Source organism: Yoonia sp. R2331 (assembly GCF_041103235.1).
Classification (GTDB): domain Bacteria; phylum Pseudomonadota; class Alphaproteobacteria; order Rhodobacterales; family Rhodobacteraceae; genus CANMYO01.
Genome location: NZ_JBGCUN010000002.1, coordinates 495,001 through 551,534, shown reverse-complemented (window position 1 = coordinate 551,534; position 56,534 = coordinate 495,001). Strand labels below are relative to the sequence as shown.

The 56,534-nt window shown below is 59.1% G+C and carries 57 protein-coding genes, 1 tRNA gene and 2 rRNA genes (1 of these 60 running past the window's edge); 19 read left to right on the top strand and 41 right to left on the bottom strand.

Annotated features, from left to right (window positions below):
- From AB3Y40_RS17530 to ilvD, 7 genes are all read right to left on the bottom strand, one after another.
- Window positions 1-1,422, bottom strand: the 5' portion of a protein-coding gene (locus tag AB3Y40_RS17530) for an oxidoreductase (RefSeq protein ID WP_369440163.1). 606 nt of this gene lie to the left of the window's left edge; 1,422 of the gene's 2,028 nt are visible here — the first part of the coding sequence; the start codon lies at window positions 1,420-1,422; the stop codon falls past the left edge of the window.
- A 93-nt stretch (window positions 1,423-1,515) separates the two neighbouring features.
- Entirely contained in the window at window positions 1,516-2,643 is a 1,128-nt protein-coding gene (locus AB3Y40_RS17525; RefSeq protein WP_369440162.1) for an aminodeoxychorismate synthase component I, read from the bottom strand.
- Complete coding sequence (locus tag AB3Y40_RS17520) at window positions 2,640-2,933, bottom strand: Dabb family protein (RefSeq protein ID WP_369440161.1); 294 nt, start codon at window positions 2,931-2,933, stop codon at window positions 2,640-2,642. The genes AB3Y40_RS17525 and AB3Y40_RS17520 overlap by 4 nt, the downstream gene beginning before the upstream one ends.
- Before the next feature lie 282 nt (window positions 2,934-3,215).
- A complete protein-coding gene (locus AB3Y40_RS17515) occupies window positions 3,216-3,602 on the bottom strand; it encodes a hypothetical protein (protein WP_369440160.1) in 387 nt (128 codons plus the stop codon).
- The gene (locus AB3Y40_RS17510) at window positions 3,602-4,375 is read right to left on the bottom strand and encodes a DUF6478 family protein (RefSeq protein ID WP_369440159.1); all 774 of its coding nucleotides are present in this window, start codon (window positions 4,373-4,375) and stop codon (window positions 3,602-3,604) included. Before AB3Y40_RS17510 ends, AB3Y40_RS17515 begins: the two co-directional genes overlap by 1 nt.
- 96 nt (window positions 4,376-4,471) lie before the next feature.
- Window positions 4,472-5,128 carry a dihydroxy-acid dehydratase gene (locus tag AB3Y40_RS17505; protein ID WP_369440158.1) on the bottom strand — a complete coding sequence of 219 codons (657 nt, stop codon included), beginning with the start codon at window positions 5,126-5,128 and terminating at the stop codon, window positions 4,472-4,474.
- Window positions 5,100-6,833, bottom strand: a complete 1,734-nt coding sequence (gene ilvD / locus AB3Y40_RS17500; protein ID WP_369440157.1) for a dihydroxy-acid dehydratase — start codon at window positions 6,831-6,833, stop codon at window positions 5,100-5,102. The genes AB3Y40_RS17505 and ilvD overlap by 29 nt, the downstream gene beginning before the upstream one ends.
- Before the next feature lie 110 nt (window positions 6,834-6,943).
- Between ilvD and AB3Y40_RS17495 the strand changes: the two genes are divergently transcribed.
- Window positions 6,944-7,828: a CPBP family intramembrane glutamic endopeptidase gene (locus tag AB3Y40_RS17495; protein WP_369440156.1), complete on the top strand. Its 885-nt coding sequence runs from the start codon at window positions 6,944-6,946 to the stop codon at window positions 7,826-7,828.
- Here AB3Y40_RS17495 and AB3Y40_RS17490 read toward each other — a convergent pair.
- Entirely contained in the window at window positions 7,825-9,498 is a 1,674-nt protein-coding gene (locus tag AB3Y40_RS17490; RefSeq protein WP_369440155.1) for a calcium-binding protein, read from the bottom strand. The two genes, AB3Y40_RS17495 and AB3Y40_RS17490, sit on opposite strands and share 4 nt — an antisense overlap.
- A gap of 43 nt (window positions 9,499-9,541) precedes the next feature.
- The gene (locus AB3Y40_RS17485) at window positions 9,542-11,299 is read right to left on the bottom strand and encodes a calcium-binding protein (protein WP_369440154.1); all 1,758 of its coding nucleotides are present in this window, start codon (window positions 11,297-11,299) and stop codon (window positions 9,542-9,544) included.
- A gap of 120 nt (window positions 11,300-11,419) precedes the next feature.
- Here AB3Y40_RS17485 and accD point away from each other — a divergent pair, with 120 nt between their 5' ends.
- The 5 genes from accD to AB3Y40_RS17460 all read left to right on the top strand — a co-directional run bounded on the left by accD (window position 11,420) and on the right by AB3Y40_RS17460 (window position 15,942).
- On the top strand, window positions 11,420-12,367 hold the full coding sequence (gene accD, locus AB3Y40_RS17480) for an acetyl-CoA carboxylase, carboxyltransferase subunit beta (protein ID WP_369440153.1): 948 nt from the start codon (window positions 11,420-11,422) through the stop codon (window positions 12,365-12,367).
- Window positions 12,367-12,765 (top strand): hypothetical protein, encoded by a 399-nt coding sequence (locus AB3Y40_RS17475; protein WP_369440152.1) that lies wholly within the window; start codon window positions 12,367-12,369, stop codon window positions 12,763-12,765. The genes accD and AB3Y40_RS17475 overlap by 1 nt, the downstream gene beginning before the upstream one ends.
- Window positions 12,762-14,051 carry a bifunctional folylpolyglutamate synthase/dihydrofolate synthase gene (locus AB3Y40_RS17470; RefSeq protein ID WP_369440151.1) on the top strand — a complete coding sequence of 430 codons (1,290 nt, stop codon included), beginning with the start codon at window positions 12,762-12,764 and terminating at the stop codon, window positions 14,049-14,051. Before AB3Y40_RS17475 ends, AB3Y40_RS17470 begins: the two co-directional genes overlap by 4 nt.
- A gap of 596 nt (window positions 14,052-14,647) precedes the next feature.
- Window positions 14,648-15,259, top strand: coding sequence for a rhodanese-like domain-containing protein (locus tag AB3Y40_RS17465; protein WP_369440150.1), 612 nt, complete (start codon window positions 14,648-14,650; stop codon window positions 15,257-15,259).
- 140 nt (window positions 15,260-15,399) lie between these two features.
- Complete coding sequence (locus tag AB3Y40_RS17460; RefSeq protein ID WP_369440149.1) at window positions 15,400-15,942, top strand: hypothetical protein; 543 nt, start codon at window positions 15,400-15,402, stop codon at window positions 15,940-15,942.
- A gap of 317 nt (window positions 15,943-16,259) precedes the next feature.
- On the opposite strand, the gene AB3Y40_RS17455 is transcribed toward AB3Y40_RS17460, so the two are convergent.
- Window positions 16,260-16,454, bottom strand: a complete 195-nt coding sequence (locus tag AB3Y40_RS17455; RefSeq protein ID WP_369440148.1) for a hypothetical protein — start codon at window positions 16,452-16,454, stop codon at window positions 16,260-16,262.
- Here AB3Y40_RS17455 and AB3Y40_RS17450 point away from each other — a divergent pair.
- Complete coding sequence (locus tag AB3Y40_RS17450) at window positions 16,426-17,055, top strand: LysM peptidoglycan-binding domain-containing protein (RefSeq protein ID WP_369440147.1); 630 nt, start codon at window positions 16,426-16,428, stop codon at window positions 17,053-17,055. The two genes, AB3Y40_RS17455 and AB3Y40_RS17450, sit on opposite strands and share 29 nt — an antisense overlap.
- Here the strand turns inward: AB3Y40_RS17450 and zapE are convergent.
- Window positions 17,046-18,110 (bottom strand): cell division protein ZapE, encoded by a 1,065-nt coding sequence (gene zapE / locus AB3Y40_RS17445; protein ID WP_369440146.1) that lies wholly within the window; start codon window positions 18,108-18,110, stop codon window positions 17,046-17,048. The genes AB3Y40_RS17450 and zapE overlap by 10 nt on opposite strands.
- A 64-nt stretch (window positions 18,111-18,174) precedes the next feature.
- On the opposite strand from zapE, the gene AB3Y40_RS17440 reads away from it, so the two are divergent.
- The 3 genes from AB3Y40_RS17440 (at window position 18,175) to AB3Y40_RS17430 (ending at window position 21,199) form a co-directional block, all read left to right on the top strand.
- Complete coding sequence (locus tag AB3Y40_RS17440; protein WP_369440145.1) at window positions 18,175-18,678, top strand: GNAT family N-acetyltransferase; 504 nt, start codon at window positions 18,175-18,177, stop codon at window positions 18,676-18,678.
- A gap of 31 nt (window positions 18,679-18,709) precedes the next feature.
- Complete coding sequence (locus AB3Y40_RS17435; RefSeq protein WP_369440144.1) at window positions 18,710-19,945, top strand: MFS transporter; 1,236 nt, start codon at window positions 18,710-18,712, stop codon at window positions 19,943-19,945.
- A gap of 138 nt (window positions 19,946-20,083) precedes the next feature.
- Window positions 20,084-21,199, top strand: a complete 1,116-nt coding sequence (locus AB3Y40_RS17430; protein ID WP_369440143.1) for a GGDEF domain-containing protein — start codon at window positions 20,084-20,086, stop codon at window positions 21,197-21,199.
- Here the strand turns inward: AB3Y40_RS17430 and AB3Y40_RS17425 are convergent.
- The 10 genes from AB3Y40_RS17425 to greA are packed head-to-tail and all read right to left on the bottom strand — an operon-like array spanning window position 21,196 to window position 29,092.
- Window positions 21,196-22,119: an alpha/beta fold hydrolase gene (locus tag AB3Y40_RS17425; protein ID WP_369440142.1), complete on the bottom strand. Its 924-nt coding sequence runs from the start codon at window positions 22,117-22,119 to the stop codon at window positions 21,196-21,198. The genes AB3Y40_RS17430 and AB3Y40_RS17425 overlap by 4 nt on opposite strands.
- Entirely contained in the window at window positions 22,116-22,907 is a 792-nt protein-coding gene (locus AB3Y40_RS17420) for a phytanoyl-CoA dioxygenase family protein (RefSeq protein WP_369440141.1), read from the bottom strand. The genes AB3Y40_RS17425 and AB3Y40_RS17420 overlap by 4 nt, the downstream gene beginning before the upstream one ends.
- Window positions 22,904-23,806 (bottom strand): ornithine cyclodeaminase family protein, encoded by a 903-nt coding sequence (locus AB3Y40_RS17415; protein WP_369440140.1) that lies wholly within the window; start codon window positions 23,804-23,806, stop codon window positions 22,904-22,906. The genes AB3Y40_RS17420 and AB3Y40_RS17415 overlap by 4 nt, the downstream gene beginning before the upstream one ends.
- Window positions 23,803-24,408 (bottom strand): HAD family hydrolase, encoded by a 606-nt coding sequence (locus tag AB3Y40_RS17410; protein WP_369440139.1) that lies wholly within the window; start codon window positions 24,406-24,408, stop codon window positions 23,803-23,805. The genes AB3Y40_RS17415 and AB3Y40_RS17410 overlap by 4 nt, the downstream gene beginning before the upstream one ends.
- Before the next feature lie 30 nt (window positions 24,409-24,438).
- Window positions 24,439-25,389: a DMT family transporter gene (locus AB3Y40_RS17405; RefSeq protein ID WP_369440138.1), complete on the bottom strand. Its 951-nt coding sequence runs from the start codon at window positions 25,387-25,389 to the stop codon at window positions 24,439-24,441.
- The gene (locus AB3Y40_RS17400; RefSeq protein WP_369440137.1) at window positions 25,386-25,829 is read right to left on the bottom strand and encodes a YaiI/YqxD family protein; all 444 of its coding nucleotides are present in this window, start codon (window positions 25,827-25,829) and stop codon (window positions 25,386-25,388) included. The genes AB3Y40_RS17405 and AB3Y40_RS17400 overlap by 4 nt, the downstream gene beginning before the upstream one ends.
- Window positions 25,826-26,653 carry an S-formylglutathione hydrolase gene (fghA, locus tag AB3Y40_RS17395; protein WP_369440136.1) on the bottom strand — a complete coding sequence of 276 codons (828 nt, stop codon included), beginning with the start codon at window positions 26,651-26,653 and terminating at the stop codon, window positions 25,826-25,828. Before fghA ends, AB3Y40_RS17400 begins: the two co-directional genes overlap by 4 nt.
- Before the next feature lie 39 nt (window positions 26,654-26,692).
- Complete coding sequence (locus tag AB3Y40_RS17390) at window positions 26,693-27,622, bottom strand: AEC family transporter (RefSeq protein WP_369440135.1); 930 nt, start codon at window positions 27,620-27,622, stop codon at window positions 26,693-26,695.
- Between the two features lies 1 nt (window position 27,623).
- Window positions 27,624-28,610: a hypothetical protein gene (locus AB3Y40_RS17385; RefSeq protein WP_369440134.1), complete on the bottom strand. Its 987-nt coding sequence runs from the start codon at window positions 28,608-28,610 to the stop codon at window positions 27,624-27,626.
- A gap of 11 nt (window positions 28,611-28,621) precedes the next feature.
- Window positions 28,622-29,092, bottom strand: a complete 471-nt coding sequence (gene greA / locus AB3Y40_RS17380) for a transcription elongation factor GreA (protein ID WP_369440133.1) — start codon at window positions 29,090-29,092, stop codon at window positions 28,622-28,624.
- A gap of 192 nt (window positions 29,093-29,284) precedes the next feature.
- Here greA and AB3Y40_RS17375 point away from each other — a divergent pair, with 192 nt between their 5' ends.
- The 3 genes from AB3Y40_RS17375 (at window position 29,285) to AB3Y40_RS17365 (ending at window position 33,614) form a co-directional block, all read left to right on the top strand.
- The gene (locus tag AB3Y40_RS17375) at window positions 29,285-30,937 is read left to right on the top strand and encodes an electron transfer flavoprotein-ubiquinone oxidoreductase (protein WP_369440132.1); all 1,653 of its coding nucleotides are present in this window, start codon (window positions 29,285-29,287) and stop codon (window positions 30,935-30,937) included.
- A gap of 141 nt (window positions 30,938-31,078) precedes the next feature.
- Window positions 31,079-32,770, top strand: coding sequence for a tetratricopeptide repeat protein (locus AB3Y40_RS17370; RefSeq protein ID WP_369440131.1), 1,692 nt, complete (start codon window positions 31,079-31,081; stop codon window positions 32,768-32,770).
- Window positions 32,763-33,614, top strand: coding sequence for a 4-(cytidine 5'-diphospho)-2-C-methyl-D-erythritol kinase (locus tag AB3Y40_RS17365; protein ID WP_459554004.1), 852 nt, complete (start codon window positions 32,763-32,765; stop codon window positions 33,612-33,614). Before AB3Y40_RS17370 ends, AB3Y40_RS17365 begins: the two co-directional genes overlap by 8 nt.
- Here AB3Y40_RS17365 and AB3Y40_RS17360 read toward each other — a convergent pair.
- Window positions 33,611-34,609 carry a polyprenyl synthetase family protein gene (locus tag AB3Y40_RS17360; protein WP_369440129.1) on the bottom strand — a complete coding sequence of 333 codons (999 nt, stop codon included), beginning with the start codon at window positions 34,607-34,609 and terminating at the stop codon, window positions 33,611-33,613. The genes AB3Y40_RS17365 and AB3Y40_RS17360 overlap by 4 nt on opposite strands.
- A gap of 57 nt (window positions 34,610-34,666) precedes the next feature.
- Here AB3Y40_RS17360 and AB3Y40_RS17355 point away from each other — a divergent pair, with 57 nt between their 5' ends.
- The 3 genes from AB3Y40_RS17355 to AB3Y40_RS17345 all read left to right on the top strand — a co-directional run bounded on the left by AB3Y40_RS17355 (window position 34,667) and on the right by AB3Y40_RS17345 (window position 35,916).
- Window positions 34,667-34,885: a putative signal transducing protein gene (locus AB3Y40_RS17355; protein WP_369440128.1), complete on the top strand. Its 219-nt coding sequence runs from the start codon at window positions 34,667-34,669 to the stop codon at window positions 34,883-34,885.
- A complete protein-coding gene (locus AB3Y40_RS17350) occupies window positions 34,869-35,630 on the top strand; it encodes a tRNA1(Val) (adenine(37)-N6)-methyltransferase (protein ID WP_369440254.1) in 762 nt (253 codons plus the stop codon). The genes AB3Y40_RS17355 and AB3Y40_RS17350 overlap by 17 nt, the downstream gene beginning before the upstream one ends.
- 118 nt (window positions 35,631-35,748) lie before the next feature.
- Complete coding sequence (locus AB3Y40_RS17345) at window positions 35,749-35,916, top strand: YdcH family protein (RefSeq protein WP_369440127.1); 168 nt, start codon at window positions 35,749-35,751, stop codon at window positions 35,914-35,916.
- A gap of 33 nt (window positions 35,917-35,949) precedes the next feature.
- Here the strand turns inward: AB3Y40_RS17345 and AB3Y40_RS17340 are convergent, their stop codons facing one another.
- The 4 genes from AB3Y40_RS17340 to AB3Y40_RS17325 all read right to left on the bottom strand — a co-directional run bounded on the left by AB3Y40_RS17340 (window position 35,950) and on the right by AB3Y40_RS17325 (window position 40,158).
- Window positions 35,950-36,897: a transcriptional regulator GcvA gene (locus AB3Y40_RS17340; protein ID WP_369440126.1), complete on the bottom strand. Its 948-nt coding sequence runs from the start codon at window positions 36,895-36,897 to the stop codon at window positions 35,950-35,952.
- Between the two features lie 308 nt (window positions 36,898-37,205).
- Window positions 37,206-37,931 carry an acetoacetyl-CoA reductase gene (gene phbB, locus AB3Y40_RS17335; protein ID WP_369440125.1) on the bottom strand — a complete coding sequence of 242 codons (726 nt, stop codon included), beginning with the start codon at window positions 37,929-37,931 and terminating at the stop codon, window positions 37,206-37,208.
- 90 nt (window positions 37,932-38,021) lie between these two features.
- Window positions 38,022-39,197 carry an acetyl-CoA C-acetyltransferase gene (locus AB3Y40_RS17330; protein WP_369440124.1) on the bottom strand — a complete coding sequence of 392 codons (1,176 nt, stop codon included), beginning with the start codon at window positions 39,195-39,197 and terminating at the stop codon, window positions 38,022-38,024.
- 139 nt (window positions 39,198-39,336) lie between these two features.
- A complete protein-coding gene (locus tag AB3Y40_RS17325; RefSeq protein WP_369440123.1) occupies window positions 39,337-40,158 on the bottom strand; it encodes an EAL domain-containing protein in 822 nt (273 codons plus the stop codon).
- Window positions 40,159-40,218: 60 nt separating this feature from the next.
- On the opposite strand from AB3Y40_RS17325, the gene AB3Y40_RS17320 reads away from it, so the two are divergent.
- On the top strand, window positions 40,219-40,806 hold the full coding sequence (locus AB3Y40_RS17320; protein WP_369440253.1) for a DNA-3-methyladenine glycosylase I: 588 nt from the start codon (window positions 40,219-40,221) through the stop codon (window positions 40,804-40,806).
- Here the strand turns inward: AB3Y40_RS17320 and AB3Y40_RS17315 are convergent.
- From AB3Y40_RS17315 to AB3Y40_RS17300, 4 genes are all read right to left on the bottom strand, one after another.
- Entirely contained in the window at window positions 40,742-41,209 is a 468-nt protein-coding gene (locus tag AB3Y40_RS17315) for a molybdenum cofactor biosynthesis protein MoaE (RefSeq protein ID WP_369440252.1), read from the bottom strand. The two genes, AB3Y40_RS17320 and AB3Y40_RS17315, sit on opposite strands and share 65 nt — an antisense overlap.
- 1 nt (window position 41,210) lies before the next feature.
- On the bottom strand, window positions 41,211-41,456 hold the full coding sequence (moaD, locus tag AB3Y40_RS17310; RefSeq protein ID WP_369440122.1) for a molybdopterin converting factor subunit 1: 246 nt from the start codon (window positions 41,454-41,456) through the stop codon (window positions 41,211-41,213).
- Window positions 41,456-42,121 (bottom strand): CDP-diacylglycerol--glycerol-3-phosphate 3-phosphatidyltransferase, encoded by a 666-nt coding sequence (gene pgsA / locus AB3Y40_RS17305; protein ID WP_369440121.1) that lies wholly within the window; start codon window positions 42,119-42,121, stop codon window positions 41,456-41,458. Before pgsA ends, moaD begins: the two co-directional genes overlap by 1 nt.
- 70 nt (window positions 42,122-42,191) lie before the next feature.
- Window positions 42,192-42,584 carry a hypothetical protein gene (locus AB3Y40_RS17300; protein WP_369440120.1) on the bottom strand — a complete coding sequence of 131 codons (393 nt, stop codon included), beginning with the start codon at window positions 42,582-42,584 and terminating at the stop codon, window positions 42,192-42,194.
- Between the two features lie 94 nt (window positions 42,585-42,678).
- Between AB3Y40_RS17300 and AB3Y40_RS17295 the strand changes: the two genes are divergently transcribed.
- A complete protein-coding gene (locus tag AB3Y40_RS17295) occupies window positions 42,679-43,518 on the top strand; it encodes an AraC family transcriptional regulator (protein ID WP_369440119.1) in 840 nt (279 codons plus the stop codon).
- On the opposite strand, the gene uvrC is transcribed toward AB3Y40_RS17295, so the two are convergent.
- The 9 genes from uvrC to AB3Y40_RS17250 form a co-directional block, all read right to left on the bottom strand.
- Entirely contained in the window at window positions 43,515-45,380 is a 1,866-nt protein-coding gene (gene uvrC, locus AB3Y40_RS17290; protein ID WP_369440118.1) for an excinuclease ABC subunit UvrC, read from the bottom strand. The genes AB3Y40_RS17295 and uvrC overlap by 4 nt on opposite strands.
- 283 nt (window positions 45,381-45,663) lie before the next feature.
- Window positions 45,664-46,443 (bottom strand): SDR family oxidoreductase, encoded by a 780-nt coding sequence (locus AB3Y40_RS17285; RefSeq protein WP_369440117.1) that lies wholly within the window; start codon window positions 46,441-46,443, stop codon window positions 45,664-45,666.
- Window positions 46,443-47,387 (bottom strand): calcium/sodium antiporter, encoded by a 945-nt coding sequence (locus AB3Y40_RS17280; RefSeq protein WP_369440116.1) that lies wholly within the window; start codon window positions 47,385-47,387, stop codon window positions 46,443-46,445. The genes AB3Y40_RS17285 and AB3Y40_RS17280 overlap by 1 nt, the downstream gene beginning before the upstream one ends.
- Before the next feature lie 168 nt (window positions 47,388-47,555).
- Entirely contained in the window at window positions 47,556-48,350 is a 795-nt protein-coding gene (locus AB3Y40_RS17275; protein WP_369440115.1) for a S49 family peptidase, read from the bottom strand.
- Window positions 48,351-48,402: 52 nt separating this feature from the next.
- A complete protein-coding gene (locus AB3Y40_RS17270) occupies window positions 48,403-49,164 on the bottom strand; it encodes an ABC transporter permease (protein ID WP_369440114.1) in 762 nt (253 codons plus the stop codon).
- Window positions 49,161-50,087 carry an ABC transporter ATP-binding protein gene (locus AB3Y40_RS17265; protein WP_369440113.1) on the bottom strand — a complete coding sequence of 309 codons (927 nt, stop codon included), beginning with the start codon at window positions 50,085-50,087 and terminating at the stop codon, window positions 49,161-49,163. Before AB3Y40_RS17265 ends, AB3Y40_RS17270 begins: the two co-directional genes overlap by 4 nt.
- Window positions 50,088-50,165: 78 nt before the next feature.
- A complete protein-coding gene (locus AB3Y40_RS17260) occupies window positions 50,166-51,386 on the bottom strand; it encodes a glycosyltransferase family 4 protein (protein ID WP_369440112.1) in 1,221 nt (406 codons plus the stop codon).
- On the bottom strand, window positions 51,383-52,081 hold the full coding sequence (locus AB3Y40_RS17255; protein WP_369440111.1) for a fumarylacetoacetate hydrolase family protein: 699 nt from the start codon (window positions 52,079-52,081) through the stop codon (window positions 51,383-51,385). Before AB3Y40_RS17255 ends, AB3Y40_RS17260 begins: the two co-directional genes overlap by 4 nt.
- Window positions 52,082-52,199: 118 nt before the next feature.
- Window positions 52,200-52,276: transfer RNA gene (locus AB3Y40_RS17250), tRNA-Met, on the bottom strand.
- Window positions 52,277-52,428: 152 nt separating this feature from the next.
- Between AB3Y40_RS17250 and AB3Y40_RS17245 the strand changes: the two genes are divergently transcribed.
- Window positions 52,429-53,145 carry a hypothetical protein gene (locus AB3Y40_RS17245; RefSeq protein WP_369440110.1) on the top strand — a complete coding sequence of 239 codons (717 nt, stop codon included), beginning with the start codon at window positions 52,429-52,431 and terminating at the stop codon, window positions 53,143-53,145.
- 262 nt (window positions 53,146-53,407) lie between these two features.
- On the opposite strand, the gene rrf is transcribed toward AB3Y40_RS17245, so the two are convergent.
- Together rrf and AB3Y40_RS17235 are read right to left on the bottom strand one after the other, a co-directional pair.
- Window positions 53,408-53,522, bottom strand: a 5S ribosomal RNA gene (gene rrf / locus AB3Y40_RS17240).
- A gap of 91 nt (window positions 53,523-53,613) precedes the next feature.
- Window positions 53,614-56,445: ribosomal RNA gene (locus AB3Y40_RS17235) — 23S ribosomal RNA — on the bottom strand.
- Window positions 56,446-56,534: the final 89 nt, after the last annotated feature.

Below are 56,534 nucleotides of genomic sequence, written 5' to 3'. Positions count from 1 at the left end.
GATCTGCGGATCGCGCGGGGTCACACCCGTGGCGATAATCACCTCGTCAAAATCCGACAGCGCCGCGACATCCGCTACTGTATCCAGCCGCAGCGTGATCCCCGCCTGCGTCACCATCGTGCGGTAGTGGTCAACGAGGCCCCAGAATTCCTCTTTCCCCGGCACCTGTTTGGCCATGTTCAGCTGGCCGCCAATCTCTGCCGCTTTGTCAAAGATGGTGACCGCATGGCCGCGCTCTGCCGCTGTCAGCGCGGCAGAAAGACCCGCAGGCCCGGCACCGACGACCGCAATGGTCTTTGCCGCAGCCGCCCGTTCCACGACAAGTTCGGTTTCATAACAGGCGCGCGGGTTCACCAAACAGGACGACAGTTTGCCGCCGAATGTGTGGTCCAGACAGGCCTGATTACAAGCGATACAGGGCGCGATGGTCGCCGCTGCGTCTGCTTGCGCCTTGGCCACAAAATCAGGGTCGGCAAGGAACGGCCGCGCCATGCTGACCATGTCCGCGCAGCCATCCGCCAGCACGTTTTCCACCACATCGGGCATATTGATCCGGTTCGAGGTGATGACAGGGATCGACACCTCGCCCATCAACTTTTTGGTGACCCAGGTGAAGGCCCGGCGCGGGACAGAGGTGGCAATCGTCGGTATCCGTGCTTCGTGCCAGCCGATCCCGGTGTTCAGGATCGTGGCACCTGCCGCCTCAATCGCCTTGGCGAGGGTCACAACCTCGTCCCAGGTGGAGCCATTGGGCACCAGATCAATCATCGACAGCCGGTAGATGACGATGAAATCTGGGCCGACAGCCTCGCGCACCCGGCGCACAACCTCGACCGGCAGGCGCATCCGGTTTTCATAAGACCCGCCCCATTCGTCGGTGCGTTTGTTGGTGTGGGTGACAAGGAATTGGTTCAGGAAATACCCTTCCGACCCCATCACCTCGACCCCGTCATATCCCGCCTCTTGCGCGCGGGTCGCTGCCGTCACGATATCGCTGATCTGCTTTTCGATGCCCGCCGCGTCCAGCTCTTTAGGTGGAAAGGGCGATATCGGGGATTTGACGGGCGAAGGTGCGACGCAATCAGGGCTATAGGCATAGCGGCCCGCGTGCAGAATCTGCATCGCAATCTTGCCACCTGCGTCATGCACCCGGTCGGTCACCACTTTGTGGTTCGCGATATCCTCGGGTGTGAAAAGCCCGGCAGCTCCGGGAAAAACGCCGCCCTCTTTATTGGGGGACATCCCACCGGTGACCATCAGCGCCACGCCACCCCGCGCCCGCGCGGCATAAAACTCTGCCACCCGGTTCCAGTCGCGGGTTTCTTCCAGACCCGTGTGCATCGACCCCATCAGCACCCGGTTTTTCAAAGTGGTGAAACCCAGATCAAGGGGCGCGAGCATGTTGGGGTATGTCGTCGTCATGGTATCCTCCGGTTGCGGTGACCATGCCGCAGGGTGACGCGCGCGTCATCCGGAACGTCAGGTCATTCCGAAAAGATGTGCGCAAATCGTTGGCTAATCTACGACGACAAAACGCGACTTCAGCAAGGCCTCGGCGTATTCATCGGTGGCCGTGCTGTCGTACACCACGCCACCCCCCACATTCAGCCGCGCGGTCTGGTCGCCCGTTATGGTCAGCGTGCGGATAGCCACGTTGAATTCCATTGCGCCATCAGGGGCAATCCACCCGATTGCGCCGCAATAGGCCCCGCGCGGCTGCGCTTCGACTTCTTGAATGATCTGCATCGCGCGCACCTTGGGCGCACCCGTCACGGACCCACAGGGGAAGAGCGCGTGAAACAGTTCTGACAGGGTTGTGCCTGCACAAAGCTGCGATGTGATGGTCGATGTCATTTGGTGCACGGTTGCGAAGCGTTCGACCGCAAAAAGGTCCGGGACTTTGACACTGCCGACCTCTGACACCCGGCTCATATCGTTGCGCAGAAGATCCACGATCATCAGGTTTTCGGCGCGGTTCTTTTCGGATGTCTGCAATGCTGCGCGCAGGGCGTCATCCTCGGCCGGTGTCGCCCCGCGCGGCGCGGTGCCTTTCATTGGACGGGTGGTCAACTTGCCATCAGCGGTCAGGGAAAAGAACAACTCGGGCGAGCGCGACAAAAGCACAGCATCCCCCAGATCAACATAGGCGCCATAAGGCACAGGCTGGCGCGCGCGCAGGTGCGCATAGAGTGCCGCGGCGCTACCGTCGAAGGTGGTCAAGAGCGGAAAGGTCAGGTTCGCCTGATAGATGTCACCGGCGGCAATGTAGTCGTGGACCACCGCAAAGGCCTGAGCATAGCGGTCCTGGTCCCATTGGGGCACAGGTTCCGTGCATGGTGCAGGTTCGGTCAAATCTTCTGGTGTCGACAACGGCGCGTCAAACACGCCAAACTGCAGCAACGGGCCATCGCGGTCGTCGGGCATCAGGTCGCGCAGCTTGGACGAGGCCAGATACCCGAATTCATAGGCCACATGCCCCGCCAGCCAAAACCCATCTGCCTGCGCCTGCTGCATCTGTGCAAAGGCGGGGCCGACATCGTCGGGTGTTGTCGCTGTGATGATCCTGCGCGGCGCACGAAAGGTCGTCCCGCCTGCCAGCGGTCCGCCGTCAAAGACGACGCAGGGCTTGTCCGCTGGGGTCAAAAGTCCGCAGCGATCCGCATGTCGCGCAGCGGGCGCACGATTTCAATCGCGCGCTGATAAAGCGGATGGGCCTTATAAGCCTGCAACGCGGCATCATCTGCAAACTCTGCATAAACCACCACATCAATTTCGTCTGAGAGCTGGTCAACCCGGCTATTCGGGACAACCTCGAAGAGGGATGCATGCGGGATCGACTTGAGCAGCGTTAACCCTTCGACAATCCGTGCGACATCGGTCTTGTTGCGGGCGCTGAACAGCACAACGTGGCGGATAAAGGTTCTGTCGGTCAAAGCAGGTCCTGCGATTCTGTGCGAGGTGTCACGGCAAATTCCATGTGCCGCACCCGGTGAGGACTTGCAATGGTGCGATGGGTCGCAGCGTTTTTCAGGTCTTGGCCACATCCAGACACACAGACTCGAGTGGAGCAAAAAATTCAGGTGTCCGTGTCGCTGAAAGTTTTGCGGAAAAGCACATGCCGGACAAAACCGGCAAAGAAGTGCGGGTCGGCCATATTCAGACTGACAGCCGTTGGATGACTGCATCACTGGTGTCCAACAAGATGCGTTCGCGGGCTACTGGGTCTCGACGCAGTGGCGGCGGAACGCCTTTTTCAGCATATCAAGCTCGGCGCGCATCAGGTCAATCTCGGCGCGGATATCCTCGCCCAGCGCCTCGCCCGCCATGACGGCAAAGCTGCTGAGCACCTCACCGGTGGCCCGATCGGCGATCACGAAGGTCTGCACACCGTCGGCGATCCGGTCTGCCGGAAGGGCAAAGCGCACTTGCCAAACCTCACCATCCTCGGTCACGTCAGGGCCCGGCACCTCTTCACCCATATGGGTCGCCACAAGGTCCGGGGTACCGTCGACCAAACCATGCAGCTCTCCCTGCCAGACACCCGCGGTCAGCGACGTCTTGGTCAGTATCACTTGACCGGACTGTTGCGTGTCTTTGGCCATCAAAGTTCTGCCCTTGGATACCGACAAAATGTCAGGTCGCGCATGGTGATCTGGTTCATCTCGGGGCCTTCAAAGATCAGGTCAAGCCACATCTTGTCGATCCGTTTCTCGTTCAATTCCGAATAGGCCAGGTCGAACTCCACCACGGATTCAGGCAGATTGATCGGTATTTCCAGCGTCACCTGTTCGGTATTCGGGCCGTGCTTGACGTTCAGGCGGCCAAACACCTCGACCTCTTTTTCGGCCTCGATAATCGTCGAGACACGGATCAGATGCCGGCGTCGCATGCCGTCAACCGCGTCCTTTGGAAAATTCAGCACCAGCGACAGAAAGCTGCCGTCAAAGCCAAAGACATCCATGCGCAGGGCGAATGGGGCCAGGTCTTCTTCGCGTGTATTGCGCAGCTGGCGCATCGTCAGTTCCGAGACAGAGCAATCGTGGAACAGGTGCATTTCGTCGCCAAAGGGCGTCTTGCTAGGGACGGCAGCGATACCTTTGGGCGTGACCGGGCCGCGCCAGACCTGCGGGCGCCAGGACCACAGCGTACCACCGGGCCGGTTGAACGCATTGGACCCAATCCGTGGCAGGGCAAGGCGGCCATCTGCGACATGCACCAATTGGTCAAGACGGCCTTTCAACTGACGCGCTTGCTGGCGCTGGTCTTTCAATTGCGACAATTCAGCTGTTTCGGCAGCGCGTGCAGCAGCCGTCCAGCGACGCAAGCTGCGACGATGGGAAATGCGGTCAAGCAAGGACTGTGTGTTGCGTGCCATTGCGTTCTTTGCTGTTTGCAGCGGCGGCACCGCCCCAGTGCGCACCGTTGTCCTTTTCCTATACCTGCCAAATTGTTGCCAAAAAGGAAACAGTTGTCAGCTATCTGCTGGGATTTCCGTGGCGTTCGCGGATTGCAGCGCGAGGATTGATTGCCGCAGCAGCGCATCCCCCACCGACACGCTCAGCGGGGCATCGGCCAACCCACGCAAGCTGACCGTCACCAATCGACCCGAAAGGTCCAGAAATCCGCGCCATTCGGTGGGCTGGGTGCCTGCAATGGGCGGCGGATTGGTATCGTCAAAGAAGACAGTAACCACCCCACCTGATGCGCGCGTGCGGCGCACGGTGATTGCGCCTGCATCGCCCGTGGCACTGAGCAAGGCAGCGCCTGCATCACCTTTCAGGAAGGCCTCGAACACCGGCTCGGATCCAGCCACGGATGCAGTGCCCGCATCACCAACCTGCACGGTGATCAGTGCCAGCCCCGGGACACCCGGCCCCTCGCCTGTCAACAAGACGCAGGGCGCCAGAATGGCAAATCCATCGCGCGTGCGGCTGGCACGGGGATCGACGCAGAAATTGTCCGGCCCAGTGGCTGTGACTGCACCGCCTGCAAGGGCGATGGAGGTGGTGCCGCCATCGCCTGCCAGGTTCCCGATACCACCACAGCCCGCCATCGTTAGCGCAATGGCAATGGCCCCTCCCAGTCGCGAGAACACGGGGTCAGAGGTCCATATAGATGTGCTTTTCACCCTTGGCGCCCGGATGCGTCACCGCGCCCTGGCGGGTGTTGCCGACCAGTTGGGCATATTTCCACAGCGCACCGCTGGCATAGATCGTCTCACGCGGACCTGTCCAATCGGCTTTGCGGCTTTCCAGCTCTTCTGCAGTCAGATCAACCGACAGCTCTCCGGTTGTCGCATCGAGCGTAATGACATCACCATTGCGCAACAGGGCAATCGGCCCGCCATGTGCGGCCTCTGGTCCAACGTGACCGACGCAGAACCCGCGGGTCGCGCCCGAGAAACGGCCGTCAGTGATCAGCGCCACCTTCTTGCCCATGCCCTGACCGGACAGGGCTGCGGTGGTCGCCAGCATCTCGCGCATGCCCGGGCCACCTGCAGGGCCTTCGTTGCGGATGACGATGACTTCGCCTTCCTCATACTCGCGCGCCTTCACAGCCTCAAATGCGTCTTCTTCACATTCAAAGATGCGGGCCGGGCCGACAAAGCGCTGCTCCTGCGTGGACATGCCCGCGACCTTCACGATGGCACCTTCGGGGGCAAGGTTGCCCTTAAGCCCCACAACACCACCGGTTTTAGTGATCGGCTCTTCGACGGGATAGATCACGCGGCCATCAGCCTCGCCTTTGATCATGTCCAGCTCTTCGCCCATTGTCCGACCGCTGGCGGTCATGCAATCCTCGTGGATCAGACCGGCCTTGCGCAGTTCCTTCATCACCACAGGCACACCGCCTGCCTCGTAAAGGTCTTTGGCCACATACTGACCGCCGGGCTTGAGGTCGACGAAATAGGGCGTGTCGCGGAAAATTTCGCAGACATCAAAGAGGTCAAAGTCGATCCCCGCCTCTGCCGCGATGGCGGGCAGGTGCAGACCGGCATTGGTGGACCCCCCGGTGCAGGCCACCACACGGGCGGCATTTTCCAGCGATTTGCGCGTCACGATATCGCGGGCGCGGATATTCTTTTCGATCAGGTGCATCACTGCCTCGCCAGAGGCGATGCCGTATTGGTCACGCGACTCGTAAGGGGCTGGCGCGCCAGAGGAATTCAGAAGCGCAAGGCCCACGGCCTCGGACACGCAGGCCATTGTGTTGGCGGTAAACTGACCGCCACAGGCCCCGGCAGAGGGGCAGGCCACCCGTTCTAGCACCTCAAGCTCTGCATCCGACATATTGCCTGCCTGATGCTTGCCGACAGCTTCGAATACGTCCTGCACGGTGACGTCCTTGCCATCCAGACGGCCCGGAAGGATCGACCCACCGTAGATAAAGACCGACGGCGTGTTCAGACGCACCATTGCCATCATCATGCCCGGCAGCGACTTGTCACAGCCCGCAAGGCCGACGATCGCGTCATAGCAATGGCCGCGCATTGTCAGTTCGACGGTGTCCGCAATCGCCTCACGCGAGGCGAGCGAGGACCGCATCCCTTCATGGCCCATCGCGATCCCGTCGGTGACGGTGATGGTGGTGAATTCGCGCGGCGTGCCGCTGCCCTTCTTGACGCCCAGCTTGACGGCCTGTGCCTGACGGTTCAGCGCAATGTTACAAGGTGCCGCTTCGTTCCAGCAGGTCGCCACGCCAACCCATGGCTGTTTGATCGCCTCTTCATCCAGTCCCATCGCGTAGAAATAGGACCGGTGCGGCGCGCGCGCGGGCCCTTCGGTGACGTGACGGCTTGGCAGGTTGGACTTGTTGACTGGGCCCTTGAGCATGGCTGATCCTCCGGAAAACTGTTGCAGAACGGTCTAATTGGCGGGCAGTGCTGACACAAGCCGAAACGCGGCCCGTTGCAGAGCGGTAGGATCGCTGCCTAGGGTGCCCCATGCGCCGTCCCGATCCTTATCCGCTGCACCGGCATTTCGTGGCCCCCGCAGCCGCCCGGCGCAACCTGTGGCTGGTACTGCTGGTCGTGGTCGGGTTCGAGCTGGTGTTCGAGGCGACGCCCTATATCTTTACCCCCTATTCAGGGCCTGGCCGGATCACGGTAACGCCACTTGATACGCTAGTCGAATTTGCCGCCTTCATCATCCCCTGCATTGCGTTGCTGGTACTGGTCCGGCTGATCCACAAACGCGGGTTCTTTAGCCTGACCGGGCCGCACCAGCAGGCATGGCGCGATCTGCGGCGCGTTACCATTGCGGTGGGGTTGGTGCTGTTGATCCAGGAACCGCTGCGCCTGTCGGGCGAGTGGGACTATTTCGCGCGGATGCGCCCGCTGGACCAATGGGCCGTGATGCTACCCTTTGCCTTTGTCGCCCTGCTAATTCAGGTCGGCACTGAAGAGCTCTATTTTCGCGGCTACCTGCAACAGCAGATGGGTGCATTGTCAGACAGCCGCTGGGTCTGGATGGTGCTGCCATCGGCGTTCTTTGGGCTGGCCCATTATGTCAATGGCGTCACACCTGTCGAAGGTACGGTCTGGGCGATCTGGGCCATGGCGCTTGGGCTGGCCTGTGCCGATCTGACCGCGCGCACCGGCACTATCGGGGCCGCTGTGGGACTGCATCTGGCCAACAACGCCTTTGCCCTGCTGGTAACTGCAGTTGAAGACTGGCCCGCCTCTGGTCTGGCGCTGTGGCTTTACCCTTACCAAAACCCCTGGTCTTATACCGATCCCTCTGCCGCGGCTGCGATAATCGACCTGACCTTGTCAGTTACGGGCATCTGGGTGATGTGGCTCGCCGCGCGCGTGGCGGTGCGGCGCTAAGCACCGTCGTAGAACTGAAAGTGCCATTCCGAAATATCATCCAGAGTCAATCGCCGCGCGCTAGCCAACACCAGAATTTCGTCCTGAATGAAGACGTTCAGCTTTCCGTCAGGCCGCTGCCGCACCTCAATATCATCAAAGCTTTCGATCTTTTTGAAACGTTCCAGATTGATTCTATCGGAACCGTCCCATTTGCGTATCGTATCGACGCGGTGATCTCGTGACAGATGGAAAATATCCCTCCCTGTGCCACCGAAAAGCATGTCGCTGCCCTTGCCGTCATAAATGTTGTCGTGTCCAGGTCCGCCGTAAAGGTGGTCGTTTTCCCGGCCGCCGAAAAGTTCGTCATCGTGATAGCCGCCATACAGCTTGTCCCGCCCTTGGCCGCCGTACAGATCGTCGTCCGAGTTCCCGCCCCAAAGCTGATCGGCACCGGCATATCCCCTGATGACATCGCCGCCTTTGTCCCCGCTAATTCGGTTGCTACGGCCGTCCCCAAGCAAGGTCTCATTTTCTTCTGTGCCATACTGGTTCTGCGGCACACCGGGTGTGAACACGAACGAATCCACACCTGCGTCAGATGACACGACGATCACTGCATTTCCCTGCCGGACCGTGACTTCAATATCTGTGACATCCACATCGCCCAGACCTTTGCGGCTCATCCCCCAAAGCGTGCCTTCGCGCGAAATCTCGAAGACCGTCAGTTTCTCGCCCGCTGACACGACATAGCCGCGATCGTCAATCGTAAAGGTCGCAATTGTGTCCGAGGCCCAGTTGGCGTCGCCATTGCGCGAATCCAGCGTTGCCTTTAGCTGGCTGCGGTTCAGCACTTCGTCGCGCAGTCGCGAACTTGATGCTTCCAAATGGTAGCTATTGATCCCACCTTTCTCGCTTGCAGTGATCAAAAACTCGATGTTGGGCATCGACACAACGGCAATATCGTTCGGGGCCTTGGCATCTGATACGCCGGAACCCGGAATGACATCTGTGTATTGCGCAGTGCCGCCAAGCGAGAACGTGACCCAGTGGATTCCGTTTGTCTCGTCATCAAGAAAGAACATCGCTGGATGTTCGTAGACATCCGCAATCAGAAAGACATCTTCGACAGCTCTGGACGGCAATTGATAAGACTTCTGCCGGATATCATCCAAGTTTACGACCCAGTTGACGACGACAATATCGGACGCGTCGCCGCCCTGGTCGATAACCTCGTAGATGTGCGGAATGCGTTGCGTGAAATTCCGCAAATCAATGGTCTGAACCAGACTGGTGATCGTGTCCCCGCGATCAAAAAAGCGGATCGGCGCAAGGGTCCCGTCGCTTGACGTCTGAAAAACATGAACGCCCCGGTTGTCGGCCACGCCGCCCGAAACATCATATTGCCCCCCAGCAACGACATATCTGGTTCCATCCACATTAATAGATGCAAGACCGGGTCCCGGGCCATCATCAAACAAAGTGAAGTAGGACCCATCGACGGCTTCACCCTGCTCAAGCACCGCAACCGGAGGCCTAATGTCCCCGGTCTTAGTCAGGCGCATCACCTGGATCCCGGCTAGGGGATCACTGGATTGCGCATAGACAAAGAAGTTGCCGCCGACCTGTGCAATATGGATATCCTTGATTGGATCCGTGAACGCGACGCTATCTGTCTTGATAAGTGTCATGCCAATCCCTTGCCAAATTTCATTTCAAAGCAGCAGGCGTCATTCACGCAAAACTAAAGTCATCTTGCTGCAAACTGCCCACCGTCAACCTGTTGTTGGCGTCCAGCACCAGGATTTCGCCTTCGATGAAGATATTCAGGTTGCCGTCTGGGCGCTGCCGGATGTCAAGGTCCTGGAAATCGAGGTCTTTTCCAAAGGCACGCAGATCAATCCGGTCGCGCGTTTCCCATGTGCGGATCGTATCCACCTGACCATCTTGCGCCATCACGAAAACGTCCGACCCGGCACCGCCAACCAGAACGTCAACGCCCTTGCCGTCGAACAATCGGTCATTGCCATTGCCGCCTGCAACCAGATCGTTGTCGCTGCCGCCATAGATGATGTCGCCGGTATTGCCACCGAACAGCCGATCGTTCCCACTGCCGCCATTGATCTTGTCAAAGCCATCACCGCCAGACACAAAATCGTTGCCGCTACCGCCAGAAACGAAATCATTGCCGTCGCCACCAAAGATTTCGTCGTTGCCGTCCGCACCGTAAAGACTGTCGAAACCGGCATCGCCTGACAGGCTATCGTTACCCCGCCCACCGCGCAGGATGTCGTTGCCGCCGTTGCCGTCAAAGTCATTGTTGCGGGAGTCGCCAGAAATGACATCGCGGCTGTTGGTCCCGTTTACATCGCGCGCCTGCTCTGGCGTGAAGACAAATGTCTCGACCCCGTCATCTGTTGCGACCGTGATGACGCCGTTGCCTTTGCGCACGACCACGTCGATATCATTTATAGAACCGTCAAAGTTGCCTTTACGGTTCATGTTGAAAAAGCGCCCATCATCGTCCAGTTCAAAAACCGTCAGCTTGTCGCCACCCGCAACAACAAACCCCCGATCACCAATCGAAAAGGTCTCGATAATGTCGGTCGACCAGTTCTTGGTGCCATTCTGAGAGCTGAGCTTGCCAAACAAGCCATCCAGCCCCACCGAACTTACGAAATTGGTGTATTCAAACGCCCGCAGCCCGTCTTTCTCGCTGACCGAGATCACGAAGTCGTCGCCGCCCATGCGCAGCACTTCCAGATCAGCGGCCACCTTGTCTGCGGATAACCCCCCGGAACCATCCAAGACACCAGTTTGACCGCTTCCGGTAAACGGGCTGACATTGACCCAGCGAATTTGGCCGCCGTCATCATCGACATAAAACATCAGTGAACGGGAATCGTCGTCAACGGCAAAGGCCGTGTCGGCGATGCTAGATTGTAGCGTATATGAATAGGTGTCCAGTGAAGTGGCACTGTCGATCACCGAGAAGATCAGCTGATCGTTGGTGTTGCCGCCCATGTCTACAATCTGAAAGAAAATGCCGTCGTCAAAGGCATCGGGCACATACCCTTCCAGCGTGACGTCCAAACCCGGATCACGCGGGACCACGCCGCTTAGCGACAAGGTACCGTCAGAGGCAATAGCGAAGAATTGCAGCCCGTCATCGACGGTGTCTTCGGTCAGGCTATCAAAGCGCCCATAGGTCACCAGCGTCAGCTGACCGAAAAAGTCCGTGTAGCTGCCAAACCCGGAAGGCCGCGCCAAATCCTCGGGCCGGAAGTAGTAGAAATCCGGCAAATCGCCAATCGCCAGCTCTTGCCCGATATATTGCAGGTCGCCGCTGTTACGAAGCCGGTAAAGTCCGATCCCGTCAATTTCGCTGTTCGTTTCAGTATAGACGTAAGTCCGTCCACCGACCTGAACGCTTTCAACCAGCAACACCTGACCGGCCACCCCACCGATCTGGTCAATCCTCGAAATTGCCACGTTCGTTAACCCTACACTCAACCACACGTAGAGTATCGGCTAACAAGTCCTAAACGCTTTGACAATTGCATTCCTTGTCGCGGCTGATTATCTCCGAAACGGTCGGCAGAAAGGCACGTTATGAACTGGATCACCAACTATGTGCGTCCCACCATCAATTCGCTGTTTTCGCGGCGTGAGGTACCGGACAACCTGTGGACCAAGTGTGACGAATGCGGAACCATGCTGTTCCACCGGGAACTTGCCGACAATCTGAACGTCTGCACCAACTGCGATCACCACATGCCCATCTCGGCCGTGGATCGCCTGAAATCGCTCTTCGACAACGGTGTTTTTGTCGAAGTTGCGGTGCCGGACCCGGTCGCTGACCCGCTGCACTTCCGCGATCAGAAACGCTATACCGACCGGATCAAGGACGCCCGTAAAAAGACCGGCCAGAAAGACGCGATGCTTGTGGCCGAGGGCGAGATTGGCCGCACGCCCATTGTGGCGGCCGTTCAGGATTTTTCCTTTATGGGCGGCTCGATGTCGATGTACGTGGGCAACGCCATCATCGCGGCGGCCGAACGCGCTATCGCCATGCATCGCCCGCTGGTGCTGTTTTCCGCCGCAGGTGGCGCCCGCATGCAAGAAGGCATTTTGGGCCTGATGCAGATGCCGCGCACCACGATTGCGGTGCAGATGCTGAAAGAGGCAGGCCTGCCCTATGTTGTCGTGCTGACCCATCCGACCACCGGTGGTGTGACCGCGTCTTATGCGATGCTGGGCGATGTGCAGATCGCTGAGCCCAATGCGCTTATTGGCTTTGCCGGGGCGCGGGTGATCGAACAGACCATTGGTGAGAAATTGCCCGAGGGGTTCCAGCGCGCAGAGTACCTGCTGGACCACGGGATGCTGGACCGAGTGACCAAGCGCACCGACCTCAAGGAAGAGCTGGTCACGATCCTGCGCATGATGATGAAGCAGGACCCCGCCGTCAAAGGCGACTTGCCTGCGCCCGAGGGCCCGGCGGAAGAGCCCGCAGCAGACCTGCCGCCTGATGCGATCCCCGAACAGGGCAGGCAATAGTGATCCTGCTGGCGGCGCTGGTGGGGGCGCTTGCCGGGGGTGGCAGCATTTGGACCATGCAACGCAACGGCATGTTGTCTGAACGCTCTGGCGCTGCTGTGCTTTTGATGGCTGTCGCCGTGTTCTACCCCGTCTTTGCCGCCGCCGAGGCCGACGCCGCAGGGTTGGTGCTACATCTTCTGATCTTTGCGGGTTTCACGTTTCTTGCACTACGGGCCTATCACCGGGGCCTGTTCTTGTTGGCAGGCGGCCTGATCGCCCACGGCATCTTTGACATTATCGCGGGGTTCATCGCTACGCCGGGGCCCAGCTGGTGGCCCGCGTTCTGCGCCAGTTTCGACATTGTGGCAGGCGTCATGATCCTGCAGTTGATCCAGACCGGAAAGGTACCGCGGTGACGCAATCCTCTGACGCCATCCTGACCCGGATGATGACCTTGCATCCGAAGATTATTGACCTGACGCTTGACCGGGTCTGGCGGTTGCTTGCGCTGATGGACAACCCGCAGGAAAAGCTGCCACCGGTCATCCATATCGCCGGCACCAACGGCAAGGGGTCGACCCAAGCCATGATCCGCGCGGGGCTTGAGTCGTCGGGCGCAGCGGTGCACGCCTATACATCGCCCCATTTGGCGCGGTTCCATGAACGCATCCGTCTTGCAGGCAATCTGATTTCCGAACCGGCGCTGATCGACGTGCTGGACCGATGCTACCTCGCCAATGGCACAGACGATCCGATCACGTATTTTGAGATCACGACCGTCGCGGCTCTTGTGGCATTTGCTGAAACACCCGCGGACTTTGTGCTTCTTGAGGTTGGCCTTGGCGGACGGCTGGACGCAACGAACGTCATTGACCGGCCCGCTGTGACAGTCATCACCCCGGTCGATCTGGATCATCAGGCGTTTCTGGGGGACACACTGGCGCAGATCGCGGGCGAAAAGGCAGGGATCATCAAACGCGGCGTGCCCTGCGTCGTCGGCCCGCAGAAGGATGAAGCCCTTGATGTGATCGAACGGGTCGCGGCCCGTGCAGGTGCCCCGCTTTTCGTGCACGGTCAGGACTGGCACGTCAGCGTTGAGGCGGGGCGGCTCGTCTATCAGGACGACCGTGGCCTGCGGGACCTGCCTCTGCCGGTGCTGTCCGGGCCGCATCAGATCATGAATGCAGGTGCGGCCATCGCGGCGCTTCGCGTGCTGGACAGGGACGAGGACGCCTGCGCCGCCGCCATGACCCACGCCACTTGGCCCGCCCGGATGCAACGGCTGACAGACGGGGCTCTGGTCAAGGCCGCCCACCCGTCAGAGCTTTGGCTGGATGGCGGGCATAACCCTGCCGCGGGGATTGCATTGGCCACGACACTTGCCGGGTTACCCGCCCGCCCGACACATCTAATCTGCGGGATGCTGAACACCAAGGACATCACGGGCTACCTGCGCCCGCTGGCAGGGCAGGCCGCCAGCCTAACCGCGATTTCGATCCCCGATGAACCCGCCACGATCCCAGCGGATGAGACCGCAGACTTTGCGCGCAAAGCCGGGTTTGAACAGGTCGACACCGCGCCCTCGTTGCAAGCAGCATTGGCCGCCGTGACGGCGGACGATCCAGCCGCGCGTATTCTGATCTGCGGCTCGCTCTACCTTGCAGGCCACGTCCTGCGCGAAAACCACCCGGATGGCACCTAGCGGTCCTTTCTTGCGGTCAATGACCTGCGCCAGCCATCATGCGCGTCCATCCATTTGATCGCGACCCAATACCAAGCCGCCGCCAGTAGAAAGAGAAGCCCCCAAGGCTTCGCAAGAAAAAGAGTCAGCCCGACGGCCAGGGCAAGACTGGCCAACAGATAAAGTTGGGCGGCTATTCGGGAACCAACCCCGAACAGACCAACTTTGACGTACATGGGGGTTTCGCGAGGTTCCATTCATGCTCCAATCGTTTGCGAAAAAATGACCCACTTTTTCGGTAATGGGAACCGCAAGTTTGGACAGGCCGCACGCGCCATTGAGGCCCCTGACAGCCGACTTTTCGGTGATCGTTCACCCTCAACCTCGCGCCGATCCTCACCACCGCGCAGGCTGGTCCCCTGTCTGGGCTGGCCATTGCGCTTGGGCCTGCCCGACCAACCCGCCGTGCGCAACATCGCTGCGACACTCTGCAATTGGTTGAAAATTACCCTTTGACGCGCGATTCCGGCAGTGTCTATATCTGGGGCAGTTGACTGAAAATCCTCAGCGTATTGGAGGGTGGTCAATATATAGATTGTCCGACGTGGGGGTTTGACATGATGTTGCGTAGATATTTGCCTGTTGCTGCGGTTGCCTTGCTGGCATCGACTGCCCTTGCCCAGGATTCATCCGCACAAAACGTAGCTTTTGATGCAAACGCCGCTGCGATTACGCAAGCGCCCAGCGCCGACCTGGCGCGCTTGGGGCCATTGACGGCGCGGCCCGCGGGATGTGGCACAGTGTGTTTGTCACCTACGCTGGCGGGTGCTGGTGTCGCAACAGTGGGCGAACCTGAAGTGATCCGCTTTCTGAGCCAGACAGTTGCCAATGGTGGCGGCCTTTTGATCGACGCGCGCAACCGTGGTGCCCGTGACGGGGGTGCCATTGCCGGGTCGACCAATATCCCCGTCGCCGTGTTGCAGCCGGACAACCCTTACCGCGTCGACATTCTGATGGCACTGGGTGCGCAACGTGTGGCCGATAGGCTGACCTTCGACACCGCAGCGCCGGTGATGATCTATGACAGCGGCCCCGCAGACGACCAAGCCACCGCCCTTGTCGCAGCCCTGCTTGACGCTGGTTACCCCGCCGACCGGATCACCTATTACCGGGGCGGAATGCTTGTTTGGGTCGCGCTGGGGCTAAGTGTCGCTGAAACCGCGTCCTAAGCCCCCCTGCGTTGTGCATGGAATGTGCACGGTTTGTGTATCCTTCACGGATTGATCATCAGCGCGCCGGAATGCCGGGCAATTATTCCCAATTGCGCGGTGTCTGTGCTATGATCTCGCCACATTTCACAGGTTTTCGTATGTCGCATCGTTTCGCATTTACCGCCGCCCTCGTGGCCGCATTTTCCGCCCCATCCGCCCTTGTTGCGCAGGATTTTTCGTTCTGCTGGATCGGGGCCAATGGCTATTCCATGACCGGCAAGATGCAAATCGCCGACGGGGCTACCGGCGTCGCGACAGAGGCGGACGTGACCGCATTCAAGATCGCTGGCTACCACAACGGCAATCTGCTTGGCACGTGGGACATGCGTGATCTGCGTGACGGGGCCACGTGGCACCTGCGCTTTGATCTCGACACGCAAAGCTTTCCGACCGGCGGCAGCTTTCCGGCCAGCTACAGCCAGGGCTGGAACGCCAATGGTGCGGTCACCGATTGTGGCAACCCGGGCTTTGGCTTCAATTCCGGCAACCACGCGCAGGACGTTTGCGTAAACGGCAGTTGGGCGCGCGATAGCAGCATCGCACCCGACACGCCGCTTGTTGCCGTGGCGGGTGCGAATGCGCCAACCTGCAGACAGGTGCCGTTGATGAGCAAATCAACGAAACCGAATCATTCCGATTGACGGCGAATCATCTGTCAGACTAGATTCGGCACAACGGGACATGCGCCCAAACATTGTGCGTGGTCCGACGATCTTGGCAGGGCGAGGGGGCAGGCTTTGGCCTGTCTTCTTGTTTCAGTGTCCCGGCTGACACTTTTGTCGCAAAACCTGTCATTCCCCCTTTGACATGCCCCAACCACACCCACTACATCTTAGTGCCAACGGGGCTGCCACCACCGTATTATGCGGATTGATCTATATGTATTGGCAGTGCGGATGGGGGTTGTCATGATTAGAGCTGTCTTGGGTCTTTTTGCGTTTGCTGTCGTCCTGTGCGCCTACATTGTGGTGTCGCCAAGTGACCGACCCACAGCCAGCGAACCGCTGGCAGCGGCCACTGACGTGACCCGCGCAGCTACCCAATCCTTGTTGCCCGGCGTGCCTATGCCCGGTTCTGCCCCGACCAATGATTTGGCCGCAGCGCCTGAACCCGCACCGCGGGTAATGACCGACGACAGCTCAATCTCTGCCACAACGGCCAATGTGCTGGCCGGGCTGGGCCTTACAATTGATGTGCCGGTGGCTGATGCCGAGATTGCCAATCTGTCCAGCGACGTCCTTGCCGACATTGGTGCAACAACGGGCAGCCCGACGGCACTATCACCGCCCAAACCCATCTCTGCGCTTGAGACATTGGTCGTCGCCGCGCTGAAAGAAGGCCGACCTGACGCGGAGATTGACAGCCTGCTGAACGAGGCGGCCGTGGCAGGTCAGTTGACCGTGCCGGAAATCCTTGTCACCGCTGACGGGCGTGTGGATACCGCGATCCTGCTGCAGTCCATCTTGAGTGAGGCGCAGATTGCCGCAGGTGGGGATGCGCCTGCTGTACCAGAAGTGCCAACAGGCGACGGAACCGGGGTTGAGGTTCGCGTGGTCCAGCGCGCCACAGAAACAGAACAGTACCGCTTTTACACGGTCAGCCCCGGCGACAGCCTTGGTGCGATTGCTGTCAAATTCTACGGCAACGTCAACAAGTTCCCGCTGATCTATGATGCCAACCGTAGCATCCTGTCCAGCCCTGACCAGATCCGCGTCGGACAGAGGCTGGCGATCCCGAACCTGCCTCAGGCCTGATCTTCGCCCCAATCGGCGGCCTGCATTTCGCGCAACCGGCTGGCAGTGCGTTCAAATTCGAACGTGCCTTCGCCTTCGAGGTAAAGCATCTCGGGCGTGGCCGCCGCCGAGCAGATCAGTTTGACCCGTGCTTCGTAAAGCGTGTCGATCAATGTGACAAAGCGCTTGGCTTCGTTGAAATTCTGGCGACCCAATTGCGGGACATCGTCGATCAGCAGAACCCGCACCGTTTCGGCCAGCGTCAGATAGTCGGCCGCGCCCAACGGCCTGCCGCATAGTTCAAAAAACGGCACACGGGCCACGCCGTTGTGAAAGCGCGGCAACACAACCTCGCGGCCTTTCACGTGTAGTGTCAGCGCTTCGGACTGACCTTGGGTCAGATCGGCCCAGACCTCATCCATGCCCGCGCGGGTATCGGCATTCAGCGGGGTAAAGTAACGCGCGGCCCCCGCCAGCCGGCCCTGCCGGTGGTCAGTGACACTTGTCAGTTCGTGCACGACCAATCGTTCCTTGATCAGCTCAATAAAGGGCAGGAACAACTGCCGGTTCAGTCCGTTCTTATACAGGTCATCCGGCGGACGGTTCGAAGTGGTGACCACCGTGACGCCCGCCGCAAACAACGCTTCGAACAAGCGGCCTACGATCATCGCATCGGTAATGTCGGTGATCTGCATTTCGTCAAAAGCCAAAAAGCGGATTCTCTCGGTCAGCTTTGCGGCGACGGGCTTGATTGCATCATCCACGCCCGCTTTGCGCGCCTCGGCCATCTCAGCGTGAACCCACTGCATAAACGCATGAAAATGCTGCCGGTCCTTGGGTGCATCGACATGGTCATAAAGCAGGTCCATCAGCATGGATTTGCCACGCCCGACCCCGCCCCACATATAAAGCCCCGGCACTGCCTCTGCCGTTTTGCGAAAGAACCCGGTGCGTTTGACAGGCGCACCCATGGCGCGGCGAATGCGTTCCAGTTCCGGCAAGACCGCAAGTTGGGCGGCATCTTCTTTCAACGTGCCGGCGGCAACTGCGGCGGCGTATGCATCTTTGATCGTCATGTCACATGGATACGTCTGACCTGCATGGTTGAAAAGCGCTCATCGCGCGGTCACCTTTCGGATCATGATGATCCGCGACGCAACACCTGATGACGCCCAAATGCTGGCCCATGTCCATGTGCGGGCCTGGCAAGAGGCTTACGTGGGTCTTTTGCCCGATGTCGAGATTGCAAAGCGCGATCTGACCTACCGTTTCAAGCTGTGGTCCCGACTGATCGCGGAGGGCCAATCCCGCATTGCCGTATCCCCCGATGTGGGATTTGCGCAAGTGGGACCGCAGCGGGATCAAGTCCTGCTGGATGCAGGCTATCGCGATGAGCTTTACAGCTTTTACGTCCTGCGTCCGGCCTATGGCACGGGCACGGCACAGGCCCTGTTGCGTCACGCGCTTGGGCGCGGCGGCCAGCCATTTTCTGCATTGGTCGTTGAAGGGAATGCGCGCGCCTGCGGCTTCTATGAGAAGATCGGGATGCGGCATCTTGAGACCCGCACCGAAGCGATGGGTCAATTCAGGTTCAGCGAACGCGCCTATGTTTGTGATGACCCGCATCACATTTTGCATAATTGACATTCCCGCGACCCGGCGGACAACTGAACCCATGGAACATAAAGCGCCCTTGATCACACCGGTGCTGGTTGCTGGCTGTCTGATCATCATGACGGGCTTTGCAATCCGCGCTTCCTTTGGTGTTTTCCAGATTCCCATCGCAGAAGAGTTCGGCTGGCCGCGGGCAGAGTTCAGCCTTGCGATTGCAATCCAGAGCCTGGCCTGGGGGATTGGGCAGCCGATCTTCGGCGCATTGGCTGAAAAGATCGGTGACCGCCGTGCGATCATCCTTGGGGCCCTTTTCTACGCAGCAGGGCTCTTGTTATCTGCCGGAGCCACCACTCCGCTCGCACATCAGTTCTACGAAGTGCTGGTGGGCTTTGGTGTCGCGGGTACAGGTTTTGGCGTCATCCTTGCAGTGGTCGGCCGCGCGGCATCGGTTGACAACCGGTCGATGGCCTTGGCGATTGCCACCGCTGCGGGCTCTGCCGGGCAGGTCTTTGGGGCGCCACTGGCCGAGTATCTGCTGACCCTGATGACATGGCAGATGGTCTTTGTCTGCTTTGCGGGGGCCATTCTGGCAGTGTTGGCGGTGTTGCCAATGATGCGCAACCCGGCCCCCGCCAGCAAGGCAGAGCTGACCGAAACCATGGGCGCCACGTTGACCCGGGCCTTCCGCGACCCGTCATACACGCTGATCTTTCTGGGCTTCTTCTCCTGCGGCTATCAGCTTGCTTTTGTGACGGCCCACTTTCCGGCCTTCGTGGCCGAGGCTTGCGGCCCAATCCAGACAGGCGGCGTTTTGGCGGGGCTTGGGATCACGACGACGAGCGCGCTGGGGGCCATTGCGATTTCACTGATTGGCCTTGCGAACATCGCAGGCACGTTGTTCGCGGGTTATCTTGGCAAGCGATACCCAAAGAAATACTTGCTGGCCGGCATCTACGCTGGCCGCACCGTGATCGCCGCGTGGTTCATCATGACCCCGATGACGCCCACCACGGTGATCATCTTTTCGGTCGTCATGGGCAGCTTGTGGCTGGCCACGGTGCCGCTGACCTCTGGCCTTGTGGCGCACCTTTATGGGCTGCGGTATATGGGCACCCTTTACGGGATCGTGTTCTTCAGCCACCAGTTGGGGTCGTTTCTTGGTGTCTGGCTCGGCGGGCGGCTCTACGACATCTACGGCAGCTATACGACCGTGTGGTGGGTCGGCGTAGGTGTCGGCGCATTCAGCGCGCTGGTTCACCTACCAATTCGCGAACGCACCGTTCCGGCACCTGCTTAGCTCTATGTTCCAGATAATTTGAACTAATTTTGCTGCGCGTTTTCCGTCAGACCAGCAACATTTCGCCGTGGCTTAAGGGATTCTACAAGTTCCCGCGACAGATTGCAGCCAATTGCAAAACGCAATCGGAGAACGCACATGGCGAACCTTCTTTCCACACTGACGATATTCCTACAACCGATCGCGCTGACAGTGTCGCTGGTCTATGCTTACGGGGCCATCGGACGATGGCGCCGCACCGAACGGGTCCGAAACCTGTCGCTGGGTGTCTTGTTCGGGATTGGCACTGTCATTTCAATGCATGCGCCGCTTACCCTAGCAGAAGGGATGATCTTTGATCTGCGCAACCTGATGGTGGGGGTGGCTTTTGCCTTTCTGGGCCCGCTCGCCGGGGCCATCACACTGGTCTTTGGTGTCGCCACGCGACTTTTGATCGGTGGTCCGGGGGCGATGATCGGTATTATCGCGATGTCCGTCAGTGCCGGGATGGCGCTGATCTGGTTCCTAAACCAGCGAAACAAAACAAACTATAGCCATACAGCGCTTGGGCTTTTGGGGGTTATGATCTCTGCACATATTTTGGTGGGGTTGTTCCTGCCGCCGCCCTTCCGGGATGTCTTTTTGCGTGATTTGGCCCCCATTATTCTGGTGGCAAACATTGTTTGCACCTGGGGCCTGGGCAAGATGATCATGCGTGAACACCTGCTGCGGACAGAGCTTTCTGATCTACGCACTGCCGCTGAAACAGATCCGCTGACCAATCTTCTGAACCGCCGTAGCCTCGTCAAAATGGTCGACCGCTTACACCTGTCCGTCGCGGAACGCGATGGCAGCGTGTTGCTCTATTTCGACATTGATAGATTCAAGGCCATCAATGATCAGTTTGGTCACCTGATCGGCGACAAGGTTCTGCAATTCATCAGCCAGCGGGTAAAGTCATGCCTGCGCCCCGAAGACATCTTTGCGCGGCTTGGAGGGGACGAATTTGTCGTGGTTCTGCCAAACGTCACACCCGGCATCGCCGAGATCGTGGCAGAACGGTGCCGTCATGCAGTCTGTCGGGAACCTATCGTGATCGACGGGGTCTTGATCGATGCATCCATCAGCATGGGTGCCACATACTGCGACCGACCGACCAATTTTGACACGCTGCTACGTGCCGCTGACGACGCACTTTATGCGGCCAAGGACGATGGTCGCAATCGGATTTCACTCGACGCCAGCTTTGCCAACGTCAAGGCGCAGGCGGCCTAGTCCCGCTCTCGCAACACATCGCGCAGGCGGTCCACGACGGCCTGCGCATGACTATAAGGCAAGGCATGATCTGCACCCTCGATCACTTCTTGCATCGTGGCCCGGTTCCACTGGGTCAACTGCCCCAAAGCGGAAAGCGGGATGACCGGATCAGCATCCCCCCAAACACCCACAACCGGCACACCCGCACGCCCCAGCGCGCGATGCGCCTCTTCTGTCTGGTCGCTCAGCATGCCGCGACGGCTGGACAGAACGCTGGGCAGATAGCCTTGACGCGCCAGCTCGGCCCGTTGCGCGACCGCAACCTGGGGCCACTGGCTGCCGCTGTGTTCGGTGTCAAATGCAGCTGCGAGCCGCCTGCCACCTAAAGCCAGAAACAGCCAATCCCCAAGGAACGGCGTTGTCCTGCAAAACCTGTCAAACCCGGTTTCATTGGCCTGAATCCCCGCACTTGCCAGCAGGATGACGCGGGATATCCGCTCTGGTTGGGCGGCGGCGAATGTTGCCGCGATCGACCCCCCCATGGAATAGCCTATCAGGGTCAGGTCGTCTGTAACCTCTTGATCCGTCAACAAATCATTCAGTTGTTGGTGGAAGAACGCCTCGGTCTGCGCGCCCTTGGGCGCATCTGACAGGCCGCGCCCAAAAAGATCATAGGTCAGAACCCGATAGCCTAGCGCACCCAACCCTTCGGCCATTTCTGCAAACGCGACGGATGGCGTGGTCAGCCCGTGGATCGCGACAATGACAGGCCCGCGTGTCGGGCCGAACCACCGGTGATAGGTGACCCCCTGCGGCAGCCTTGCGAACCCGCCCGGTGCGCCTTCCCGTTCGGCGCGCCCGATCCGCACCTTGCGGCTTTCCATCATGAAGGGCCAGGCCACGACAACGGCCAATACAACAAAAGTGACCCACATCATGCGTCTGATCCGTGGATGATTGGAAACCAATCAGCGCGCAGCCGCGCGCCCGGTGTCATGTCATGCCCCGGAAATGGCGGCGAGGTGCGACCGGGCCGCTCTACATAGCGCGCGTCATCCCCGACCCAGCGCAGCGACACCGCCCGCCTGCGCGTGGTTGTGGTGTTCCCCCGCGCGCCGTGTGCTGTGCGAAAGTCGAACAAGACGACATCGCCCGGCTCCATCGCCCACTCGACGACTTGCGTCTCGTTAGGGTCGGCATCCGGGTCTGGCACAGGTGTCCACTCATGCGACCCTTCGTAGAAGTCGCTGTCGTCCGCCCAACTGACCGGGCGCACCAACCTGTCCCACCTGTGCGAGCCCGCGATAAACCGCAGCGACGCCTCTTTCACCGGATCAAGCGGGATCCAAAGGCTGACCGTTTGCTGGCCGCTGACAAAGTAATAAGGCGCGTCTTGGTGCCACGGTGTCGGCTTGGGCGTGCCGGGTTCTTTGACCAGAACGTGGTCATGAAAGAACTGCGCCGTGCGGCTTTTCATGGCCGCTGCGGCGAGTGCCGCTGCAGGACTGTTGTTCACGACATCCACGAAGGCCGGGATACGGGTCCAGTTGCAGTAGTCATCAAAAAACCGCCCCTCACTTACTGCGTTTTCAGAGGCATATGGCCCCGGATCAGCCATGTTCTGCGCGACCCCTTCGGCCAAACGATCCACCCAATCGGCAAAGACACCGCGCACCACGACTGCGCCATCACGCTGAAAATCAGCAATCTCTTGGGTGGTGATCATGGTCCAAAGCTTTCCAGGATGTAGCGGCTGGTCATCAGGTCCAAATGCGCGCCGCCGCCGTTCTTGAACAAGGTGATGTCATCGGGATCACGGGTAAAGGCATCCAGAGCATAGAAATCCGCCACCACATCGCCGCGGGCAATGACGCCACTGGCCAGCGGGATCTTTAGCTCACCAATATGGTCCAGCGTGGTGTCATAACTGTCCACAAAAAGCCGCGACTTTTGCAGAGCGGTGTCGTCAACCTCGCGCATGTCAGGCCGGTAGGCTCCGATCAGGTCGATATGCTGGCCGGGTTGCAGCCAATCCCCCTTGATCACCGGTTCGGTTGACATCGTGGCCGAGGTTACGATGTCAGCCGCGCGCACTGCGGCCTCTAAATCCGTGGCAACATTCACGCTGGGGCAGTCGCGCACGAACTTGTCGGCCCCGGCAGGTGACCGGTTCCAGACTGTGAACTGCGCGTCGGGAAAAGCCGCACTATAGGCCTGCCACAATGACCGACCTACTGTGCCAGCGCCTACGATCAGGATATTGCGGCTGTCGGGGCGGGCCAACCGGCGCGCGGCCAACAGGCTGTCGCCCGCCGTTTTCCACTTCGTCACCAGCTTGAAATCCAGGATCGCTTCGAGCGTGCCATCGGTGTCCGAAAACAGATTGACCGCACCTGCGATCATCGGTTTGCCCGCAGCGGGATTGCCAGGAAAAACAGTGGCGCATTTGACGGCCAGCCCCATCCCCTTGATCCACGCGGACCGGTTCAAAAGCGTGTTGTCGTCCCGATAAAGAAACACATCCTCGACCGAGCCCTTGGGCATGATGTGCCCGGCGGCCAGCGTGTCGGTCAGGGCCAGCCAATCCAAGGCGGCCTCCGCCTCGAACGGGATCAACACCGTCACGGCAGCAACCCTTCGGCTTGTAGCCGGTCCGCGAATCCGGATGGCCCATCAAAAAGGTGGGTCTGCCAGTTTCGCGCGGCCGCGGCGTCAATATTGTCCTGTCGGTCGTCTGCAAACAGCAACGTGTCGGGCGGCAGGCCACAATCGTCCTCGACCATTTGATAGATCGCCGGGTCAGGCTTGGTCACTCGCATATGTCCCGAGATATAGCGCCGGTCGAATTCGGTCAGAAATGGATAAACCGGCTCGGCAATCTCAAAGGTCTGCACCCCAAAATTCGAGAGCGCAAAGACCGGTACACCTGCGGCGCGGAGCTTGCGCAAAATATCAACCGACCCGTCGATGGCAGGGGCTGCCATTTCAAGCCAATTGTCGTGCCACATCATGATCTCGCCGTGCCAATCGGGATTGGCGGCGGCAAACTGCGTCACGGTCGTGCGGAAATCAGCGCCTTTGTCGACGTCATCGTTCATGCCATGCAAATCAAGGGCAGCAAACATGTCACGGCGGCGCGCCTTACCGATAACGCGATCATAAAACCGTTCTGGTTGCCACTCGATCAGTACATTGCCGATATCAAAGATCACTGCATTGATGGTCATACCTGCACCTTAGCCAATGGCGCGCGCAGTTCAACGGCGGGTGCGCGGGGCGGCGGCCACATCAGCCACACGCGCCTCGCGCCACAACGTAAAGAGCCCGCCACCGATGATCAGCCCGGCCCCAACAAAGGTCAAACGATCCGGCACCTCGCTAAAGACCACGTAGCCCCAGAGGATCGCCAACGGCATTGCAAGGTATTCAAAAGGCGCGACAAAGGCCGCTTCGGCCACGCGGTAAGCCTGACTGATTAAAAAACCCGCGATGCCAACGCCGAACCCCAGAAGGGCAAAGACCCAGTAGTCGCCTGCATCCGGCCAGCTCCAGGCACGCAGCAGGAATTGCAGCGATGGGTCTGACTGGTCACCAAAGCGGCCATCGCCTACGGCAAGGCCGATCACCGCGCAGACAGTGATGAACACCAGTTGGATGTAAACGGCCATTGTCGCCGCACTTTCCGTGCCGCCAATCTTGCGCGTGATCATGTGGATCCCGGCATAGGCCACCGCGGCGATCAGCGGCAGAAGAGAGGCGAACTGGAAGGCATCCGTGCCGGGCCGTAGGATGATCAGAACGCCAACAAAACCCACCACAATCGCGATCCAGCGCCGTGGGCCCACGGTTTCACCCAGAAAGACGACCGAAAAGACCGTAATCACCAGCGGGCTGACAAAGAAGATTGCAACTGCTGTGGCAAGCTCCATCGCGGCGAGGCCAAGAAAGAAAGTCATATTTGCGGTCACGACGCAAAGGCCACGAAAAATATGCATCCCCAGCCGTTTGGTGCGCAGCGCCGTCAGACCGCCAGAAAATGGCAGGATTAGCACCGCAATCACCAAAAGCCCGATGAGTGACCGCAACAGCACCACCTGATGCAGCGCATAACCGCCCGACAGGAACTTGATCAGCACATCATTGATCGAAAAAAAGATGACCGAGGCAGAGGCGCAGGCCGCACCAATAAACTGCGGCGAACGCGTCACCTAGAGGCCGCGCGCAAAGCGCGCTCCAATGCATCCAGAAACCGCGATCTGTCATTCTTGCCAAAGGTTTTGCCGCCGCCTTGCCGGAACGGATCAGCCGCGCGCATGTCGGCCATCAGGTCGCGCGTTGCCAGCACGTTGCCGATGTTTTTGTCCGTGAGCGCCTCGCCATTGTGCTTGAGCACTTGCGCGCCGTTCTCGATGCACCGCGCGGCCAGCGGGATGTCACCTGTTATGACCACATCGCCTGGCCCCGCGCGGTCCGCGATCCACATATCAGCCACATCGGGGCCATCTGGTACCACGACGGTTTCCACGAAGGGGTTTTGCGACGGCCTGATGCCGCCGTTCGAGACGATGAACATTTTCACCTTGTGGCGCGTGCCGACCCGTTCCACTTCGGCCTTGACCGGGCAGGCATCGGCATCGACGTAGATCACGAATAAAGCGCCTCGGCGTGAAAGGCGACATGGTCTTCCATGAAAGTCGAGATGAAGAAATAGCTGTGGTCATAGCCCTCTTGCAGGCGCAGCTGCCCGCGCTGGCGTTTGGCCGCGAAAGCAGCAGCAAAGGCTTCGGTGCCCAAAAGCTCCCAGAATTGGTCTTTTGTGCCGGTATCAACCAGCATCGGCCCGTCAAAGCCTTCGCTTTCGATCAGCGTGGTCGCATCATGCGGGCCCCAGTTCGCTTCGTCACCCCAATAGGCGCCGAACTGCTTGCGACCCCAGTCGCTTTTGGTTGGGTTGCAAATCGGCGCAAAGGCCGACACGGACCGGAACCGACCTTTGAGCGCCATCGCTAGCGTCAGAGCCCCGTGACCGCCCATCGAATGGCCAGTGATCGATTGGCGATCCATGTCCAAGGGGAATTCCTGCCCCAGCAGCGCTGGCAATTCTTCGGCCACATAGGTCCACATCTTGAAGTTTTTGGACCACGGTTCTTCGATGGCATCGATGTAAAAGCCGGCCCCCTGACCCAGATCATAAGCGTCATCATCAGGCACCCCTTCGCCACGAGGCGACGTGTCGGGAAACACAAGCGCGATCCCCTGTTCTGCGGCCCAAGCCTGCGCGCCCGCTTTGGTCATCGCGTTTTCATGGGTGCACGTCAGGCCCGAGAGGAACCACAAGACTGGCACCGGTGCGTGCTGTGCCTCTTCGGGTAGAAACAGGCCAAAGGTCATGTCTGTTCCAGTTGCGGTTGAGGCATGCGAATAAACACCCTGCGTTCCGCCGTAGCACATGTTTTCCGAGATCGTTTTCATTGTGTAACCCCTGTCATTTCTCCAAGGGCTACCGCAGGGTCAGAAGCTTGTCACCCATGCAATGACACCCGACACCGTCAAGACGCTGATCGCGGTCGAAATCAGGATTGATGCAGAGACCCGCGTCGGCGCCACGCCATAGTGCTGGGCCAGGATATAGACGTTGCCCGCCACCGGCAGCGCGGCTGCGGCAATCATTACGCCTGCGGCATAGGGGTCGATGGCAAAAACGAACAGGGCGGCAAAGGCCACCGCCGCCGGATGCAGCACCAGCTTGCAGAACGACAGCCACCCCGCGATGCTGACCCGCTCTGCCGATTTCGTGGCCAGTGACGCCCCAATCGCAAAAAGCGCGGCAGGCGTGGCTGCACCGCCCAATAGTTCCAGAAATGCATTGACCGGACCGGGGATCTGCAACGCCAGCGACGAGACGATCAACCCCAATGAGATCGAGACGATCATCGGGTTCTTCAACAGCCCCAGCCCCACCGTGATCAGAATTGCCGGGCTAAACCGCCCATCGCGGCTGCCGGTGATCAGGATCACGATCAGGCTGCCAAAAACGATCAGATCAACCGCCAGTACCATCATGATAAAGCCCACCGATGCCTCGCCCAGCAACAGCGCCAGCATCGGGATGCCCAGAAAACCCACATTGCCGATCACCGCGCATTGCGCTTCGACCGCGGCCTCTGCCACCGGCAAGCGACGCGCCATAGCAACCAATGTCGCCAGCACATAGACCACGGCGGATCCCGCCAGATAGGCCCCGACAAAAGGCCAATCCAGAATATCCGCCAGCGACAGGTTCGCCGAAAACCGGAACAACATGGCCGAGAGGGCGAAGTAAAAGACGAACTTGGTCAGGTAGGCTGTGGCCTCTGCACTGAAAAACCCGGTGCGCCCGGACCCGTAGCCAAGCCCAATGACCGCAAAGAACGGCAGGGTTTGCAGCAAAATGTCCAGCATGTCAGTCGAACGCGCCAGTCACGCGTCCCAACAACATGAAGGCGCGGGATGTGCGGGTTTCGGACAGGGCGATCAGGTCTTCATCGCTCGCCTCTGGCTCAAAGGTCACCAGGGTCTTGTCGAACAAGCGCAGAAAATGGTGCGCCGCATCGCGGAAAATCGTGTCTTCGCGCATGCGGCCTGCTGTCAGTGCCAACGATGACCGGTCCCGAATGCCACCCAAGGACGCCATCGTGCGCCCGCGTTCGCCTTTGGCAAAGCGCCGCCAGATCTCTGGCCGGGCGCGGTCGGGGCGCAGATCATCCATGTAGATGCCATCCTGGCTGAGCAGGGTCAGCACGTCTTGGCTTGCCTGCACCAACTGCCGCGCCGTGCGATCCTTCAGCGCGCGCCGCAACGCGCCAAAGCCCTGCGTGTCCTGATCGTGGTCGGGAAAGTTCAGCGCGCGCACGAAATCAATCCGGCTCAGCGGCGGGGTCAGATCTTCGGCACTGGTGCCCAGCGCAAGGGCGGGTTGATCTTCTGCCGGTTGCGGATGCAGCGGCACCGCCTTGGCCTTCTGCGCCTCGCGGTTCGAGGTAAAGGTCGCAAGCGCGGTTTCTGTCTTGCGCGCGGTCTGGGCAATCTCGTTCAGCTTCTTTTCAACCGTCGGCACTGTGCTGCCACCTTGTGCACGATCCGCCACATAGGTCTGACGCAACCCATCAATGGCCGACTGCAAGCGATAGGATTCTTCCCGCATGATTCGGCTGGTGCGGGCGGCCACAGCGGCCACCCAGATCATTGCAACCGGCAGGAAAATCGCCATCAGGATCAGCACGATCCGCAGGCTGTCCGCACTTTCACCCTCGGCAGGCGCAGGCGGCAACAGCAGGAAAAACAACCCGACTGCCGCCATCCAGACAACGGACAGCACAATCGCCACCACCTCGGTCGAGCTGACGCCGGTATCGTTGACCAGAACGGGTTTGCGCGGGCCTTCGGCCATGCGTGCCTCTGCTATTGATACGTGACCTTGAGGATCTCGTAGGATTTTTCGCCACCGGGTGTGCGTACTTCAACGCTGTCACCCTCTTCCTTGCCGATCATGGCGCGGGCGAGCGGGGATTTGATGTTCAGCAAGCCCTTTTCGATGTCGGCCTCGTATTCGCCCACAATCTGAAAGGTTTTTTCCTCGTCGGTGTCTTCATCGACCAGTTCAATTGTCGCGCCAAACTTGACCGAGCCCGACAGCTTTTTGGGATCAATGACATCGGCGAGCGAAATCGCGCCCTCCAGCTCTTTCACGCGGCCTTCGATGAACGACTGCTTTTCCTTGGCAGAATGGTATTCTGCATTTTCGGACAAATCGCCATGCTCGCGCGCTTCGGCAATCGCCCGGATAATCGCCGGGCGTTCCACCGTCTTGAGGTGCTTAAGCTCTTCATCCAGCTTGGCAAAGCCGGACTGCGTCATCAGGATCTTTTCCATGTCGTCACCCCCTCGGGTGTAAATCTATCAATCGAACGTTCATAGCTTATGTGGGCAAGTGAGTGTCAAGTGCAAGCCGCGCCATCCCGTCGCGGTCAGGCGTTTTAACGTCGTGTCCTGATTGCCCAATTCGCAACCTTACGCTAACCCGGTGCGCAACAATGTTTCTTGATGAATCAAAGGATCCGGGCCGTGGCTGATATTGAACGCGAAGCAATGGAATATGACGTGGTCATCGTGGGTGCGGGCCCCGCTGGCCTTTCGGCGGCGATCCGCCTCAAGCAACTGGATGCCGACCTGAATGTGGTGGTGCTTGAAAAAGGGTCCGAGGTGGGCGCGCATATCCTGTCAGGCGCCGTGCTGGACCCCGTCGGCCTGAACAAGCTGATCCCTGACTGGAAAGCCAAGGGAGCGCCGCTGAACACCCCGGTCAATGCTGACAATTTCTACATGCTTGGCGAGGCGGGCGAAGTACGGATTCCCAATTTTGTTATGCCGCCGCTGATGAACAACCACGGCAACTACATCGTGTCGATGGGCAACGTTTGCCGCTGGATGGCCGAACAAGCCGAAGAGCTGGGCGTCGAAATCTTCCCCGGCATGTCCTGTTCAGAGCTGGTCTACGGCGAGAACGGCGAAGTGAAGGGCGTCGTCGCTGGTGAATTCGGCAAAGAGGCGGACGGCAGCCAGGGTGCAAACTACGAACCCGGGATGGAATTGCACGGCAAATACGTCTTCCTTGGCGAAGGCGTGCGCGGGTCCCTGTCCAAACAGGTGATCGCGAAATACGACCTTGGCGCCAAATCCGATGTCCAGAAATATGGCATCGGGATGAAAGAAATCTGGGAAATCGACCCAGCCAAGCACAAAGAAGGCACCGTGACCCACACGATGGGCTGGCCCCTGGGCGGCAACGCAGGGGGTGGGTCCTTTATCTATCACCTTGAAAACAATCAGGTCTATGTCGGCTTTGTCGTCCATCTGAACTACAAAAACCCACATCTGTTCCCCTACATGGAATTCCAGCGATTTAAGCATCACCCGATGGTCGCTGACCTGCTGGAAGGCGGCAAGCGCGTGGCTTACGGCGCGCGTGCCATTTCCGAAGGCGGCTATCAGTCGATGCCGCAACTTGAATTCCCGGGCGGCGCGCTTTTGGGTTGTGCAGCAGGCATGGTCAACGTTCCGCGGATCAAGGGCAACCACAACGCCATGCTGTCCGGCATCGCCGCGGCAGAGGCCGCTGTGGCCGCGATGGCCGACGGACGCGGCGGCGATCTGTTGGATGGCTACGACCGGGCCGTGCGCAACGGCGAGATTGGCGATGATCTCAAGAAAGTGCGCAACGTCAAGCCGCTGTGGTCGAACAAGGGCCTGCTGGCTTCGCTCGCCGTGGGTGGCTTTGATATGTGGTGCAACACGATCTTGGGCACGTCGCTGTTGGGCACGCTCAAGCACGGCAAATCCGACGCGGATGCCACCGAAAAGGCCAGCAAACACAAAGTCATCGACTACCCCAAGCCCGATGGCAAATTGTCTTTCGACCGCCTGACCAATGTGGCCTTCAGCTTTACCAACCACGAAGAAAGCCAGCCCGCGCATTTGCACCTGACCGATACCGCGATCCCGGTGAACGTCAATCTGGCCGAATACGCCGGCCCCTCGGCCCGCTATTGTCCAGCAGGCGTCTACGAATTCGTCGAGGAAGAGGGCAAAGACACCCGGTTCCAGATCAACTTCCAAAACTGCGTGCACTGCAAGACCTGCGACATCAAGGACCCCAGCCAGAACATCACCTGGACCGTCCCACAGGGCGGCGACGGACCGAACTACCCGAATATGTGACCCATCAGCAAAAGACGGCCCCAGTGGCCGCCCTTCATCATTTGGTCGCAATATTTCGCCACTGTGACGTCCTGTCATTTGCGCCTGCGCGCGCGACCTCATAGGGTCGCCTCTGGGGCAGTTTTTGAAGGAGCGTTTCGCGTGTTCAAACCAATAGTGCGCAGTTTATTGCTGTCAGGGATTTTGTGCGGCGTATCGCCCGCCTGGGCAGAGGTTGATGCAGGGGCCTATCTGGCCGCCCGGCAAGCCGCCGTTTCCAGCGATTTCGCCGAAGGCGCGCAATATTATACCAAGGCTTTGATCAGCGATCCCAGCAATCCTTTGCTGTTGGAAAGCGCTGTGACCTCTTTTGTCGCGCTGGGTCAGGTGGACCGGGCGGCTCCTGTGGCACAAGTGTTGGTGGATCTTGGCATCGAAAGTCAGACCGCCAATCTGGTGCTCGTCGCAAAGGCGGCCAAGTCTGGCGACTGGATGGCGATCTTTGACAACCTTGAAACCGGGCGCAGCGTGTCGCCGCTAGTGGATGGCCTCGCACAAGCCTGGGCGGCAGTCGGGCTGGGCAAGATGACCCAAGCCATCGCCAGCTTTGACGAGGTGATCGAAACCGAAGGCATGCGGTCCTACGGCCTTTACCACAAGGCGCTGGCCCTTGCCTCTGTCGGTGACTTTGAGGGTGCCGATGCGATCTTTGGCGCGCCGGGTCAGGCCCCGCTGACCGCCCGCGCAGCCATCGCCCACGCGCAGGTACTCAGCCAGCTGGACCGCAACGCAGATGCGCTGGATATGCTCGATTCCGCCTTTGGACAAAGCTTTGACCCCGGCTTAGCCCTGCTGCGTGATCGCCTGACATCGGGCGAGGCTCTACCGTTTACAATTGTGGCCGGCCCGACCGAAGGTTTTGGCGAGGTCATTCACATGATTGCCGGTTTGCTGCGCGGCGAGGCGCAGGAAACCTACACCATACAATACACACGCATTGCGGAATACCTCGATCCGACCAACACCGATGCCATCATGCTGAGTGCAGCATTGCTGCAAACCATGGACCAGTACGAACTGGCCAGCGAAACGCTGGCGCGCGTGCCGCAATCCTCGCCTTCTTTTCCCAACGCGGAAATGGCCCGCATTGATGCGCTGCGCCGTCTGGACCGACCGGACGCCGCGATAGAGGTGGCAGAGGCGCTGGCCCGCACCAACGCAGCGCTGCCATTTGTGCACTCCAAACTGGGCGATGTGTTGCGCGAACAGGAACGTTATTCCGACGCGCACGAAGCATATAGCGCAGCCCTTGATCTTTATGGCCCCGAAGATCCAAACCGCTGGTTGGTGCTATATGCGCGGGCGATAACATCCCACGCTCAGGACGATTGGCCCCCGGCAGAGGCTGACTTTCGTGCCGCTCTCGCCCTGCGCCCTGACCAGCCGCAGGTTCTGAATTACCTTGGCTATTCGCTGGTAGAACGCGGTGAAAAGCTGGACGAGGCGCTGGAGATGATCGAAACCGCCGTTGCCGCGCGGCCAGACAACGGGGCCATCGTCGACAGCCTGGGTTGGGTGCTGTTCCAGTTAGGCCGCTATGAAGAAGCCGTGGTACATATGGAACGTGCTGCCGCGCTCGAAGCGGTCGATCCGATCGTGAACGACCATCTGGGTGACGTCTATTGGGCCGTCGGGCGCAAGATCGAGGCCGCGTTCCAATGGAACCGCGCCCTGTCCTTTGACCCCGATGAAGAACTGGCCACCCGCATCCGTGCCAAGCTCGAACAGGGGCTTGATGCCGTGCTGGCCGCCGAAGGGGCAGAACCGATGACCGTGGCGAACGATGATCCTTAGGGCCCCGGCCCCTGCGAAAGTCAACTTGACGCTGCATGTCACCGGCCAGCGTGACGATGGCTACCATTTGCTGGACAGTTTGGTGGTCTTTGCCGATGTCGCGGATCAGATCGCCGTCACCGCTGCGCCTGATCTGCGGATCACCGTCAGCGGTCCGTTCTCGGACGGGGTGCCGACCGATCACACCAATCTGGTGATCCGCGCAGCAGAGCTGCTGCGGAATGCGTGCGGCATCGGCGAAGGCGCCGCCATCACCCTTGAAAAACATCTGCCCAATGCCGCCGGGATCGGTGGCGGGTCCTCGGACGCGGCCACCGCCCTTGGGCTGCTGGCAAAGCTGTGGAATGTCGCACCCTTGCCACCAAACGCGTCAAAGGTGCTGGCGCTTGGGGCGGATTTGCCGGTTTGCATGGCGGGCCCGACCGCCCAGCACATGACCGGGATCGGGGAAACACTGACGCCGGTGCCCGACCTGCCCGACTGTGCGGTCGTGCTGGTCAACCCGCGTGTAAAGGTGCCGACACAGGGCATCTTTCGCGGACTATCCAGCCGCAGTAATCCGGCGATGACACCGATCCCGCGCGCGGGCGATTTTGATGGCTTTGCCCATTGGCTGGAACAGCAGCGCAATGACCTGCTGCCACCTGCCCGCGCCCTGACACCAGAAATTGACGCGACCTTGGCCAAGCTGACAGCAATGCCCAAGGTCCGCATCGCGGGCATGTCGGGGTCCGGAGCTACGTGCTTTGGATTGGTGCGCAACATGGCCGATGCACGCCACGTCGCCCGCGCAATTCAGGTCAGCGAAATGGGATGGTGGGTGGCACCCGCCCTTGTCCTTTAGACGATCCGCGCCACCACGTAATCTGCCAGATCGACCAGCATGTCCTTGATCTGATGGGCCGGAACCGGGTCAAGTGCGGCTTTGGCGCGCGCGGCCCAAGCGACGGCATCTGCGCGCGTCGTCGCCATCGTGCCATGTTTGGCGATCAGGCCCAGCGCTGTGTCGAGGTCTTCTTCGTCCTGGCGGCCTTTTTCGATCGTGCGCTCCCAGAATGCGCGTTCGTCGGCGTCTGCCGCAGCCACAGCGCGGATCACCGGCAAGGTCAGCTTACGCTCGCGGAAATCATCGCCAACGTCCTTACCGGTGGCATCGGTGCCGCCATAGTCCAACAGGTCATCGACGATCTGAAATGCAATGCCAAGCGCGTCGCCGTAGTCATAAAGCGCCTGCACCAGTGCGTCGTCACGCCCGGCAATCACGCCACCCACTTCCATCGCCGCTGAGAAGAGCGCCGCTGTCTTGCCGCGCACGACTTTCAGATAAATCTCTTCGGTGGTTGCCAGATTGGCCGCTGCCGTCAGCTGTAAAACCTCGCCTTCGGCAATTGTCGCCGCGGCATTGGCCAGAATGTCGAGGACCCGCATGGACCCGGTTTCGACCATCAACTGGAACGACCGCGCAAACAGGTAATCACCGACCAGCACGCTGCTGGTGTTGTCCCAGAGCAGGTTCGCCGTTGGTCGCCCGCGCCGCTGTTTGCTTTCGTCAACGACATCGTCATGCAGCAAGGTCGCGGTGTGAATAAACTCCACCGTGGAGGCCAGATGCACATGATAGGGCCCGTCATAGCCGCACATCCGCGCGGCGGCGAGTGTCAGCATGGGCCGCAACCGTTTCCCGCCTGCCTCGACCAGATGCGCCGTTACCTGGGGGATGCGCGGGGCGTTTTCAGACGCCATGCGTGCGCGGATCATCTCGTTCACCGCCGCCAAGTCGTCGGCCAAGGCTGCGGCCAATTGCTCATGCGGTTTTGTAGTAGCGTGATCTAGGCCCATAGGGTGCTATCCGTCAGGTGAATGGACAAAAACGCACGCGCGTCTTACGTCATGAACATGAAAGAGCTTCTGCGCACCAATGACCCGACCATCATCGCTTTTGCAACCGCCCTGTTGCGATCCGAGGATATACCCGTGTTTGAGTTTGACGTAAATATGAGCGTCCTCGAAGGCAGCATAGGCATAATGCCGCGTCGGCTAATGGTGGCGGATCGTGATTTGTTTATTGCAGAGGCCGTGATGCGCGACGCGCAGATTGATCTGGGACGTGACTGACCTGACCCATGATGCCTTTCTGGGGGGAAAGGTGCATCTGTGGCAGCCGCGCAAAGGCTATCGCGCGGGCGTGGACCCGGTGCTTTTAGCCGCAGCCGTGCCTGCCCGTTCTGGTGACACCGTGCTGGACCTTGGCTGTGGCGCAGGTGCTGCGGGCCTTTGTTTGGCGGCCCGTGTCGTTGGGGTCACGGTCACCGGGGTCGAGGTGCAGGGTGACTATGCCGCGCTTGCCCGCCGCAACGCCGCTGAGAGCGGCCTGCCACTGACCGTGGTCGAGACTGACTTGCGCACCCTGCCTGAACCTATCCGGCACCAGCAATTCACACATGTGATGATGAACCCGCCCTACTTTGCGCGGGAGGACGGGACTGCCGCTAAAGACCCCGGGCGCGATCTGGCCTTTGGTGGCGACACACTTTTGGCGGATTGGCTGGACGTCGGCATCAGACGTCTGGCCCCCAAGGGGCATCTGACCCTGATCCAGCGCATGGAACGCCTGCCAGAGGTGCTGCGCGCGCTTGATGGGCGGTTGGGCAGCGTGGTGCTGCGCCCGATCGCGGGCCGTGCAGGCAAACCGCCGGGGCGTTTTCTGCTGCGCGCGATCCATTCCGGGCGCGCGCCTTTTGTCATGGCCCCACCGTTGATTATGCATGACGGTGCCGCCCATGACGGCGACAGGGAAAGCTATTCCGCGCAGATCAGTCAGGTTTTGCGCGGTGGCGCGAAATTGGACATTGCTCTTTAACTTTTCAGCAAGAATTGCACAGCAATCTGGACCTGCTTCGGATCGCTGCACCGCCGCGTGACAAACATGTGGCAGTGTGGTGAGATGAAGTATCGCAATCTTTCACAGGAGGACGACCATGAGCTTGAGTTCGCATTTGCAGGAACTGAAGAAAAAACACCAAAATCTGTCAGATTCGGTAGAGGCGCTGCAGCGCTCGCCTGCCACCGATGACCTTGAAATTGCGCGACTGAAAAAGCAAAAGCTCGTTCTGAAAGAAGAAATCTCGCGGCTCTCAGCCCACTAGTTGCTTCTGGCGTTGGCGGGATCCGCCAGCGCCCTACCCCGGTTCGATGTCACGCGACTGGACAAACCGCCGACCTTCCTCAAATTTCAATGATGTTTGGATTTCTTCCAGCACCCAGGCCTCGAACGCGGCAACCTGCGGGCGGGTTTCCGAGCCCTTGGGGCAGATGAACCGAAATTGCGCGTCGGCCACCAGCCCCAGCTCGAACGGCGCGACCAATCGGCCAGCCTCCAGCGCGCGGGTCGCAAGCGAAACGCGGCCCAACACGACCCCGACACCTGAAATCGCGGCATCCAATGCGTGGTCTGCCTGCGAAAAGCGGGGGCCATGCGTGGCATCGAACGCGATCTCGCTCGCCCGCAGCCATGCCGGCCAATCTGTGGGGTGTTTGAAAAAGGCAATTGAATCGTCGTGAATCAGAACCGCTTGGCGCAGATCATCTGGGGTCTTGATGGTCTGCGCCAACTCGGGCGTCATCATCGGTGTCATCCATTCCCGGATCAGCGGGCGGGCATAGACATCCTTGTCGTGCCCGAGGCTAAACCGGATCGCCACATCAACTTCGTCCCGGTCAAAGTCAATGATCCGCAAGCTGGCCAGAAACCGCAGCTCGATCTCGGGGTGGGCTTGCGCAAAGGAATACATGCGCGGCGCCAGCCACTTTGATGTAAAGGCCGGGCCCGCCGTCACGGTCAGCACACCCGTGTCCGTCATCCGACGCGTGTTGCGCCATGCTGCCGTCATCGTGCCAAAAGCGTCGGCCACACCAGGGGCCAGCGCGCGACCTGCCGGTGTCAACTCCACCGCGCGGTTCAGCCGCCGGAACAGGGGCTGCCCCAAGGCCGTTTCAAGTGATTTGATCTGATAGGACAGCGCCGCCGGTGTGACGAACAATTCCTCTGCCGCTTTAGCAAATGACATATGGCGCGCGGCGGCGTCAAAGGCGCGCAATGCGGTCAGCGGGGGCAGGCGGTCAGACATCTTCAGTTAAATACAGCTTAACTGATCCAATAGAAAGACTCGTTTGTCGTGCAGCGTTTCAATGCGCATATTGGGATCAACACAACGACGCCCCGAAAGGAATTGAACCATGTTCGAGATCGCAACAAGCAACCGCGCCCGCCACGCCTATGAAGATGCACACAACGCGCGCGGGGAAATGATGCGGGATCTGTGGCGCATGCTGACGCTGCGCAAGTAATTCGCTCCGACGGTGCCGAACGGGCCGCCGAACGAAAAAGGGCCGCGCTGCATCAGCGCGGCCCTTTGTTCATGTTGCGCGATGCGCGTCAGGTCATGTACTGACCGCCATTGGCCGAAAGGGTCGAACCGGTCACGAAACCGGCCTCGTCCGCGGCAAGGAATACAACCGCCCGGGCGATTTCTTCTGCTTCGCCCAAACGCCCAACGGGAATCTGCGGCAGGATCACGTCGTTCATCACCTTTTCGGGGATCGTGCTCATCATTTCGGTGTTGATGTAGCCGGGTGCGATCACGTTCACGGTGATGCCTGCGCGCGCGCCCTCTTGTGCCAGCGCCTTGGTAAAGCCGATGTCACCCGCCTTGGCCGCAGCATAGTTAGCCTGCGCGAACTGACCCTTTTGACCGTTGATCGAAGAAATCGAGATCACGCGCCCGAACTTGCGCTCACGCATCCCACCCCAAACGTTATGGGTCATGTTGAACAGACCGCTCAGGTTGGTGTCGATCACCGCCTGCCAGTGGTCAGGCGTCATCTTGTGGAATGGCGCGTCGCGGGTGATGCCCGCGTTGTTGACCAGCACCTCAACCGGGCCCAGATCAGCCTCGACTTGCGCGATCCCCTCTTTGCAGGCGTCATAATTTCCGACGTCCCACTTGTAGGTCTTGATGCCGGTTTCGGCGGTAAAGGCGGCGGCCTTTTCATCGTTGCCCGCATAAGTCGCGGCCACGGCATAGCCTGCATCCTTTAGCGCGGTTGAAATTGCCGCGCCAATTCCGCGCGAACCACCGGTCACAATTGCGACACGTCCCATCTCAGTCTCCTCCAATTAGTGTGTAATGTTATTAGGCAAACAAAAACCGTTGCGCAACTTTATTGCGCAACGGTTGCGTAGCGTCACGATTTACGGGCGCTCAACACAAAGGGCAACGCCCATGCCGCCACCGATACATAGGGTCGCCAAACCCTTCTTGGCATCGCGGCGCTTCATTTCGAACAGCAGCGTGTTCAATACGCGGCAGCCGGATGCACCAATCGGGTGACCGATAGCGATGGCACCGCCGTTGACGTTCACCACAGCAGGATCCCACCCCATTTCCTTGTTCACAGCACAGGCCTGTGCGGCAAAGGCTTCGTTAGCTTCGACCAGATCAAGGTCTTCGGCCTTCCAACCCGCCTTTTCCAGCGCTTTGCGGCTGGCGCTGACCGGGCCGACACCCATGATCGCCGGATCCAGACCCGCAGTCGCATAGGACACGATGCGCGCCAGTGGCTCGATCCCGCGCTTTTCAGCCTCGTCTGCGGTCATCAGCAAAGTGGCCGCCGCACCATCGTTCAGGCCCGATGCGTTAGCGGCAGTTACGGTGCCGTCCTTGATGAAGGCCGGGCGCAGTTTCTGCATGGCTTCCATCGTGGCGCCGTGGCGGATGTATTCATCCTGATCCACAACGATGTCGCCCTTGCGGGTCTTGACGGTATAGGCGGTGATCTCATCGGCGAATTTGCCAGCTTTCTGTGCGGCCTCGGCCTTGTTCTGGCTGGCAACGGCGAATTCATCCTGCTGGTCGCGGCTGATTTGCCATTTTTCGGCAACGTTTTCAGCCGTCTGACCCATGTGATATCCGTTGAACGCATCCCACAGACCATCGCGGATCATGGTGTCGATATACTTCATATCGCCCATCTTCTGACCGGTGCGCAGGGCAGCGGCGTGGGGAGACAGCGACATGCTTTCCTGCCCGCCCGCGGCGACAATCGCTGCATCACCTAGTTGGATATGCTGCGCGCCAAGGGCCACAGCCCGCAAGCCAGAGCCGCACACCTGGTTGATGCCCCAAGCCGCGCTTTCAATCGGCAGACCTGCGTTCACATGTGCCTGACGCGCAGGGTTCTGGCCTTGGGCCGCGGTCAGCACCTGACCCAGGATCGTTTCGCTCACATCAGCGGCATCAATCCCCGCGCGTTCCACGACAGCCTTCAGCACAGCGGCACCCAGATCATGGGCAGGCACGGCGCCAAGAGACCCCAGGAAACTGCCGACAGGTGTACGGGCTGCAGATGCGATTACGACGTTGGTCATGTTGTGTCCTCTCAAACGTATGACGTTGATCAGACCGGAGTACAAAACACGTAAAACGAAACAAGAAGCAGTAAGCCCCGGTCTGCTGCGTTGCAGCGTTTTTAGGGCTTACGGGGCGTCAGGGCAACGCGATTCCGCATTATCGCAATGCAAAGCGCGGAGACCCGATATGATATCCTTGCAAGCAATCGGCCCCGATCTGGGACAGGAATTCAGCATCAGCCGCGTTTTCGACCCCTTCGACCACGGCAAACATCTCGAACTGATGGGCTACTGTGATCAGCGCTTCGACGAGTACTTGATTATCGGGGTCATGGGCCACGCCCTTCACGAAACTCTTGTCGACCTTGACCAGATCGAAAAAGAATTCCTTGAGGTGGCGAAATGCGATCAACCCGCCGCCAAACCCATCCAGCGCAAAAGCAACACCGCGCGGCTGCATCTCGCTCATGAAGCGGACAACAACCTCGTGCAACATCATCGCTGAGGTTTCCGTAATCTCAAAGATCAGACGGTCGCCCAGCGCGCCGCGCCGTGTCAGCCCTTCTTCCAAAGCACGCCGCCAGCGGCCATCGCCAAAAGACCGCGCTGAGACATTGACCGACAGCCGCATGTCGGGGTTCTTGCGCAGCATATCAAACGCCAGGTTCAGGGCGGCAGTGTCAATTTCGCGCCCCAGATCGGTTTCTTCCACCACTGGCATGAAATGCGCCGCCGGAATCACCCGGCCTGCGTCATCCAGCACCCGCACCAACCCTTCGTAAAAGGCCACGACGTTGTGGTCATGTGTCAAGACGACGGGCTGGAACGCCAACCGCGCCCGTCCTGCCGCCAAAGCCGACCGCACCAATGCCAGCACGTCGGCATCCCGGCTGGCCACGGCAAAGGCAAGCGGGTCCGGAGGGGGCTGGTCACGGTCCAGCGTATTGGGCAACGTGGCGTTCATCTGGGTATCCGTCATGGAATACCCGACACTAGGCCCCTTTCGCCTAACGGAGCGTTAAAGACAATGAACAAACCAATGGACCGTTGCGGCTGGGCCGGGCCCGACCCGATCTATCTGGACTACCACGACACCGAATGGGGCGTGCCGGAATTTGACAGCCGCGCGCTGTGGGAAAAGCTGATCCTTGACGGCTTCCAGGCAGGTCTTAGCTGGATCACGATCCTCAAGAAACGCGACAACTTTCGCGCGGCGTTCGCCGGTTTTGACCCGCACGAGATCGCCACATGGGGCGAAACAGATGTGCAGCGACTGTTGCAGGACGCAGGCATCATCCGTCACCGCGGCAAGATCGAAGCGACCATCCACAATGCCCGCGCCTGGCAAGAGATCGAGGCCCGCGAAGGGTTTGACCAGTTTCTGTGGCGCTACGTGGATGGCAGGCCGTTGCAGCCCAACCGCGCCACTATGGCCGATGTGCCCGCAGAGACTCCGCTATCAAAGCAAATATCCAAGGACCTCAAAGCCGCCGGGTTCAAGTTCTGCGGTCCCACGATCGTTTATGCCTTTATGCAGGCCACAGGGCTGGTCAACGACCACATCACGACGTGCCGCTGTCACGGTCCATTGTCCAACGGTGCAGCGCATCCTCGTCTTCGGCCTTAGCCGCGACCCAATCCGCGCCTTCTGCCAACACCTCTTTCTTCCAGAAAGGTGCGCGGGATTTGAGGTAATCCATCAGAAAATCCGCAGCTGCAAAGGCCGCAGCGCGGTGCGCGCTGGCCGTCGCGACCATCATGATCGGCTCTGTTGGGGTCAGCGCCCCGTACCGGTGAATGACAAGCACATCGCTGAGCGCCCAGCGCGTTGCGGCCTCTTGCGCGATCTGGGTCAGCGCCTTTTCGGTCATGCCTGGATAGTGTTCAATCTGCATATGCTGCAAGCCGCCCGCAACATCCCGCACGATCCCGGTAAAGCTGACAACAGCGCCAGCATCAGACTGGCGCGCCGAAAACCCGTTCAGCTCTGCGCCTGAGTCAAACGGCGCGTCCTGCACCCGGATGTCCATGTCAGCCACCCGTCATCGGCGGAAAGAAAGCCACCTCGCGCGCGCCCGCCAGTGGTGCATCAAAATCGGTCAATTCCTGATCCACGGCGACGCGCAAGGCGCTGATGTCGGCAAAGGCTGCAGCATAGCGTTCTTCGCGGGCGACTAGTTCAGCAACCAGATCGCTGACTGTCGCAGCCGCGGTTTCGACCCGCTCCTTCGGCAGTCCGATCCGTTCTCGCACCCATGCGAAATACAACACCTCCATCACGCGCCCTCGCGCAGGAAGGGCAGCGATTTGCGGAAATAGTCGAAGCCGGTGATCAGCGTCAGCACTGCCGCAATCCAAAGCAGCGCCAGCCCCGCCCAGCCCGTCACCGCATAGGCCTGTTCAAGCCACAGCAGGCCCACCTCATCCGGGATGGTGCCTGCGAAAATATCCTCGACCATCTGCGGGTCCATGCCGATAGTTCGTTCGATCTGGTGATGCAGAAAGATGCCCTGCCCAAAGAGCGTGGCAATCGCCACCATCTGTGCGGTTGTCTTCCACTTGGCCAGATTGGTCACCTTCAGCAGACCGGCCTTGGCGCCCAGAAACTCGCGCATGCCCGAGACGAAAACTTCGCGAAATACGATCATTGTGGCGGGCAAGACCAGCCAGGGTGACCAAGACGAAAATCCGATGATGACCAGCAGCGCAATGATCACCATCGCCTTGTCGGCAATCGGGTCCAGCATCGCGCCAAAGGCGCTTTCCTGCTTCCATGCTCGCGCCAGATAGCCATCCACAAAATCCGTGACCGCGGCACCCACAAAAAGGATCAACGCGCACCAATCCGCGAGCGGACGCGCAAAGTAGAGAAACATGATCGCGACACCGGGCGCAGCAAAAAGGCGCAGGATGGTCAGGATATTGGGCAGGTTAAACGTCATACCCCATGCGTAGCGCGATGTCCGGGGCGATGCCAGCCACCAAAGCCGCCCGCCCCGGATTTCTGCCGGATCAGCCGTCGCGTCGGATCTGGTAGAACAGGATCAGGTTCTGGAACCCGATCTTTCCCCTTTGCATCAGAATGCGCAGCGGCACCTGCGCGGGCGCACTGCTACCTTCGGGAAAGGCCGTCTGCGCATTGAATGGCTCAAGCATACTGCGGGTCTTGGCCTTGCCCATATTGAACGTGATGATCTCGCGCGCATTCAGGAATATCCGAAAGCTGGCGGCCTTTTGCACATTGGCGGCAAAGGACAGGATCGGCTGGCGCAACCCGTCGCCAAGCTCAAGGTCCGGCGGCATGGTGAAATGAAAGGTCCGCTCGCTGGCCGGGCTGCTTTCAGCATCAAGGGTGAACGGGGTATCGCGCAAAACCTGATAATCGCAAAGTGTTGTCGACTGCATTTTCAAATTCCTTCTATAAATGAATGGCGACAGTGTGCCTTTGACCAGTGGATCGGTATTGGAAAAACCCGACACCGGACGCAGGGCCCCGCCGATGATTGCATACCGCCCTCTTGATGTGCCGCCAGACTTGCGGCCTTACGTGCGTCGGATCGTGCATGCCGACCATGAAGCGCCGATCACCGCCGAGGTGCGCCCCGCACCAACGGGATACAGCTATATTGGCTGGGTTTATCGCGGGACTGTCGGCGCCAAAGATGCAACCCCGCCCAACGCCAAACTTCAGGATGGCCCGCACGTGGCAGGGCAGATAACGTCTGACGACATTACCGTGCGATATGATGGCCGTTTGGGGCATCTGCTGGCCGAATGTACCGCCACCGGCTTGACAGAGCTGACTGGCATCGCCGGGGCAGATTGCGTCAATCAGGCCAGCAGTCTGCGGCATCTGGCACCGTTTGCTGCCCTCGACGCACCTTACAGCGACCCCCCGGCCCAGCGCTTTGTTGCAGCCCTGTCAGGGCAGGCCGCCGCACCATTTTCCGTACCGGGTTGGATCAAAGAAGCGGCAACCCTGATCGAACAGGCAGGAGGACAAATCAAGATCACCGACCTGGCGGGCAGCCTTGCAATAAGCCAGCGTCAGTTGGAACGCGGGTTCAAAAATGTTGTGGGGCTTTCGCCAAAATTTTTCGCGCGGGTGCAACAGCTCAACCTCGCCTTCACGGCGATGCAGCAGGACGACACCGCAACCCTTGCCGCACTCGCGGTTGAGGCTGGGTTTTACGACCAAGCCCATTTCAACAATGCAATGCGCGCGTTTCTAGGCACCTCGCCATTGGCCTATCTGCGCAGCCCCGACGACCTGTTTTCAACCTTCCTTGGCCGGTCTGACGCCTTTCGGGCCTTGGTGCAAAAGCAGGCCGCGCCCTAGCCGTTTTCGTGGAAAAAGTCGTAAACGGTCTGTGCAAGGCTGTCGGATATGCCCTCAACCGCCTTGAGGTCCGCAAGATTTGCGCGTGACACCGCTTTGGCCGACCCGAAATGCGCCAGCAGCGCCCGCTTGCGGGTAGCCCCGACGCCCGGTACGTCGTCCAGCGGCGTGGCCCCGATAGCCTTGGAGCGTTTGGCGCGATGGGTGCCGATGGCAAACCGATGCACCTCGTCCCGCATCCGCTGAATGAAATAAAGCACCGGATCATTGTGGCGCAGCGCCATCACCGATTTGCCGGTGCGGTGGAATTCTTCTTTGCCCGCGTCGCGGTCGATCCCCTTGGCCACGCCGACCATCGGCACATCGCCTACGCCAAGGTCTTCCATGATCTCGCGCACTGCGCTGACCTGTCCGGCCCCGCCGTCGATCAGCAACAGGTCCGGCCAGTTGCCGGACTGCCTGTCGGGGTCTTCTTTCAGCAGACGCTGAAAGCGTCGGGTCAGCACCTCTTTCATCATGCCAAAGTCATCGCCAGGGGTCAGATCATCACCGCGAATGTTGAACTTACGATACTGGTTCTTCTCGAACCCCTCAGGCCCGGCCACAATCATCGCACCCACCGCATGCGCGCCCTGAATGTGGCTGTTGTCATAGACCTCAATCCGCTCTGGTACCTTTTCAAGGTCAAAGGCCGCAGCCACACCTTTCAGCAACCGCCCCTGCGTGGCACTTTCCGACATCTTGCGCGCAAGGCTTTCGCGCGCATTGCGCAGTGCACCCTGCACCAACTCTGCCTTTTCGCCCCGTTGCGGCACGGTGATCTCAACCTTGCGACCCGCCTTATCTGCAAGCGCCTCTGCCATCAGATCAGTGTCGTCCAGGCCGTGGCTCAGGATCAGCGCGCGCGGCGGTTCGCGGTTAGAATAGAACTGCCCGACAAAGGCCTGCATGATCTCTGCGGGGTCCTCATCACCTGCGATGCGCGGATAGTAGTCGTGGTTGCCCCAATTCTGATTGGCGCGGATGAAAAACACCTGCACACAAGCCTGTCCACCATCAATGTGCAGCCCCATGATATCCGCCTCAGCCACGCCCTTGGGGTTGATGCCTTGTGCCGATTGCACCTGTGTGAGTGCCTTGATCCGATCGCGCAGGGCCGCTGCACGTTCGTATTCCATCGCCTCTGCCGCCTCGCCCATCTGTCGGGCAAGGCTTTCCTGAATCCCCTTGGTCCGCCCTTGCAGAAAGCTCTCTGCGTCTTTCACGCTTTGGGCATAGGCATCCTTGTCGATCTTTCCGACGCAAGGGGCTGTACAGCGTTTGATCTGGTACTGCAGACAAGGACGCGTCCGCGTCTCAAAATCGGCATCTGTGCAGTTGCGCAGCAAAAAAACCCGCTGCAACTGGTTTAGCGTCCGGTTGACCGCTCCTGCCCCTGCAAAGGGGCCATAGTAGTCGCCCTTTTCCTTCTTGGCCCCGCGATGCTTTTTGATTTTTGGAAAGTCATGGCCCTTGGCGACGAGAATATTCGGAAACGATTTGTCATCTCGCAACAACACGTTGTAGCGCGGCTTAAGTTGCTTGATCAGGTTCTGTTCCAGCAACAACGCCTCGGTCTCTGTCCGCGTGGTCAGAAACATCATCGAAGCTGTCTCGTTGATCATCCGGGCAATGCGCGGGCTGTGCTGACCGGGCCGGGCATAGCTGCTGACCCGCGCCTTGAGGTTGCGCGCCTTGCCGACGTATAGCACCCGGCTTTCGGCATCCAACATCCTGTAGACACCGGGCGACCCGTCAAGGGTGCGCAGGTATCCCTGAATGACGTCGTAACCGGTCAAAGTGCTGGTCTTGGCCTCGGGCAAGGTGTCACCTGTGATTCTATTGCCTGCTGCAACGATAGTTGGTCGGGAACAAGATGAAAGGTATCCCCGTTTTCTGTGGATAACTCCGTGGGCAAATTCTGATGTCGCGCGATTCCTCTTTGGTTTTTGCGGGTTTCATCGCTTTGCCTAATTTTTAGGCACTATTGTAAGCTATTGTTTTTACTGTGTATTTTTTCGTCCACACGCCAAGCCGCTGATAACGTTAAGCTTTTGTAAATCAATTGTGACGCTTGCCCGGCGTAGTGCACAACTTGCCGCGGCGTCATTCGACCCCCAGCACATCGGGCGTCTGCCAGGCCAGGTGCTGACCGCCATCAACTGCGATCATCTGACCCGTCACCGCCCGCGCGTCCAACAGATATCCCAACGCTGCGGTGATCCCCTCGGGGTCAGCGCCACGGCCCAAAATGGTGGCTTTGCGTTGCCGATCAAAGTGTTGCTCTGACTGACGATGCCCCTTCAGGGTCGGGCCCGGACCAATGCCATTAACCCGCACACGCGGGGCCAGCGCCTGAGCTGCGGTGCGTGTCATCGCCCACAACCCCATCTTGGCAATCGTGTAGGTCATGAATTCCGGTGTCAGCTTTTGCACCCTTTGATCCAACATGTTGACGACCAGCGCCTGCGCGACGGGTTCGTCATGCGCGTCCATCACCGGGTCCGGGGCCTGCTGCGCCAAGGCTTGCGTCAGCACAAAGGGCGCGCGCAGATTGCTTTCCATATGCCGGTCCCAGCTCTTGCGGGTGGCACTGCCGATGTTGTCATATTCGAAGATCGAGGCGTTGTTGATCAGACAGGTCACCGGCCCGCCCAGCACCTTTGCAGCGGCAGGTAACAGCGCCTGCGCGGCCGCCTCGTCCAGCAGATCAGCCTGCAACGCCGCGCCACGCTGTCCCATCGCTTCCAACTCGGTCACGACCTCTGCCGCGCCATCGCCAGAGCTTGCATAATGCACCGCCACGTCATAGCCGCGCCCACCCAGATACAGCGCCATCGCGCGCCCCAGCCGCGCGCCACCACCTGTGACCAAGGCCGTGGGCATCAGACCAGCACCACAACCAGATAGGTGACATAGGCTACACTCAGCACGACGCCCCAAACGCGGGTGATGTTCTGGCGCAGGAACACAAACGGGATCAACAGAAGCGATGCGCCCAGCATGACCCACAGATCAAAGCTCAGGAATTGGTCATCGACCGGGATCGGTCCCACAAGGCTCGCCACACCGATAATGCCCAAAAGGTTGAACATGTTCGACCCGATCACATTGCCAAGCGCGACGTCCGCCTGACGGCGTAGTGCGGCCATTACTGTTGTCGCAAGCTCTGGCAGGGAGGTGCCAATCGCCACGAGGGTCAGACCGATCACCGTCTCGGTTATGCCGTAAGACCGCGCGATATTCGTAGACCCATCCACAAGAAGGCTCGCCCCCAATGGCAGGCCAATCATGCCCAGCACGAGAAACATCGCGATCTTGGCCCAGCCAAGGTTCGGGTCCGCGCCTTCGATCTCTTCGTCCTCGTCACCGGCGCAGGCGCGGCGGTGGCGCTTAACTTCAAGCACCGCGTAACCAAGCATCGCGGCCAAAGCCGCCAGCAGGATTAGCCCGCTCCACCATGTGAACACGCCCGTGAACGCCAGCGCGATGAAAAGGGCGGTGGCCGCAATCATCTGCAGATAACTTTTGCGCGTGTCACATTCAGACGTGTGCATCGCCGCCAATAGGGCGGGAATACCCAGCACCAGCAACACATTGGCCGTGTTGGATCCTACCACGTTCCCGATGGCAATCCCCGGCACACCGTCGAGAATGGCCTGAACCGAAATCAGCAACTCTGGCGCGGAGGTGCCAAAAGCCACGATCGTCAGTGACACGATCAGCGCAGGAACGCCCAGCCGCAACGACATGTTGACCGCGCCTTTGACAAGGCTGTCGCCTGCCAGCAGCAGGATCACCAGACCCACGATGACATAAATCCAATCCATCAGGTCTTTCCTCGCCCGCAGGCACAGGGCCCTTTGCCGATGCGGTATCGCCCACACCCTTTGCACTTTGCCGACGCAAGTCGGGCTTGTCCGGGCAAGCGGACTTTGCCGAACATCGCCAGTACAGCCATAAAGGCCAGGAAAAGGGCAACAACCTTGATCAGCATGTCAAAGCCCGAACCGGGCAAAGGCGGCGCGGTCCTCGATCCCGGCTACCGTCGCCGCCGTGATGCTGGCGCCTAGGCGCTGGAACAGGCTGCGACGCGGGCCATAGCGCCGCAGGCGCACCTTGTCGCCAAACCGTGCCTTCATGAACGGCACCAGATGATCGACACCGTCGATCAACCCTTCGACCACCGCATGCGCGCCAATCCAGACTTCGCCAGTGTACAACGCCTTGTTGTCAGACAACTTGGCCCCCCGCCGCGCCTTGACGTGCGCGATGAAATTCTCGTGCAGCTGATCCAGCCACCCTTTCAGGCGCTTCACATCTGCGGGCTTTTCTTTCTGGAATGGATCCAGCATCGATTTTGACGTCCCCGCCGTATGCACCCGCCGTTCGACTCCGTAGTTCGCGATCAGGTCTTGCATTCCGAACCCCGCCGAAATCACGCCGATGGACCCAACAAGGCTGCTGGCGTCGGCGTAAATCTCATCTGCGGCGCAGGCCAGCCAATATCCGCCAGAGGCCGCGACATCCTCCACAAAGGCAAATACCGGAACTTCTTTTTCCTCGGACAGACGGCGAATGCGCGCGGCAATCAGTGAAGACTGCACCGGGCTTCCGCCAGGACAATTAATCTGCAATCCGACGGCCACAGGTTTACCCCTGCGAAAGGCCTTTTCGATGACAGCTGCAAGCGAGGGATCATCCAACCCCTGACCGCTGTTGCTGATCGCGCCCTGAAGGCGGATCACATTCACCAGCGGTTCGGTTTTCATGAACGGGATAAGGTGCTTCATGCCGAATGACTTAGGCCGCATGAGGGCCTGCAACAAGGGCGCATCCCCCACGTCACTGCCGAATCCGCCAGCCTGTGCGGAAAATCCACCAAATCGTCGTCAGGCAGATCGCCATAAACAGCAGGATCGCAAAAAGCGACGACCCGATGCCCACATCAGCAGTACCGAAGAACGACCAGCGGAAACCGGAGATCAGATAGACCACCGGGTTGAACATGGTGATCGTCTGCCAGACAGGGGGCAACATGGTGATCGAATAAAACGATCCACCCAGAAAAACGAGCGGCGTGATGATCAAGAGCGGGATCAACTGCAATTGTTCAAAGTTGCCCGCCCAGATGCCGATGATAAAGCCCAGCAAGGCAAAGCTGAAACAGGTCATCACCAGAAACGCCAGCATCGCAAAGGGGTGCGCGATCTGGATATCAACGAACAGAAACGCTGTGGCCAGAATGATCACACCGATAAACAACGCCTTGGTCGCAGCAGCGCCCACGTAGCCGATTGTGATCTCAAGAAAGTTCACGGGCGCCGATAGCAACTCGTAAATCGTGCCAATGAATTTTGGGAAATATATCCCGAAACTGGCGTTTGACGTGGCCTGCGTCATCACGCTCAACATGATCAGTCCGGGCACGATAAACGCGCCATAGCTCACACCCTCGACCTCTTGAATCCGGCTGCCGATGGCCGCCCCGAAGACCACAAAATAAAGCGAGGTCGACAGAACCGGCGAGACGAGGCTTTGTGTGATCGTCCGGAAAAACCTCTGCATTTCAAAGATATAGATGGATTTTACCGCTGTGAGGTTCATGAGTCTTCCTTCACCATTCCCACAAAGATGTCTTCAAGACTGCTTTGCTGTGTTTGCAGATCAACCATCTTCAACCCGACCTCTGACAAATCATTCAGCAGGGTGCGGATGCCGGTGCGGTCGCTACGGGTGTCATAGGTATAGGTCAGAGACATGCGGTCTTCGCTTGGCTCCAACCCATAGTGGGACAAGGCGTCAGGCACCGCGCTGAAGGCCTCTGCCAGATCGACCCGCAACTGTTTCTTGCCCATCTGGGCCATCATCTCGGCCTTGTCCTGCACAACCAGAATTTCGCCTTTGCTGATGACGCCAACACGGTCGGCGATCGCCTCGGCCTCTTCGATGTAATGAGTCGTCAGAATGATCGTCACACCGCTGGCCTTCAGGCCTGCGACGACCTCCCACATCTCCTTGCGAAGCTCGACATCCACGCCCGCTGTCGGTTCATCCAGAAACAGGACGCGCGGTTCATGGCTCAGCGCTTTGGCAATTAGCACCCGCCGTTTCATGCCGCCCGACAGCATCATGATCTTGGCGTCCTTCTTGTCGGTCAGCGACAATTGCTCCAACACCTTTTCAAGATAAGCGTCGTCGCGGGGCTTGCCGAACAACCCGCGCGAAAACCGCACCGTGTTCATCACAGTCTCAAACGGTTCCAGATTGATCTCTTGCGGCACCAATCCGATCAGATTGCGCGCGGCACGAAAGTCCGTGACCGTGTCATGCCCACCCACCTCAATCTGCCCGGATGTCGCAACGGTGATCCCGCAAATCGTTGAAATCAATGTCGTTTTCCCCGCGCCATTCGGCCCGAGCAGGGCGAGAATTTCACCCTCTTCGATCTCCAGGTTCACGGATTTCAACGCCTCGAACCCACCGGCATAGGATTTGCGCAGGTTCTTGACGGACACAATGCTGGACATGACGTCTCTTTCTGGTGGCTACTTGTCGTCACCCTATCGGCGCATGTCAGAAGTGAAAAGACCACCCAAATGAGAGGTCTATGTGCATTCCTGCAAAAGCGTCTGATAGACTTCAACCAGTCGCGTGGCATGGGCCCGCGGCGACAGCCCATAGGTGTCTCTGCGCGCAAAAGCGGCTTGAGACATGCGCCCCGCCGTGGTGGCATCCATTGCTTTCAGCGTGGCCATCAGCTGATCCGGCATATCGTAGATCAGGCCGGTTTCACCCTGCGCAATTCCTTCGTGCGCGGCGTTCCATGCGCCTGTGATCACCGGCACCCCGCGCCCCAACGCCTCATAGGCGACCAGTCCAAACGTCTCTTGCCAAAGGCTTGGAAAAACCAGCGCGCGCGCTTGCGCCAAATACGAGGCGACCGCATCAGGCCCGACCCAGCCCGTAATCTGCGCGTCGGGCAAAAGCGCCCTGATCTGGGCCTCTTGTCGCCCCGCGCCAACAAAAACCGCGCGCACACCTGCATCTTTGGCGGCACGCGCAAAATCCAACGCGCCCTTATCCGGCTCCAGCCGTCCGACAAAGACAAACGCGTCGTTGTCCTCAGCCGCAACTCGTGGCCCTTTGCCCAAATCCACGGGGTTCGGGACACGATGCAATCGCGTCTCTGCCGCCAAGTACGGGACCATCACCTGCTTTTGCGTGTCAGAGATAAAGGCAACATCCCGCAATCGGCGCGGCATCCGCCCCGGCCCGTGCAGTGCAACCTGCCGCGCCGTCCGCCACACCTTGTGAACTGCGTGGCGGCTGTCGCATTGCGTGGTCAGGCACGACAGGCCCAGTGGCTTGCGAGAGCAAATCTGCGCACGCGGAAAATCGAAAAACCCACCGTTCGGACAAGCAAGGAAGAATTCGTGCATTGTATAAAGGCAACGCACAGGCCCTCCGGTCAGGATCGGGCCAATCGCGGGCGATAGGGCTTTGGAATACCCGTGGCAGTGCAGCACTGTCGTCGCAGGATCGTGCTCGAGGACCAGATCACGCAGGGCGCCTGCCGCGTCGCGGTTCCAGATCCCGCGCATCATGCCGCGCCAGCGGCTGGGGTCCTCGGACGGGGCGGTTTGCCCCAGACAGTGCACCGTGACACCGGCTGCCTCTAGCCTAGGATCAATGCCGGCAATCGGGCAAAAGAAGATCACGCGCAGGCCCATTTCGGACAAGGCAATGGCCGAGGTGACGGCAACCTTGCCTAACCCACCATCAACTTGTGCACTGTCACTGACAATTATGACCGTCCGCAGCGTCATGCTTGCGGCGCACCAATCGTCAGCGTCACGGGCTGCAAACCATCAATCTGACCTGTCAAAAGATCACCCGGCTGCACCGGTCCAACACCGGCAGGCGTGCCGGTCATGATCAGGTCGCCGGGCTGCAGATGATAGTAGCGTGACAAATGGCTGATGATCTCTGCGCAGGACCAGACCATGTCGTCCAGCACCGCATCCTGCCGCAATGCATCGCCGATGCTAAGTTGGATGCGCTGCCCGCGAGGGCCCGAAAAATCCGAAGCAGGAGTGATCGCTCCGATCACCGCGCCGTTTTCAACATCCTTGCCCAGATCCCAAGGGCGGCGATGGTCCTTGCCGTCCTGCTGCCGATCCCGGCGGGTCATATCCAGCCCGCAGGCATAGCCGTAAATCGCGGTTTCTGCAGCGGCCTCATCTGCCTGAAACACTGGCGCGCCAACAGCGATCACCAGCTCGACCTCGTGATGATAATTCGCGGTTCCGGGCGGATACGGCAGCGTCTGTCCGCTTTGCGCCAGGGCAAAGGCCGACTTGGTGAAATACCACGGTGCTTCGCGATCCACTTCGCCACCCATTTCAGCAGCGTGGGCCGCATAATTGCGTCCGACACAGAATATCCGCGCCACGGCATAGACATCTGGGTGGCCAGCGACAGGCAGTTCGGGCAAAGCACGGGGCGGAAAGACAAAGGACATCGCGAGGCTCCAATCTGGTGCGCCTTCGTCTTACGGCGTGCAGGCTGGGCTGTCCAACGCGACGGGGCGATGACCCCCACCCAGAAACGACAAAACCGCCCCAAAGGGCGGCTTGTCTTGGTTGCGGGAGTAGGATTTGAACCTACGACCTTCAGGTTATGAGCCTGACGAGCTACCGGGCTGCTCCATCCCGCGCCAAGTCTGCGTTAATTATGCCGATGCAGGCGGGACCGCAAGGGGGCGGACCGGTGAATCCACCGATTCTTTTGGCTTTTTTCCGCGAAAAGCAGCGTTGACAGGACCACCACACGCACAGATTGTCGCGACACGTCATCCAAGAGACATCCATGCCGCCCAAGACCCGATTTGTCCTGATTTCCACGGCGCGCAGCGGCACAACTGTGGTGATGCGCACCCTTGCCAACCACCCCGATGTGCGTGCGCATGAAGAGATCTTTCACCGCAAACGCTCGCAGGACGATTTTAGCGCGGATTTTCTTGCCCGACATGACCTAAACCTGCGCGATGACGATCCGACGCGCTTTGCCTATGCGGTCCTGAACCATGGGGACGGCAAACAATGTGTCGGGTTTAAAATGTGGCCCGGGCAAGAGAAATCCACCTGTGACACGCTGCTGCGGGATCCGAACATTCACAAGATCGTACTGGAAAGAAAGAACAAATTGGGCGGCTTCACCTCGCGAGAACTGGCGCGGGCATCGGGCGTTTGGCACCGGCAATCTGACGACAAAGCGGGCAACAGCGGCATGATCCACTTTGACGAAGCGGCGTTTCGCAAATTCGTGCGCAACCAGACGCGGCGGTTTGCGGATGTCGCTGATCGCGCTGTGGGACCCTGCCTTTTCATAAGCTATAGCGACATTCTGGCAGGTTATTTCGGGCAGATCGTCGCGTTTTTGGGGCTTGCAGAACAGGACCTTTCCGCACCGTTGGCCAAGATCAACTCCACCCACTTGCTTGATCGATTTGTTCCCGAGGATCGGGACCAGGTTCGAGCGGTTCTGGATGATCTGGGACATGCAGATTGGACCATCGAACGCTGACCCGCCGGAGGGCGATTAACGCGTTTTTGCAATATGCACAGATGATGCAGAACTGATGCACAGACCAAGCGCATCGACACCTTAAGGCACGTTAACCATTAAGATTTGTGGCGCGCACCACCAAAAATGCGGCCGCATCGACATATCGGTCGGTTCTTATCGCGTACTTTCGGAATTCCTGGCCCAAAAACGCAAAAAGCGCCGCAGAGCGGCGCCGTTTGTTATGATCATCGCAGAGAGATACCCTGATTTTGCTTATTAGGTGTGGCAGTGACTTACTCTCCCACGTCTTAAGACGCAGTACCATCAGCGCTGTGGCACTTAACGGCCGAGTTCGGGATGGGATCGGGTGTTTTGCTCACGCTATGACCACCACACCAAATAAACAAAATCAGGTTCCAAGCCAAATACGGCTAATGTAAGTGTATGTATCTTGAAGATCAGTCGAAGGTCTCCCTTCTACTGGATCAAATCAAGCCTATCGAGCAATTAGTACCAGTCAACTGAACGCATCGCTGCGCTTACATCTCTGGCCTATCGACGAGGTGGTCTACCTCGGCTCTCAGGGATACCTTGTTTTGAGGGGGGCTTCCCGCTTAGATGCCTTCAGCGGTTATCCTGTCCGATCATAGCTACTCTGCACTGCCGCTGGCGCGACAACAGATCCACCAGTGGATCGTTCACCCCGGTCCTCTCGTACTAGGGGCAACTCCTCTCAAGTATCCTACACCCACGGAAGATAGGGACCGAACTGTCTCACGACGTTCTAAACCCAGCTCACGTACCTCTTTAAACGGCGAACAGCCGTACCCTTGGGACCTGCTCCAGCCCCAGGATGAGATGAGCCGACATCGAGGTGCCAAACGGTGCCGTCGATATGGACTCTTGGGCACCATCAGCCTGTTATCCCCAGCGTACCTTTTATCCGTTGAGCGATGGCCCTTCCACTCGGGACCACCGGATCACTATGGCCGTCTTTCGACTCTGCTCGACTTGTCAGTCTCGCAGTCAGGCTGGCTTCTGCCATTGCACTCAACGAGCGATTTCCGACCGCTCTGAGCCAACCTTCGCGCGCCTCCGTTACACTTTGGGAGGCGACCGCCCCAGTCAAACTACCCACCACGCAGGGTCCCGGACCCGGATAACGGGCCGCGGTTAGACATCAAACAGAATAAGGGTGGTATCTCAAGGGAGGCTCCCCGAAAACTGGCGTCTCCGGTTCAAAGCCTACCACCTATCCTGCACATACTGTGTCTGATGCCAGTGCGAAGCTATAGTAAAGGTGCATGGGGTCTTTCCGTCTAACCGCGGGTAGCCTGCATCTTGACAGGCAATTCAATTTCGCTGAGTCCACATTTGAGACAGCGGGGAAGTCGTTACGCCATTCGTGCAGGTCGGAACTTACCCGACAAGGAATTTCGCTACCTTAGGACCGTTATAGTTACGGCCGCCGTTTACCTGGGCTTCAATTCGGAGCTTGCACTCCTCCTTTTAACCTTCAGGCACCGGGCAGGCGTCAGACCCTATACGTCGTCTTGCGACTTCGCAGAGCCCTGTGTTTTTAGTAAACAGTCGCCACCCCCTGGTTTGTGCCCCCGGCCTCTACTTGCGTAAAAACCGGGCCTCCTTCTCGCGAACTTACGGAGGTATTTTGCCGAGTTCCTTAAATGTGGTTCTCTCAAGCGCCTTGGTATTCTCTACCAGTCCACCTGTGTCGGTTTAGGGTACGATCTCATGGAGGGCTATTTCCAGGAACCGATAAGCGGCCCGCCCAATCCGATAAGGGCGAACAACAGTCTCGATCCGTCACATCCTCCTGGCCCAGGAATATTAACCTGGTTCCCATCGACTACGCCTTTCGGCCTCGCCTTAGGGGTCGGCTTACCCTGCTCAGATTAGCTTTAAGCAGGAACCCTTGGACTTTCGGCGAGGGAGTCTCTCACTCCCTTTGTCGCTACTCATGTCATCATTCTCACTAGTGATCTCTCCACCGGATCGCTCACGCGCCGGCTTCACAGAAAACTCCGTATCCATCACAACACCCGAGGGTGCTGATATGGATTGGAGTTATGTCACACTACGCTCTGCTACCATGCACTATGTGCATCCTAGACTTCGGCTCATGGCTTGAGCCCCGTTACATCTTCGCCGCAGGACAACTTATTTAGACCAGTGAGCTGTTACGCTATCTTTAAAGGATGGCTGCTTCTAAGCCAACCTCCTGGTTGTTTTGGTCGTCCCACCTGCTTTCCCACTTAGCCATGAATTAGGGGCCTTAGTCGTAGGTCAGGGTTGTTTCCCTCTCCACAACGGACGTTAGCACCCGCTGTGTGTCTGCCGGATATTACTCATCGGTATTCGGAGTTTGATTAGGATCAGTAAGGCTGTGGGCCCCCATTACCCATTCAGTGCTCTACCCCCGATGGTATTCGTCCGACGCTCTACCTAAATAGATTTCGCAGAGAACCAGCTATCTCCGAGTTTGATTGGCCTTTCACCCCTAGGCACACCTCATCCCGACCTTTTTCAACAGGTGTGGGTTCGGACCTCCAGTAAGTGTTACCTTACCTTCATCCTGGACATGCCTAGATCACTCGGTTTCGGGTCTAATGCATCTAACTCAGTCGCCCTATTAAGACTCGCTTTCGCTGCGCCTACACCTAACGGCTTAAGCTTGCTAGATACACTAAGTCGATGACCCATTATACAAAAGGTACGCTGTCAGGCCTCAAGGGCCCTCCAACTGATTGTAGGCGTTCGGTTTCAGGTACTGTTTCACTCCCCTCGTCGGGGTGCTTTTCACCTTTCCCTCACGGTACTGGTTCGCTATCGGTCAGTAAGGAGTACTTAGCCTTCGAAGGTGGTCCTCCGATGTTCAGACAGAATTTCACGTGTTCCGCCCTACTTAATACGTCCAATCATGCTTCTTATACGGGACTGTCACCCACTATGGTTAGTCATTCCAGACTATTCTAATCACACTCATGGCTCGGCTGGTCCCCGTTCGCTCGCCGCTACTAGGGGAGTATCTGTTGATTTCCTTTCCTCCGGGTACTTAGATGTTTCAGTTCCCCGGGTTTGCTTTTTTAACCCTATGTATTCAGGTTAAAAATACCTGGTTTACCTCATTATTAGCCACCCTTGCGGATAGTAATAACAAAGTATCAGGTGGGTTGCCCCATTCAGAAATCCATGGATCAAAGCTTATTCTCAGCTCCCCATGGCTTATCGCAGAGTATCACGTCTTTCATCGCCTCTTACTGCCAAGGCATCCACCAAACGCCCTTTTCGCGCTTGATTTGATCCAGAAGAAGTCAGACTTCTTCTCGCCCTCTCCCTTTTGTATCGTAATCAAAAGAGGGCCTTAGATCAAAATGCATACATTGCAG

Coding starts and splice junctions, on each gene's coding strand:
- AB3Y40_RS17515 (WP_369440160.1), bottom strand. CDS start 3,602: ATGGCCAAAGACACGCAACAGTCCGGTCAAGTGATACTGACCAAGACG.
- AB3Y40_RS17510 (WP_369440159.1), bottom strand. CDS start 4,375: ATGGCACGCAACACACAGTCCTTGCTTGACCGCATTTCCCATCGTCGC.
- ilvD (WP_369440157.1), bottom strand. CDS start 6,833: ATGCTCAAGGGCCCAGTCAACAAGTCCAACCTGCCAAGCCGTCACGTC.
- AB3Y40_RS17495 (WP_369440156.1), top strand. CDS start 6,944: ATGCGCCGTCCCGATCCTTATCCGCTGCACCGGCATTTCGTGGCCCCC.
- AB3Y40_RS17490 (WP_369440155.1), bottom strand. CDS start 9,498: ATGACACTTATCAAGACAGATAGCGTCGCGTTCACGGATCCAATCAAG.
- accD (WP_369440153.1), top strand. CDS start 11,420: ATGAACTGGATCACCAACTATGTGCGTCCCACCATCAATTCGCTGTTT.
- AB3Y40_RS17465 (WP_369440150.1), top strand. CDS start 14,648: ATGATGTTGCGTAGATATTTGCCTGTTGCTGCGGTTGCCTTGCTGGCA.
- AB3Y40_RS17460 (WP_369440149.1), top strand. CDS start 15,400: ATGTCGCATCGTTTCGCATTTACCGCCGCCCTCGTGGCCGCATTTTCC.
- AB3Y40_RS17450 (WP_369440147.1), top strand. CDS start 16,426: ATGACCGACGACAGCTCAATCTCTGCCACAACGGCCAATGTGCTGGCC.
- zapE (WP_369440146.1), bottom strand. CDS start 18,110: ATGACGATCAAAGATGCATACGCCGCCGCAGTTGCCGCCGGCACGTTG.
- AB3Y40_RS17440 (WP_369440145.1), top strand. CDS start 18,175: ATGATGATCCGCGACGCAACACCTGATGACGCCCAAATGCTGGCCCAT.
- AB3Y40_RS17435 (WP_369440144.1), top strand. CDS start 18,710: ATGGAACATAAAGCGCCCTTGATCACACCGGTGCTGGTTGCTGGCTGT.
- AB3Y40_RS17430 (WP_369440143.1), top strand. CDS start 20,084: ATGGCGAACCTTCTTTCCACACTGACGATATTCCTACAACCGATCGCG.
- AB3Y40_RS17425 (WP_369440142.1), bottom strand. CDS start 22,119: ATGATGTGGGTCACTTTTGTTGTATTGGCCGTTGTCGTGGCCTGGCCC.
- AB3Y40_RS17420 (WP_369440141.1), bottom strand. CDS start 22,907: ATGATCACCACCCAAGAGATTGCTGATTTTCAGCGTGATGGCGCAGTC.
- AB3Y40_RS17410 (WP_369440139.1), bottom strand. CDS start 24,408: ATGACCATCAATGCAGTGATCTTTGATATCGGCAATGTACTGATCGAG.
- fghA (WP_369440136.1), bottom strand. CDS start 26,653: ATGAAAACGATCTCGGAAAACATGTGCTACGGCGGAACGCAGGGTGTT.
- AB3Y40_RS17390 (WP_369440135.1), bottom strand. CDS start 27,622: ATGCTGGACATTTTGCTGCAAACCCTGCCGTTCTTTGCGGTCATTGGG.
- AB3Y40_RS17385 (WP_369440134.1), bottom strand. CDS start 28,610: ATGGCCGAAGGCCCGCGCAAACCCGTTCTGGTCAACGATACCGGCGTC.
- greA (WP_369440133.1), bottom strand. CDS start 29,092: ATGGAAAAGATCCTGATGACGCAGTCCGGCTTTGCCAAGCTGGATGAA.
- AB3Y40_RS17360 (WP_369440129.1), bottom strand. CDS start 34,609: ATGGGCCTAGATCACGCTACTACAAAACCGCATGAGCAATTGGCCGCA.
- AB3Y40_RS17355 (WP_369440128.1), top strand. CDS start 34,667: ATGAAAGAGCTTCTGCGCACCAATGACCCGACCATCATCGCTTTTGCA.
- AB3Y40_RS17345 (WP_369440127.1), top strand. CDS start 35,749: ATGAGCTTGAGTTCGCATTTGCAGGAACTGAAGAAAAAACACCAAAAT.
- AB3Y40_RS17340 (WP_369440126.1), bottom strand. CDS start 36,897: ATGTCTGACCGCCTGCCCCCGCTGACCGCATTGCGCGCCTTTGACGCC.
- phbB (WP_369440125.1), bottom strand. CDS start 37,931: ATGGGACGTGTCGCAATTGTGACCGGTGGTTCGCGCGGAATTGGCGCG.
- AB3Y40_RS17330 (WP_369440124.1), bottom strand. CDS start 39,197: ATGACCAACGTCGTAATCGCATCTGCAGCCCGTACACCTGTCGGCAGT.
- AB3Y40_RS17325 (WP_369440123.1), bottom strand. CDS start 40,158: ATGACGGATACCCAGATGAACGCCACGTTGCCCAATACGCTGGACCGT.
- AB3Y40_RS17320 (WP_369440253.1), top strand. CDS start 40,219: ATGGACCGTTGCGGCTGGGCCGGGCCCGACCCGATCTATCTGGACTAC.
- AB3Y40_RS17315 (WP_369440252.1), bottom strand. CDS start 41,209: ATGGACATCCGGGTGCAGGACGCGCCGTTTGACTCAGGCGCAGAGCTG.
- moaD (WP_369440122.1), bottom strand. CDS start 41,456: ATGGAGGTGTTGTATTTCGCATGGGTGCGAGAACGGATCGGACTGCCG.
- pgsA (WP_369440121.1), bottom strand. CDS start 42,121: ATGACGTTTAACCTGCCCAATATCCTGACCATCCTGCGCCTTTTTGCT.
- AB3Y40_RS17300 (WP_369440120.1), bottom strand. CDS start 42,584: ATGCAGTCGACAACACTTTGCGATTATCAGGTTTTGCGCGATACCCCG.
- AB3Y40_RS17295 (WP_369440119.1), top strand. CDS start 42,679: ATGATTGCATACCGCCCTCTTGATGTGCCGCCAGACTTGCGGCCTTAC.
- AB3Y40_RS17285 (WP_369440117.1), bottom strand. CDS start 46,443: ATGCCCACGGCCTTGGTCACAGGTGGTGGCGCGCGGCTGGGGCGCGCG.
- AB3Y40_RS17280 (WP_369440116.1), bottom strand. CDS start 47,387: ATGGATTGGATTTATGTCATCGTGGGTCTGGTGATCCTGCTGCTGGCA.
- AB3Y40_RS17275 (WP_369440115.1), bottom strand. CDS start 48,350: ATGAAGCACCTTATCCCGTTCATGAAAACCGAACCGCTGGTGAATGTG.
- AB3Y40_RS17270 (WP_369440114.1), bottom strand. CDS start 49,164: ATGAACCTCACAGCGGTAAAATCCATCTATATCTTTGAAATGCAGAGG.
- AB3Y40_RS17265 (WP_369440113.1), bottom strand. CDS start 50,087: ATGTCCAGCATTGTGTCCGTCAAGAACCTGCGCAAATCCTATGCCGGT.
- AB3Y40_RS17260 (WP_369440112.1), bottom strand. CDS start 51,386: ATGACGCTGCGGACGGTCATAATTGTCAGTGACAGTGCACAAGTTGAT.
- AB3Y40_RS17255 (WP_369440111.1), bottom strand. CDS start 52,081: ATGTCCTTTGTCTTTCCGCCCCGTGCTTTGCCCGAACTGCCTGTCGCT.
- AB3Y40_RS17245 (WP_369440110.1), top strand. CDS start 52,429: ATGCCGCCCAAGACCCGATTTGTCCTGATTTCCACGGCGCGCAGCGGC.